This is a genomic window from Kitasatospora sp. CB01950 (genome assembly GCF_001905465.1).
Taxonomy (GTDB): Bacteria; Actinomycetota; Actinomycetes; order Streptomycetales; family Streptomycetaceae; genus Kitasatospora.
Map to the genome: position 1 here is coordinate 404,236 of NZ_LISX01000003.1, position 55,320 is coordinate 459,555.

Below are 55,320 nucleotides of genomic sequence, written 5' to 3' on the forward strand. Positions count from 1 at the left end.
AGGGCGACGGCCGTACTGACCGTGCTGGGCATCTTCGGCGCGGCGCTGTTCTTCGGCGACGGCATGATCACCCCGGCGATCTCGGTGCTCTCCGCGGTGGAGGGCGTGGAAGTCGTCCAGCCTTCGCTGGAGAAAGCGGCGGTGCCCCTGACGGCGGGCATCCTGTTGCTGCTGTTCCTCGCGCAGCGCCGGGGCACGGCGGCGGTGGGCCGGGTGTTCGGGCCGGTGATGATCCTCTGGTTCACCGTGGTCGGGGCGTGCGGGGCGTGCGGGGCGTGCGGGGCGTGCGGGGCGTGCGGGGCGTGCGGGGGGTGCGGGATCAACGAGCACCCGCAGATCACTGTTCCTCGACACCCGCGACCTCAGCTCCCGCCGGGTCCCGCTGGTCCTCGACGGGCTGCGGCTGCTGGTGATCGACACTCGGGTCAAACACGACCTGGCCGACGGCGCCTACGCCGAACTGCGTGCCGGCTGCGAGCGGGCCGCCGACCTGCTCCGGCTCCCCGCACTGCGTGACCTCTCGCTGAGCGGCCTTGCCGAGGCACTCCGCCGCCTCCCGGCCGAACTCTGGCCCCTGGTACGGCACGTGGTCACCGAGAACGCCCGCGTCGAACAGGCCGTCACCCTGCTGAACGCCGGCGGCCCGGCCGCGCTCGGCCCGATCCTGGCTGCCGGACACGCCTCACTCCGCGACGACTACCGCGTCTCCTGCCCGGAGACCGACCTCGCCGCCACCACCGCCGAGGCAGCCGGCGCGCTCGGCGCACGCATGACCGGCGGCGGCTTCGGCGGATCCGTCATCGCCCTGGTCCCGGAGACCGCCGTTGACACCGCCCGCGACGCCGTCGCCACTGCTTTCCGTCACGCCGGCCACCGCGCTCCGCGCACCTTCACTGCCACTGCCTCCGCCGGAGCCCGCCGGCTCGTCTGACGACCTGGTGCAGCAGTGGAACGGCCGGGAACCTGTCACGGTCGCGGCCGGGGTGGTGAGGACGCGCACCATGCACGGCCGGCGCTTTGAGCGATCGCGCCGGGTTGCGCCGAAGCCGGTCCGATCATCGGCCCGGTGCTCTACCGTCTCCGCATGCGACCTCCGCTGCTGCACCGGCGCTGTCCCGAACTGGCCGGCTCGCTCCCCTTCCTCCGGCTCGGCGAGGGCCCCACGCCGGTCCGGGTGCTGCCCGGGCTCGACACGCGGGCCGAGTTGTGGATCAAGGACGAGAGCGGATACGGCGACGGCGGCTGGGGCGGGAACAAGGTCCGCAAGCTGGAGTGGCTGCTGCCCGAGGCCCGACGACGCGGTGCGAGGACCATCCTCACGGTCGGCGGCCTCGGCACCAACTGGGGCCTCGCCGCGGCCTGTTACGCGCGGGAACAAGGACTCCGGGTGGCCCTGGGCCTGATCGACCATCCGGTCGACGAGCATGTGCAGGCTCAACTGGCACGGCTGCGCGCCTCCGGGGCGACGCTGCACTTCCTGCACACCAAAACCGGATTGATCATGGCCGCGCCCTGGCTCTTCGCCCGGCACACCTACGGCCGTACCCCGCCGTACTTCCTCCCGGCCGGCGGCTCCTCACCGCTCGGCGCGCTCGGCGCCGTCGAGATCGCCCTGGAACTGGCCGGACAGGTCGAGGCGGGAGACCTGCCGGAACCGGCATGGCTGGTCACTGCGGTCGGGTCCGGCGGCACCGCCGCAGGACTGGCCCTCGGGCTGCGCCTCGCCGGACTGCGCACCCGCGTCCTCGGCGTCGTCGTCAACGACACCCTGCGGCTGGACACCGCCACCCTCCTCGGCCTGGCCCGCCGCTCCGCCGCCCTCCTGCGGGACCGGGGCGCCGACCTCGGCCGTGCCAGGCCCGCCCCCGACGCGATCCGCACCGAGACAGCCTGGCTGGGAGACGGCTACGCACATCCCACCCGCTCCGGCGACCAAGCCCTCGCGCGAGCCGCGGCACAGGCCGGCCTGGCGCTGGAGCGCACCTACACCGCCAAGGCACTCGCCGCCCTGCTCGACCTGGACGCGACCGGCCGCCTGGAGGGCGGCCCCGTGGTCTTTCTGCACACCCACGGCCCGAGATGAGACGACGCCCGCGGGAGCTGCTCATGGTCCTGCCGCGGTTTCCGGTGGCAGCGGCCGGCCGGCTTGCGGCAACGGAAGACGCCGGGTCGTAGCGCGGTGAGCGGGCCGCGTCCGGCGTGCGGGTGGTCCGTCACTGCGGTCGTGTTCGTCGTGTTCGCGGACGATCAGCCCCTTCTTCCCCAGCTTGCCGGCGCACAGTCACTGAGCCCTTCACATGCCTGTCAGCTCCCTCCGGGAGGGCTGACGGGTCGTCAGAAAAGTCAGCAAAAAGTCAGCAAAAAGTCAGCATTCATCCGCCCAGACCCTGCAAAACGGGCCCACAGATGGGAATCGGCGAGGTGGTGGCGATCCTCGGTGAGACCTCCGCTGAAGCCAGCCGCGACCTCTTGACGCTGTCGCCGGGCCTGGCCGCGAGGTGCCTCCCAGTACCTGCGGCCGGGGGCGCGCCGAGGGATGGTTTTAGCAGGTCAGAGGCGGTTTCCGCGTGCCTTCAGGGCTACGTTCGGAAGCTCCGGGGCGGGCAGTCGGTCGCCCGGGTAGCCCTGGACCTCACCGAACCGAACCCCCTTCTCCCAGTCGATTCGTGCTTGTACGATCTCCTCACTGGATCGGCCGATAAAGTTCCACCACAAAGTGATCTGGTCGTTGGAGCCGACCGCTATCAGGCTTCGGCGGTTTCGCCAAGGAAGTGCATGCTGCCGTACTGCTTGATGCGCTCCGCCTTGCGCTGACCCACGGGGGATACCTTGCGCGCGTGATAGACCTGGGCGAGCCGGGTCTTCGCCGACTCCTGGTCGGCGAAGCCGGACTCCTCGGTCTGCTGTCCCGATGCGTTGCGGTACCTGATCTTGTAGTTGTGTGGGCACTTGCTCCAGCGGGACTCCGGGTGCTCGCACTCCTTGAAGAAGCTGCCCATGCCGCGGATGAGGCCTGTCGTCGCCATGCTCGTCTCCGGGATCTTGCTGACCTTTTGCTGACCCCGGATGTTGGACCATGCTCCTGAGCTGGGGAGAAGCGTCGATCTCGTGATAACAAGGACAACTACCCCCGCCTGCAACGCGTCAAGGCCCGCTGGGACCCGCGCGACGTGTTCCGGCACGCCCTCTCGATCGAACTGCCGAACTGACCTGTCGGGCAGGCCCAGGTCGAACATCCGGTAGGGGGCATATCGGGATGAAGGGCGCAAATGAAGAGGGGGGTGTGGTGTGCTGTGAAGGAATGGGCAAGCAACAGTGCCTGCCTGAAGCGCCGACGGAGCCCGGTGTGCGGTGGGCCGGGTTCTCAGGTATCGGCGGATTCGCGAGGGTGTACTCGGATCAATGCTGACTTTTGCCGACCTGAACTGACGTTGCGTCAGTGGCGCGGGCCGGGTTCTGGCTACGTGCAGGTAGCCGTGGTGCTGGTGCCGACGTCCACAGCCGGACCTTGAGACGCAGGCAGGTTCGACTTGAGGGCGGGAACGCCGGCGGTCCGCTGTCGAGCACGATGACGGCGTGACCGGGGGAGATGTGAGGCCGCCGGTTTTGCAGGGCAGGGGGTCGGCGTCCGTGCTGCGGTCCTCCTCGCCGACCGCGTCCTCGTGGACGGTACCGACGATGAGCCCGCGCAGGGACCCGAGGGCAGGTGGCCACGCTGCTCGCACGAGTACACGATTCGGTACCGCAACGCGGCCGTCCGCCAGGCCGAGGAGCCCGGGTTCGCCAACTCGGAGAAGGCGAAGACCCGGCTTGTCGAGCAGTTCGGGGATTACGTGGAGGAGTGGCGGAAGCCCCAGCGTGCGTGTCAGGATCCGCTGTTCGGCGTCGATGTCCTCGGCGTGGAACTCCGGAGACTTCGCCGATGCGGGTGGCGGTGCAGGCGCTGTGGACGACGCCGTCACCCCAGCCGCGGTAGTGGTTGTAGGAGGCGTCGACGAGTGCGGCTGCGAGTTCGGTGAGAGCGTCCCAGTCCCGCAGGGCGAGGCTGCGGGGTTCGAGCGGCTCGTCCTCGGCGTGGTGAAGTTCGTGCTGCCAGTCGCCGACGTGGGCCGGCCCGTTCGCGATCGGCCCGTCGGCGACGGCCTGGCGCAGGATGCGGCGGAGCACGGTGAAGGCGTTCTTGACGGTGGATCGGCTGCAGCCGTCGGCGGTCCGCGCGAACACGGTGCCGTGGATCAGGCCGATGGTGATCAGGCCGACGGGCAGGTGTCCGAGATCTGGGAGGATCCGCAGGCACAGGCCGGCGAGGTAGGGGGCGTGAAACGGTATCCGGCCGCGGTGCGCCGATCTTCGGGCCGGACCTGTACCTGATCAGCCTCTGGACGCCCGTCGACAAGGTGTCGTTCGACGAACTTGCGCTCTACCTGTTCGTCGCGCGGGGGAGGGCCGAGGCGGGCCTGGAGACGGTCTGGACGACACCCCGGACGTGGTCGTCAACAACTACTACGAGGACTGATCCGCGCGTCCCCGGACCCCGCCCCTCGGTAACCCGCTTGCCAAAAAGCCCATGTGAGGGTGTATGAATCCAGGGCCCACGCCAATCGTGGGCCCTGGAACAAGGGGGTTTCCCGCTCGATGCGGAAGAACGTCTTCACACGCGCCGCCGCGGCCCTGCTCGGTGCCGCGGTCATCGCCGTCGTGGCTCCGGCCGGCACTGCCGCGGCGAAGCCGTCGGCCCACGAGGCCACCAGCCTGCGCAGCGGCGAGAAGCTCCTGTCGGGGCAGAGCATGGTCAGCGGCGAGACCGAGCTGGTGATGCAGTACGACGGCAACCTGGTGCTCTACCTGGTGGGCGACACCGGCCACCGCGGCCCGGTGCTGTGGGCCAGCGGCACCTACGGCAACCAGGGCGCGTACGCCTACATGCAGCCCGACGGCAACTTCGTGGTCTACCGCAAGGGCGGCGGACCGGACTCCGGCGGCGCGCTGTGGAGCACCGGGAGCTACGGCCACCCGGGCACGGTGGCCTCGCTGCTGAACGGCTGGTTTGCCGTCAGCGGCCAGCAGCTGTACTGGCAGACCGACACCGGCGTCACCCCGGCCGTCGGCGCCACCAACGACAAACTCGGCCCGGTCCCCAACACCATGGCGCACGGCCGCTGGATCGAGTCGAACTCGGTCTGGCTGCTCATGCAGCCCGACGGGAACCTGGTCCTCTACCGCAAGCGCGACGGCGCGGCGCTGTGGTCCACCGGCACCTACGGCCACCCGAACAGCTTCGCGACCGTGTCGGGCGCGCCGACCTTCGGCGCCCTGTGGCTCAGCTCCCAGGGCGTCGGAGTCACCTGGTCGCTCTCGACCAAGGGCCGGCCCGGCGACTGGGCGAAGGTGCAGGACGACGGCAACTTCGTGATCTACGGCAGCGACGGCGCCGCCCGCTGGTCCACCGGCACCTGGGGCAACTGGTAGTCGCCCGCTCTCCGCGAGGGTGCGCCGGCCCCGATGCTGCGCGCACCCTTGACGGTGCACCGACCTTCGGGTCCCGCTCCGGCGAACACGCCATGCTTCGGCTGCTCGACCAATTCCCGGACGTGGACGCCGTGTTCGCCGCCTCCGACGCCATGGCCGTCGGCGCCCTGCGCGCGCTGCGGGTCGTCATCAGCCCTGGAGGGCTTGCAGCGAGAAAGCCTCGACAGCGAAGGGCTCCGGGGTCGATGTCGTCACCAGCCATGAAGATTCGCTGTGAATCGGGCGCGGCGGCAGCTTGCGCGGGGCGCTGCGTGAGCTACGCCGGTGCGGGTCGGAGAAGGGCAGCTTCGACGCGACGCGCGGACGATCACGATCCGTGGTAGTCGGGTAGGCGGCCGTGGTACGCCATCAGGTGCCGGCCGGCGAGTTGCCGGCGCCGCCTGCGCTGCCCGGCGTTGCTGGTGTTGGTCGCTGAAGGGGCGACATGTCGGTGTCGCAGCTGGACCTGAGCAGACTTCGGCAGGTCCGTGGGCCCGGGTTCGACATGAGCGGTACACGCGCAGCATCGTCAGATAGGTTGTGGGCCGGCGAACGTGCGTACAAGAGCTATTCGATGGCGGGTAAGGGGGAACCGTGGCGATCGAACTGCCCGGGGAGGTGGTGTCGTTCCTCGATTTCATCGGCATCAACTGGCCGACCGTGAACGAGGACGGCGTCCGTGAGTTCGCGTCGCATGTGCGGGAGTTCGCCGACAACGTGCGTAGCACCCGCCAGGACTCGACCGGTACGATCCGGCAACTCGGCGAGGCCTACCAGGGCGCGTCCTACGACCTTCTGGTGGCCAAGTGGGACCAGCTGTCGGGTGGTCATCTCGATGAGCTGGTGCAGGCATGCCACGTGGTGGCCGGTGCGCTGGACGTTGCAGCCGACGTGATCGTGGCGATGAAGGTCGAGGCGATCGCCGAACTGGTCGCCCTGGCAGCCGCGTTCGTTGCGGACCAGGCAGCCGCAGTGGCCACGCTCGGCGCGGCCGAGGCGGCCCTCGTACTGATCGAGCAGGCCGCGAAGAAGCTGGTCAACTACCTGGAGCAGCAACTCGAGCAGTACGTCATCGGCCAGGTGATCGAGGCCGCGATCAACCCGCTGGTGGAGGTCGTCGAGCGGGCGGTGACCGGGCTGGTCTTCCAGACCGCCGGGGCGGCACTCGGCGCTGCCGGTGGAGCGGCGGCGGGCAGCGGATTCCAGATCCACCCCGAGATGCTCGACGAGCACGCCCTGACCATGCAGCGGCACGCCGAGACCGTCGCCTCGCACGCGCAGGCCTTCGAGTCCAAGCTCGCGGGGGTGAGCTTCGTATGAGCAACCAGATCGTCCGGGCCCTGGAACACGCCGCGCAGAAGCTCGGCACCACGCTGGCGAAGGACGCCGGCACGGCGGTCAAGGACTTCTACTCCACGACCGGCCAGAACCTGAAGAAGGTCGCCAAGAACGTCCGTGACGTGGAGGAGAAGCACGCTGCCCAGCTGCGGCAGGTCGGCACTCGCGAGAAGGGCGCTCTGTCCGCGCCGCGCACCGGTGACAGCACCCGCCGGGGCAAGGGCGGGCTGCCCTTGGGCCGCGGGAAACGGCAGGGCAAGGCCGTCGACGGCAACGGCACGTGTCTCACCGGCGCCGACCCGGTGGACGTGGTCTCCGGCCAGGTCATCACCTCGGAGACCGACGTGGATCTGCCCGGACTGCTGCCGCTGACGCTGCGCCGCGCATACGCCTCGGACTACATCGGCGGGCGGCTGCACGGCCCCGGCTGGTCGTCCACCCTCGACCAGCGGATCGAGATCGACGCCGACGGTGTCCACTTCGCCGGCGACGACGCCCAGATCCTGCACTACCCGCTGCCCGACAGTCCCGGCCGGCCGGTCCTCCCCGCAGGCGGAGCGCGTCGGCCGTTGGTGTGGGACCAGCGCGGCGACGCCTTCCGGATCGAGGACCCGGACCGCGGCTGGACCCACCACTTCGGCGGCCCGGGCGGCCCCTCCTGGCGGATCGGCGAGGTCCGCCCGTTGACCGGGATCTCGGACCGCAACGGGCACCGGATCGACTTCCTTCGCGACGCGGACGGTCTGCCCATCGAGGTGCGGCACTCCGCCGGCTACCGGGTCGCGGTCGACATCGCGCCGGGCCCGGAGGGTGTGCGGGTCGAGCGGCTGCGGCTGCTCGACGGGACCGGCACGGGCAGCACCGTCGTCGAGTACCAGTACTACCCGGACGGCCACCTCGCCTCGATCGTCGACTCCACCGGCCTGCCCTACGTCTACGAATACGACGACGAGGGGCGGATGACCGACTGGATCGACCGCAACGGCTACTCCTACACCTATGAGTACGACCAGGTCTCCGGCCGGGTGGTCCGCGCGTCGGGGCAGGACGGCGCACTTGCTGCCGAGTTCGCCTATGACACCGCCGCCCGCACCACGGCCGTCACCGACTCGCTCGGCCGCACCACGGTCCACCAGTACGACCAGGACGAACGGGTCGCACTGACCACCGACCCGGCCGGCCACTGCGTGCACACCGAGTGGGACCGCCGCGGCGGTCTGCTCGCCACGACCGACCAGCTCGGCCGGACCACCCGGTACACCCTTGACGAGCAGGGCGACCCGGTTCGGATCGACCACCCGGACGGCACCGCGACCGAGCTCAGCCACAACGCGCTCCGTCTGCCCGTGCAGATCACCCTCCCGGGCGGCGCGGTCTGGCGTTACGAGTACGACGAGCGCGGGAACCGGCTGGCTGTCACCGACCCGTGCGCGGTGACCACCCGTTACGAGTACGACGAGCTCGGCCGGGCCACCGCGACGGCCGACGCCGAGGGCAACGTCACCCGGATCGAGACCGACCCGGCCGGCCTGATGCTGGCCGTCAGTGACCCGCTCGGCCAGACCTATCGCTGTGAGCGTGACGGCTTCGGCAGGGTGGTCGTAGAGACCGATCCGCTCGGCGACACCACGCGCTACGGCTGGACCGTCGAGGGCCGCCCGCTCTGGCGCCAGCTGCCCGACGGCGGCCGCGAGGAGTGGGTGCACGACCCGGAAGGCGGGCTGCTCGAACACCTGGACCCGGCCGGTCACCGCACTCGTTACGAGGTCGGCAGCTTCGGTGTCCGCACCGCGCAGATCGACGCCGCCGGCGCCCGGCTGGAGTACGGCTACGACACCGAGCTGCGGATGACCGCCATCACCGGCCCGACCGGCCGCACCTGGCAGTACGTCTACGACCAGGCCGGCAACCTCTCCGCCGAAACCGACTACAACGGTCGGACCGTCCGCTACGAGCACGACGCCGCCGGTCAACTGGTCCGGCGAACCAACGGTGCCGGGCAGAGCGTCGGCTACACCTGGGATGCCGCCGGCCGGGTCACCGGCCACCACAGCGACACCGGCGGCTCGGACTTCGCGTACGACGAGGCCGGCAACCTGCGCCAAGCCCGCAACAAGGAGGTCCTGCTCGGGTTCGGCCACGACGCCCTCGGCCGCCTGCTCTCCGAGACCGTCAACAGCCTGACCACCACCAGCAGCTACGACCTGCTGGGCCGACGGGTCGAGCGCAGAACCCCGAGCGGCACGGTCACCCGGTGGCAGCACGATGCGAACCACCGGACCACCGCGCTGCAGACCCCGAGCGTGCGACTCACTTTCGGCTACGACGCGGCCGGTCAGGAACTCTACCGCTGGCTCGGCGACCGGCTCGCCCTCACCAGCAGCTGGGACAGGATGGGGCGGCTGACCGGCCGACAGGTCCTCGCCGTCGACGGCGAGGGCGCTTCCCGGAGCTCCCGCCTGCTGCGTGAACGCGGCTGGACCTACCGTGGCGACGGCTTGCCGGTCACCCAGTCCGACAAGGGCGGGATCGACCGGCACTTCCAGCTCGACCCCATCGGCCAGGTCACCGCCGTGCAGGCGGGCGAGCTCAGCGAGCAGTACTCCTACGACGCCGGCGGCAACCTGCTGCACGCGGCCACAAGTCGTGGCGCGGCCCTCGACCTGGCGGGACCGCGCACCATCGACGGCATGCTGCTGCGCGAGGCCGGCCGCTGCCGCTACGAGTACGACGCCCAAGGGCGCCTGGTGGGAAGCCGTCGACGCACGCTCTCCGGCAAGGAGAAGAGCTGGGGGTTCCACTGGGATGCCTTCGACAGGCTCACCGACGCCAGGAACCCCGCAGGTGAGCACTGGCACTATGTCTATGACCCGCTGGGCCGCCGCACCGCGAAACAGCTGCTCGGCCCCGATGGAGCCGTGCTCGCCGAGACCCGCTTCTGCTGGGACGGCGAGGTGCTCGTCGAGCAGGGCCACCACGTCGCCGGGCAGCAGACCACCACGACCACGACCTGGGAGTACCAACCGGACACCTGGACCCCGGTGACGCAGATCGAGCGCACCCGGTCCGACCAGACGGTGATCGACGAGCGGTTCTACGCCATCGTCACCGACCTGGCGGGCGCACCGACCGAACTCCTCACCGCCGAAGGCGAGGTGGTCTGGCAGCGCACCGCCTCGCTGTGGGGCCTGCCGCTGACCTCCGACGCCACCGGGCCGGCCGACTGCCCGCTCCGCTTCCCCGGTCAGTACCACGACGAGGAGACCGGCCTCGACTACAACCTGCACCGCTACTACGACCCGCAGACCGCCCGCTTCATCAGCCCGGATCCGCTCGGACTGACGCCTGCACCCAACCACTACGCCTACGTCACCAACCCGCTCGACGAGATCGACCCGCTCGGCCTCGCCAAGCGCAAGGGCTCACGCGGCAGCAGCAGCGGCGGTAGCGGCGGCGGTAGCGGTAGCGGCGGCAACAACAACCAGAAGCCGACCCCGCCCGCCCCGGGCAGTCGAGCCATCCCACCCCGTCAGCCACCGCCGTCCTCCCTCCCGGGCTTCCCCGGGGCGCGCCGAGTCCCGCCGAAGACCTCCGTCCAGAAGGGCGGTGGCCTGCGCCCGCGCTGGGAGGACAAGAAGAACATCTACGAGTGGGACTCCCAGCACGGCGAGGTCGAGAAGTACGACAAGCAGGGCAAGCATCTCGGCGCGTTCGACGTGGACGGCAAGCAGCTCAAGGGGCCCGAAGCAGGAAGGACGTGCGTGAAATGATCTGGGTTGTACTCGGGTTCAACCGCAGCGACGACGAGCTCGTTGTCGAGTGGACCCTCCCGCCCTCGTTCGACGAGGCGAGTGCCGCCGAGCTGGTCGGGCCGTGGCCCGACCTGATCGGCTCCAGCTTCCCGCTGTCCGACGACCAGCTACCTGTGATCGAGGAACTGATCGGGGTCAAGGCCGACGGCGCTCAGGTTTCCTACTTCCTTGAAGCCCAGCAGGGCCAGCACGAGGTGAGGTCGCCACGGCAGAGCACCTGAAGCGGACACTCTGCCTGCGCCGGCCTGCGGGCCTGGCGCAGGCAGGTGTACAAGTGGCCTGGCGGACGCTGCCTTCGACGCCGGCGCGCAGGGCGTGGTCGCGGTTCCATGCAGCTCACCTTCTCTCGCTCCATCGACCCGGTCACCCTCCCCATGAGATCGGCATAGAGCGATCAGAGTGGGGCCCGGGGCGCGACGGCAGGGCTCCCTCGATCACCGGCGGTCCTTCTGGATGAATGATGCGAAGGGTCAGGGCCTGTCCGGCGGATCTTGCCGGACAGGCCCTAACCCATCGGCACCGGCTCCGGGTGCGCCGGTTGGGATCGTTCGGTGTCGGAAGCGCCGGAGGTCGCCGTGGCTGCGAGGCCGAGGAGGACGGCGGCCACCACGCCGGCGATGAACCAGCCGGACGGGCCGTTCTTGCCGAGGTGGGTGGCCAGGAGTGGGGTGGTGCCGCCCAGGACGGCGCTGGTCAGTGCGTAGGGGAGGCCGATGCCCAGGGCGCGTACGCGGGGCGGGAAGATTTCGGCGAGCAGGGCGGGCAGGACCGTGGTGACGCAGACCAGGTAGACCACGCCGCTGCCGTAGGCGAGTAGCAGACTGACGAACCGGCCGGTCATGGCGAGGTAGGCCCAGGAGCCCCCGGTGGCGAAGAGCAGGCTCGCCACGACCAGCAGCCGCCGTGGCCCGACCCGGTCGGCGAGCAGGCCGATCGGCACCTGGAGCAGGATCATTACGGCGGTGGCGCAGACCACGACCCAGAACATCGTCCCGTCCGGAGCCAGCCGCTGCCCCATCGCCGGTATCACCGAGGTCCAGGTGCTGCCGACGGTCGCCATCCCGGCCACCAGTAGGACGGAGCGCAGGACCTGCTGCCGGTGGGTGCGCAGGACCTCGCGCAGCGGGCTGCGGTCCTGACGGGAGCTCACCTCGCGCCGGAAGACCTCGCTCTCGGTGATCCGGCTCCGCAGCGCCAGCAGGACCAGCCCGAGCACGCCGCCGATCAGGAACGGCACCCGCCAGCCCCAGGTCTCCATCGCCCCGGGACCCACCAGGCCGGTCAGCATGCCGCCGAGCATCGCGGCGGTGAACGCGCCCGCGGCGGTGGTGAGCGAGAACAGGCTGCCGTAGAGGCCCCTGCGGCGAGGCGGGGCCAGTTCCATCAGGTACGCCGCCGCGGCGGGCCACTCACCGCCGGAGGAGATGCCCTGGGCGAGCCGGGCGCAGAGCAGCAGCACCGGGGCGAGGATCCCGGCCTGCTGGTAGGTCGGGGCGCTCCCGATCAGGACCGAACCGGCCGTCATCAGCAGAATCGCCAGCAGCAGCGCCGGCTTGCGGCCCCGGCGGTCCGCCAGCCGGCCCAGCAGCACGCCGCCGAGCGGCCTGGCCAGCACGCCCACCCCGAGCACCGCGAAGGCACCCAGCAGCGAGGTGGTCGGATCGGCGGAGGGGAAGAACCGCTCCGCGAAGAGCGGGGCGAACAGACCGTACGCCAGCCAGTCGAAGGATTCCACGAAGTTCCCGACCACGGTCGCGGTGACGGCACGGCGACGTAACCGCACAGCCTCGGGCGAAGGGGCGGGCAGCGGGTGGAGCGGGCTGGCCTCGGTGTGCGGCATGGGTGGGCTGCTCCCGACGCGGACGATGTGAGGGCTCATGATTCCGGGCCTCGCGTCCGCTGCCTACTTCTCGATTGCTCTCTCCCCACCGCCGCGCATCCCGGGCCCCGGTCCACCGACCGGGGCCCGGGGGCGTCGTCAGCGCGGGCTGCCGTACCCGTGCGCCACGATCCGCTCGGCGCCCTCGGTGTAGTAGCTCCGGTCGGCCGGCAGCTCGGTGTCGAGGCAGCTGACGTAGCGGTTGTACATGCAGAACGCGGCGGCGATCAGCACCGTGTCGTGGATCTCGTCGTCCCCCGCACCCTCCGCCCGGGCGGCGGCCACGGCCTTCTCCGAGACCGGGCGGGCGAACGCCTGGACCTCGGCGGCAACCCGCAGCAGGGCCCGCAGCTGCTCGGAGACCGGCGCGGTCTCCAGGTCGTTCAGGACGGCCGTCACCAACTCCTCGCCGCCGTCGAGCTGCGCGGCGGCGAACGCACCGTGCGAGTCGGAGCAGAACCGGGTCCGGTTGAGTTCGGAGACGTAGGCGGCTATCAGCTCGCGCTCTCCCCGGGGCAGCGGGGAGGGGCCGCGCAGCAGGACGTTGACGAGCTGGTTCAGCGGCGCGGCGCTGTCGGGGCGGTCGGCCAGCAGACCGCTGATGCCCGGGAGGTCGTTGCCGATGCTGATGTGTGGCACTGTGGTTCTCCTTAACGGCGTTCCGGATGTGACGGTCAGTCGACGGGGATCCCGCCCGGAACCGTCCGGTGTCCGTACCCGGGTACTCCGCGCCGACGGTCTAAATTCTGTCCGGCGGATCGGGTCTGAATCCATAGGCGGATCGAGGCGAGGGTGACGGTGCCGTGGAAGACGTAGGCCCGTTAGTCGTAGCGGGTGGCGACGGCGCGGAAGGTCTTGAGGCGGTTGATGGTGCGCTCGACTTCCTTCAGCACACCGCCGAACAGCCCGCCGACCCGGAACTCCCGGCTCACCGCCCGGCAGCGCCCCAACAGCCCACGCTGATCCATCACCTCCACACTGCGCGCATGCAGGCCCTGCCCGCGCGACTCCCCGGTCGGAGCCGTCAACCGCTCAAGGACCACCACCTCCACCCCGTGCAGCCGCAGCTCGCACGCCAGCATCAAACCGGTCGGCCCACCGCCGACCACCACGACGTCGATCATCAACCCTCCGAAAACGCCCAGCAAGTGATTTTCCGTCAGAACCGTCGTGTTCCGCACAACTCGCGCGCCATCGCCCGCGATCGGACATTCTGCGCCACCACCCGGGCCTTGCCACAAGCCCCCCGCCGCGCTATAGCTTGAGAGTGGCAGGAGCGGCCCGACCGCCCTGCCGTCGCTGTTCCCGGGCCCGGGCGACGGGCCGGATCCGACGGTTCCGGCGGGACGGCGCACTGTCCCGAGTGCGGCGTGTGCGCGGCGTGTGCGCGGCCGGGAACCGGACAAACCGATGGCCGAGACCCCGGCGAAGCGCCCGCAGCGCCACACCCACCGTGACCGCCCGGCTACGATGACGGCACATCAAGTCCGATGGCGGGGAGCCGAGTTCGGACGCGAGCCGGGGAGGGCGGGATGCGCAGAGCCGTGCTGCCGAACTGGCTGCAGCGCACCGAACCCGCCACGCCCGCCACGCCCGCCGGGCTCGTCAAGGCCACTCAATGCGCCGAGCGTGCCGAGCGCGCCAAGTACGCCGGGCGAGCCCAGCGTGCCCAGCGCGCCACGTCGGCCCGGCCGGTCGCGGCGCTGGTCGGTGTGCTGGTCATGGCGTTGGCCGCGGTCCTGCTCACCGGGCTGACGGCCGACCGGCTCCAGGACGACCCGGCGGCCGCCGTCGCGCCCGCCGGCCGGAGCAGCACGAGCAGCACGAGCAGCACGAGCGGCGCCGCGGAGGAGGAACCGGAGCGCGTCGAACGCGGATCCACCGCCCCCGCGCCCGCCCGCCGCGCCGCCCGCACCCCCCGGACGACGGCGCGGCCGGTACTCCGCGCGGACGCCTGCCCGGGCCCGCGCACCCCGCCCGATACCGCCGGCCGACCCGCCCCGGCCGGCCCCGCCGCACAACGGCCCGCCACCCGGCGGACCGTCGCGCAACGGACCGCCGCACTCCAGGTGTTCCGCTGCTGATCCGGTGCCACCACGCCCGGCCCTGACACCTCGTCACCGACTCCGTTGCCCCGTGCGGTGCCCCGTGCGCCCCACTGTGCCGCCACCGCCACCGCCACCGCCACCGGCGCCGACCCGCCATGCCCGCACGCCCGCACGCCCGCACGCCCGCACCCGGCCGTCGCCCACCGGCGCGTCCGGCGGACGGCGCGCGTGCCCGCGCCACCGGAAGTCCCCGTCACTGCTACACCCGAGGACCCGCCATGCCCTGGAACTCCGCCCGGGTGCGCGCCGTGCTGCGCACCGACCTGCCCGCCTCGATCACCGTCTTCCTCGTCGCCGTCCCGCTCTGCGTCGGCGTCTCCGTCGCCTCCGGCGCACCCGCCGAACTCGGCCTCGTCACCGGCATCATCGGCGGCCTGGTGGCCGGCGCGCTGCCCGGCAGCAGCCTGCAGGTCAGCGGGCCCGCCGCCGGACTGACCGTGCTCGTCCACGCCGCCGTCACCGCCTACGGACTGCCCGCCCTCGGCGTGGTGGTGCTGACCGCCGGGCTGGTGCAGGTGCTGCTCGCCCTGCTGCGCCTGGGACGCTGGTTCCGGGCCGTCTCCGCCGCCGTGGTGGAGGGCATGCTCACCGGCATCGGCATCGTGCTGATCGCCTCGCAGGGCTACGTGCTGCTCGACCGCAAGGCCAACGGGGAAGCGCTTTCCAACCTCGCCGGGCTGCCCGCCGCCGCCGTCCGGGCCGTCGACACGGAGGCCGGTGCGGCGTCCCTCGTCATCGGCGCGCTCGTGATCGCGGTGCTGGTGCTGTGGAAGTACGTGCCGCGCCGCCTCGCGCTGCTGCCCGGGCCGCTGGTCGCCGTGGTGCTCGCCGCGGCCGCCGTCCGGCTGCTGGACCTGCCGGTGCAGACCGTCCGGGTGGACGGCCTGCTCGACACCCTCCAGCCGCCCGGCGCCGAGCAGTTCGCGCTGCTGCTGCGCCCCGAGGTGTGGGGCACGGTGCTGGCGTTCGCGCTGATCGCCTCCGCCGAGAGCCTGTTCAGCGCGTCCGCCGTCGACCACATGCACGCGGGGCCGCGCACCGCCTACAACCGGGAGCTGCTCGCCCAGGGCGTCGGCAACACCGTCGCCGGGGCGCTCGGCGCGCTGCCGATGACCGCGGTGATCGTGCGCAGCGCCGCCAACGTCCAGGCGGGCGCCCGGACGAAGGCGGCGCGGATCCTGCACGGCGTGTGGCTGCTGCTGTTCGCGCTGGTGCTGCCGGGCCTGCTGCACCTGGTGCCGCTGGCCGCGCTCGCCGGGCTGCTGGTGCACGCCGGCGGCAAGCTGGTCGCGCCCCGGGCCCGGTGGCGGCTGTGGCGCGCCGACCGGTCCGAGGCGCTGGTGCTGCTCGCCACCGCGGTCGGCATCGTCACCACCAACCTGCTGGAGGGCGTGGTGATCGGCCTGGTCGCCGCGCTCGCCAAGACCGCGTGGGACGTCACCCACATCCGGCTGCACGTCGAACACTCCCCGGACGGCACCGTGGTGCGGGTGCACGGGAACGCCACCTTCGTCAAACTCCCCACCCTGGTCGACCGGTTGGAGGACGTCACGCCGACCGGCCCGGTCGAGCTCGACCTGTCCGCCCTCACCCACCTGGACGCCGCCTGCCGCCAGGCCCTCACCTCCTGGGCCGACCAGCACCGCCGACGCGGCGTCCCGGTGACCGTCACGCCCGAAGCCGAACTGATCAGGTCCGGCTGAGCCGAACCACCTTGCCCGGCACGGCCGTTCGACCGGGGTCGGCGGCGTGCCGGGCGCTGGGCTGATCGGGCACTGGGCTGCTCGGGCGGCGAGGTGCTCAGGTGGCCGGTGCTCGGGCAGCCGGTGCTCAGGCGGCCGTCCGGGTGACCCGCCGGTAGACCAGCAGGACCAGGGCGGCCGAGACGGCCAGCAGCAGGCCGCCCTCGATCAGCTGCATCGGGACGACGTGCGACAGCGGGTGCCAGGAGCCCCAGGCGAGGCCGGAGTTCGTGCACTCCTCGCCGTGGCGGTAGCAGTCGCTCCCGGACAGCCGCGTCCCGTCGGCCAGCACCGGGCCGTGGTTCACCAGCCAGGCATTGCGCATGGCCTCGATCGGGACCGCGTACTGGGCGTGGCCCTGGACGACCGCGTACGTCCCCGTGACCGGCGGGAGGAAGTGCACCCGGGCGAGCGGCATCAGCACCTGGGCCCCCAGCACGAGAACGCCGGTCACCAGCACCGATGCCACGGTGCGGCGCAGCAGCTGACCGACCGCCACGCCGAGGGCCAGCGCGAACAGCGACCAGGCGAGCGGCGCGAGGCCGATCGACGCGTAGGTGAAGCCCGGGAACACCTCGTCCTGACCGAAGGAGAGACGGTGCATGTCGTACCAGAGCCAGGAGTTCATCGCCGCGAACAGGCCGACGGAGAGGGTCACCAGGAGCGCGGGCACGGTCAGCCGGGCGGTCAGCCAGCGCACCGGCGACACCGACTGAGCGCGGATCATCCGCAGCGTGCCGCGCTCGTACTCCTGCGACAGCAGCGGCGCGCCCAGGAACATGCCGACCACGGCGGGCAGCAGGAAGAACGGCCGGTGCGTCAGGTTGCTGTAGGCGTCCATCAGGTCACCGCGGGGACCGACCAGGTTCTGGCAGATCGGCACGTTCCAGCTGCTGGCGGAGGCGCAGGGACCGGTGGTCCGGTAGATCACGTCCTGGAACTGCCAGTGCAGGACGAACAGCCCGAGGCACACCGCCAGCATGGCCCCGCCGAACGTCCATACGGCGAGCCGGTTCTGCCGCCAGGCCAGCCAGGCGAGGCCTCGCAGGCGGGAGCGGCGGGTCGGGGACGGGGCGGCCGGCGTGGCGGCGGCGGTCGCGGGCAGGTGGGCGGTGGTGCTCACGCGGCGACCTCGCTGGTGGTCGGACGACGGTCGGTGGAAGCGCTGTCCGGGCCGGCTCCGGCGGGATTGCGCAGGTAGGCGAGCAGGAGTTCCTCCAGGCGCGGACGGTTCGCGTCCCACTCCTGCGCCAGGGCTTCGGGTTCCGCGGTGCGGACCAGCCCGGTGGCCTGGCGGCCGGTGACCCGCCACTCGATCACGCTCCCGGCGGGCCGCCCGGCGTCGGCCAGGCCGTTCACCAGGCAGTGCCCGTCGAGGAGTTCGTCCAGTTCGCCGGCCAGCCGGACCCTTCCGGACTGCACCAGCACCACGTGGTCGACCACGTCCTCCAACTCGCCGATCAGGTGCGAGGAGATCACCACCGTGGTGCCGTGCTCGGTGGCCTGGGCGAGCAGCAGACCGGTCAGGTCGTGCCGGGCCAGCGGGTCCAGATCCGCGAACGGCTCGTCCAGCAACAGGAGTTCGGCCCGCTTGCCGAGCGCAAGAGCGAGCGCGACCCGGCTGCGCTGGCCGCCCGAGAGTCGACCGATCCGCGCCGTCGGACTCAACTCGCCAAGCTCGACGACACGTTGGGCAGTCGCCTCGTCCCAGTCCGGGTTCAGCTCGCGGCCCAGACGCAGCGTGTCGGCGACCGTGAACGTCCGGTACAGCGGCTTCTCCTGCGTCACGTGGGCGACGCGGGCCCGCAACTCGGGCGTCGCCGGAGTGCTCACCGGCGTGCCCAGCACCCGCAGTTGACCCTCCGACGGGGTGAACAGTCGCGCCGCCAGGCCGAACAGGGTGCTCTTGCCCGCCCCGTTCGGGCCGACCACACCGCAGATCCGTCCGGTCGGCACCGCGAAGTCGCAGTGCCGGACCGCCCATTGGTCCTTGCGGTAGCTCCAGCCGAGGTCCTTCGCCTCCAGTGCGAGCGGCTCGCTCGTCGCTGCGGTCATTGCTTCCCCTTGTCCAGTGTCGTCCGCTCCGCCGGGCCCACCCCGGACTCGAAGCGCTGATCCAGCACGGAGGCCACCAGCGCGGTGATGTCCTCCCGGTCGAGCCCGGCCTGCCGGGCCCCGTCCACCCAGGCCGTCAACTGCGCCCGCAGCGGCCCGTCCTCGGCCGTCTCCGGCCTCGACAGCGACCGCAGCACGAACGTCCCGAGACCGGGTCGCGGCGCGACCAGCCCCTCGCGTTCCAGCTCCCGGTACGCCTTCAGCACCGTGTTCGGATTCACGGCCGTCCGCTCGACCACCTCCCGCGCCGTCGGCAGCCGGTCCCCGGGCTGAAGAGCGCCCAACCGCAGTGCGTGCTTGGTCTGTTGAACGATCTGCTGGTACGTCGGCACACCGCTGCGCCGATCCAGGCGGTACTCGATCACGGCACCACCACCCTTTCACTAATCGAATAGTGGAATGGTGGTGGTTGGGCGGGCTGCGGTCAAGTCGACTGGTGGGAGCGATGATTGACGAATGGTCGGCGCGCCCGGTCGACAGGTGGCGCGACTGCTCCCGGCGACCGGGCCGGCCCGGGCGTTCGCCATCGCGATCGGATCCCGTGGCGGCGACGGACCACCGTTGCGGCGGGACGCGCGGGAGTCGATAGGCCGTCCGACCCCGGCGCGCAAGCTCGGCGCCACCGTCGAGGGCGGCGTCCTGCGCCTGAGCGACCGCGAGTTGGCCGCCGCCGGCGACCACGAGACCGACGACCACGTCCGGCGGCGCGTGACCCTCGCCTCCGGGGAGACCGCCTGGGCCCACCCACCTGGACGCGCGCCCGCTGCGGGCCGCGGCACGCATCGTGATCGTCGGCGACAGCATCGCCTACGGGCGCTGCGACCCCGAGGGCGGCTGGGCCGGGCAGTTCGCGACCGCCCACATCGCCGCGGACGAGCACGCGCACCGCGTCCTCAACCTCGCCGTCCCCGGCAACACCCTGGCCGACGTCAGCGAACAGACACCCGCGCTGCTGCCTCCCCGCCACCCGGACACGATCGTCGTCGCCGCCGGCATCAACGACTCGGCCGTGCCGCTCGCCGCGTCCGACACCGGCCTCGACGGACTGCGCGACATCACCGGCCCCCTCGACGCGCTGCTCGCGACCGCCCGACGCCACCACGCGCGCCTGGTCGTCCCCGGACCGCTCCGGCTCGACGAGTCCTGCACCGGCGACTTCGAAGGCCTCCGCTTCACGGCGGCCCGGGCCCTCGAACTGCGCGCCGCGCTGCGGACGCGGGGCGCGGAGCACCACGTCGACCACCTCGACCTGTGGGAGCCGCTGCGCGACCGACCCGAGCCGTCCGTCGACGGACTGCACCCCGGCACCGAAGGCCACAAGGAGCTCTACCGCTACCTGAGCACCCACCACTGCTGAACACGCCGGTCGCTCGCCCGCCCGAACCCGACGACGGTGCGCAACTGCGCGCACCCCGGTTCGCGCGCGTACCCGTCGCGGCAACAGGAAGCAGTGCGGAGCACCCCCGATCGCCGACCACCCCCCGAACAGCGTCGTCGGACGCACAGGCGCGCACCTGGCCAACACCACAAGCTGATCCGGGAGTTGGATCGGTACCGTAAGCCCCGAACGGTTCGGCGACGACAGGGGTGGCGGGTGTACGGGCGGCGGTGGCGGCCGGCGGCGGAGCGGGTCCGATGGGTGGTGGACCCGCTGGTCGGGGTCGGGCCGCTGCGGTTCGGGATGACCCGGGACGAGGTGCGGGAGGCGATCGGCGAGCCCGGACCGGTCGGCGCGGTCGACGAGATGCGCGCGCCCTGGTGGCAGTTCCACGACGACACCGGGGCGACCGTCCTCTACGACCTGGACTTCCGGCTGGTCGGCATCGCCGTCGACGCCGTATCCGGCCCGCGGGTGTGGATCGGCGAAGTCGAACTGGTCGGCCTGGTCCCCTCGCAGGTCGGCGCGGACGTCCGCCGCCTCGCCGAGCGGACGGGCGTCGCGGTGCGCACCAACCCCGTCGGCGACCCGGACGTCCCCGCCTGGGGACTGTCGATGGGCGCCGCCCCGTCCTGGGAACCCGGCCCGTACGGCCACCCGCGGCGCGGCGACGCCCAACTCTCCGAACCACTGCTGGTCGCACCGGAGTTGGCCGATGACCCGTACGCCGCCGAACCCGTCCGGCACTGGCGCGACCTGGCGGACCGGCCCGCCAACCCCGGCGCCTGGCCGGTCGCCGCCGAACTCGACCGCCCGCGCTGGAACTGGACACCCGGCCGGAGCATCGGCCTGCTGCGTTACGGCATGAGCCCCGAACAGGTGGCCCGCGGCCTCGGCGGCGCCGAGCCGACGCTGCGCCGCGGCCGCCCGAACCTCACGCAGCGGTCGTACCGGATGTGGCCGCACCAGACGGAGCCGCGCCCGCCGGCCCCCTGGAGACTGGAGGAGGAGCACTTCGCCGACCTCGGAGTGACCGCCGAATACCGCCACCGCGCGCCCGGGCAGCCCGTGCTGGGCGCGGTCACCATAGCCGCCCGCACCGGCCCGCAACTGCACTTCGCCGGCATCCCGCTGGTCGGCCGTCCCATCACCGAGGTCGAGGCGGACCTGACCGGGCACGCCGACGAACGCGACCTCGGCCTGGTCTACGACGGCCCGGACGAGTTCGGCCCGCAGGACGCCCACCTGTACGTCCTGCCCGCCCGCGCCGGCGACCGCACAATCAGCGGCGTCCGCCTGTTCGCACCGGACTGGGAACACCGGCGCTGACCCCCGCCACGACGCACCCGGTCGGCCGCCGGCCGCTGCTGCTGAGCCCGAGCGGTGCCCGGCCGGGGATGTCCAGGGCCTCGCACACGGATCGGGAGATGGCTTCGGGGGTCATGAACGGGCGGTCGTCCGCGCCTTCGATCTCCAGCTCCCAGCCGCAACGGGGTGGACTCCGACGGTGACTTCGCGGGGTGTGGGTGCTCGCACGGCGTAGGTCGCGTAGCCGTCGTGCGACCGGTCGGGGTGAAGCGGCCTTGCGCAGGACGCGGCCGGAGGCAGGGTTGTCCGGGCGGTGCTTGGCGCGGACTTCCGGCAGTCCGAGGCGGCCGAAGGCGAGGGCGAGGGTTCGGCGGACGCCCTCGCCGAAGAGCGAGGGACCTGCTATCTCGCCCTCGGCCGGCCTGATTTGGCGGAGCCGGCACTGGCCTCGGCGCTGTCCCGGCCGCTCTCGCTGCGCCGCCGGGGGACCGTGCTCGCAGAGTTGGCCGCCCTCGGTGCCGAGCGGCGCGACCCCGCAGTTCTGGCGTTCTCGGGGCGACTGCGCCCCGCCCGTCGCGCGCCGCGGTCGATGTCACCCGGTGCGAACGGGTGGCCGGTCGATCGGGCGGGTCCGGAGCCAGTACGAGCGGGCGGCGACGGTCAGGGCGACGCCGTAGCCGGCGAATGCGACCATGCCGATCCAGCCCATCAGCAGTGCGTCCTGCGAGGAGGGGGCGTCGCCCTGACGCATCGTCATGACGCCGACGGAGGCCAGGGTGCAGTAGCCGATCCCGAGCATTCCGTAGGGGGCGAGGGTGGCGGCACCGATCAGGGCCGGGGTCAGCGGGAGCCAGCGGGGGACGCGGCGGCGGTGCAGGAGGAGCGTCCAGCGCGGGAAGACCTGACCCCACGGGCGGACCAGGCCCCACAGCAGGAAGGTGCCGAGTGCGGCCAGCAGAACGGTGACGTCCAGGCCCCAGGATTCGAGGGTGAGCCAGATCCCCGAAGCGCCGTTGCGTTCGGACGTCGCGATCATCTCCTCGTAGCCGATCCCGGCGAAGGTGCCGCCCGACACCCAGACCAGCTTCATCGCGGCGTACGGGAGGAACGCCACGGTGCCTGCGCAGGCGGCAAGTTGGACCGGGCCGGGGGCGGGAGAGGGGGGCGGCGCAGTGGCGCCCGTGGTTGGGCGACGGTCCGCTCGGGCGGTCGCCGCAAGCAGGAACGCCCCGGCGGCCGCCAGCGAACGGTTCGCGGTGGCCGCCGGGCTGTCCAGCCCCTGACCGACCATCAGTGTGATCACATCCATCAGCAGACTGAACGCCGCGATCCCGGTCAGCCCGCACAGCACCCAGAGCAGCACGCGCAGCGTCGGTCGCAGCCCGTGGCGCACCACCATCCCGCAGACCAGCGCCGCCACTGCGCCCACCGCCACGACGAACCAGTCGAGCGCGGCGGCCCCGCGAATGCCGCCGTCGTGGAACAACGGCGTCCCGTGCAGCGCGCAGGCGAGACCGAAGGCGCCGTAGACCGCCGCCCACAGCGCTGCCACCCGACCCACCCAGCGCGGCCAGCCCTGCCACCACGTACGCCAACGGGTCCTCAATGTCCGTCCATCACCAGCCATACTCCGAATGTCGCAGCGATCATCAGGGTGTGGCGTCGACCGCCGGGATGATCCACCTCCCCCTGCGGGGTGATTGACCGTCAGAGGCTGAGTGGTTCTGCTCACCGGCTGCGGATCCAGTTCCTCGTGAGAGCCGTGCGGCTCGGAATTTTCCGGCCGATCAGGTGACCTCTGCGGGTTTGTGGCGTTAGCCACTTTGCGGGCCGGAGGAACCGATCACCGGCCCGTCCCGTCACGAGCCGTGGGAGGCGTACGTCGTGGTCACCGGTGACTCGTTCAGCAGCAGCACTTTCGCCATCGAGTTGGGCAAGTTCCAGGTCGAGACGGTTCAGTCCGTATCGGGGCTGCAGTTGGAGCAGGACGTCGTGGAGGTCCGGCAGGTCTCGCCGACCGGTGAGCTGCTCGTGCGCAAGCAGCCGGGCGCGCGCAGGAGCGGGGAGGTCACGATCACCCGTGGCATGGACAAGAGCACCGCGTTCACCGACTGGATCAAGGCCACGCTGGTCAATGCCGACCTCGACGCCGCGTGCCAGAACATCACGATCGCGATGAAGGATGCGAAGGAGCAGACGGTCCGCCGCATTCACCTCAGCAACGCCTGGGCATCCCGCTGGGAGGGGCCGTCGCTGGGAGCCTCCGAGTCCGCGCCGGCGACGGAGACGGTGACGATCACCTACGAAGACATCACCGTCGAGTAGCGATCGAGTTCCGGCCGGTGGATCGCGTCCGACGGCTTCTGACAGTTGAGCTGTTTCGTGCCGTCCGAGGGAAGCCCAGCAGCGGGCCGGCCTCCAAGGTCCGCCGAGATCCTGCGGGCGGTGGCCGCGCACCGGCTCGCGCAGGACGCGCCGGCCGCTGACTTCACCGCCCGCCGGGTCGAGGCGCCGGCCGCCGTCGAAGACCGCGAACTCGCCGCCTGGCAGGACGAGTTGAACACGCGGTACGCGGCGGACGTCCGCGAATCCGCGGCGGCCGTGCGGCGTTGGGCATCACCCACCGTCACTCCGAGGCAGTGTCCGCCTCGTCCAGTGCAGCAGCGCGCCGCTCCTCCTCGGCCTTGGAGAGTGCGTAGTCGTTGGTCGGCTTGACGATGGTGTGCGTAATGACCTGCCTGCTGATCTGCTTGGTCTCCAGCCTCTGCTGACCCTCGGCCATGTCCCCACTCCTTCTGCCGTGTTCGATACGTCCGTCTTCCGGCATGCTCCCACCCGGGACGACTGTGGATCGAGACGATGACGAGACACCGGTAGATCTTGTCGGCTCGAAACGAACACCCAGATGTGAGTCCCGAGCCGCCCCCGGCAATCGGCGTTGCGATCTCCCGAGGAGTGAATTGCCCTCATGGGAGAGGTAATTGACGGATAGTCAGTTATTGGTGGCGTGTGCTTGCACCGCGTCCGCGTAGGGCGCCCAGTGTTCGCTGGTGAGCAGGTGGCCCGCCCCTCGCATCACGCGAAGGCGGGCGTGCGGGACGGCGGCGGCCAGCGCGCGGGCGGTGGACGGGCGGAGCAGGGGGTCGCGTTCGGCGTGCAGGGCGAGGGTGGGCGCGGCGATCCGGGACAGCGGGCCGCCGGACCACTTCGCGCCGATCTGCCGGCTCTGCGCCTGCGCGTCACGGAAGCTCGCCACGCCGTGCGCGGCCTCCCGCTCGACGAACTCCCGCACGTCCGCCGGCCCGACGGTGCGTTCGGGCGCGGCGAGGATGCGGGCGAGGGCCACCGCCAGCGCCAGGTTGCCGTCGGGGGTGTCCGGGAAGTGCAGGCGGGCCATCCGGACCACCGGCCCCGGGCGGACGTGGCGCAGGGCGCCGAGCGGGCCGGCGTCGCTGGGCATCGCGGCGGACGAGGTGAGGGTGCGCACCCGGTCGGGATGGCGGATCGCGATGCGCTGGGCGACCAGCCCGCCCAGCGAGTGCCCGAACAGGTGGGCGCGCGGCCAGCCCAGCGCGTCCAGGACGGCGACCGCGTCGTCCGTCAGGTCCTCCGCCCGGTACGCGGGCGCGGTGCGGCGCAGCAGCGCGGAGACCGGGTGTCCGGCGGGCGGCGCGGACACTCGGCCCGACTCGCCGGCGTCGCGCTGGTCGTAGGCGGCCACGTGGAAGCCGCGTGCGACCAGTTCGCGCACCAGCCCGGCCGGCCACCAGAAGCGCGAAGTGCCGAGGCCGATCACCAGAAGCAGCGGCTCGCCGCCCGCCCCGCCGAGGTCTTCGTACGCGAGCGGCACCTCGCCGTTGTGCGTCCAACGTGTCGTCGTCATCCGTGTCCTCCCCGAACCCGCGCCGCGCCGTGCGCAGGATTGCGCCCGACCGGATTGCGTACACCGTTCGCGAACACCGTACGCGATAGGTAGGCTGGTGGCCACACCCACCCCGGAGGCGCATGTGACGCAGCGGCAGGACGGCCCGATCTGGCTGCGGCCCGAACAGTCCAGGGCCGGACGCCCGGCCGAACGCAGCCGGGCCGAGATTACCGCCGCGGCCGTCGAACTCGCCGACCGTGAAGGCCTGGACGCCGTCTCGATGCGCCGCGTCGCCACCGCGCTCGGCACCGGCGCGGCCTCGCTCTACCGGTACGTCGCCACCCGCGACGAACTGCTCGACCTGATGACCGACAGCGTCGCCGCCGAGTACGACCTCCCCGCGCCCGGGGGTGACTGGCAGGCCGACCTGCTCGCCGTCGCGCGCCAGGCCCGGCAGATCATGCGCCGCCACCCCTGGCTGCCCGCCCTGGTCATCGGTCGCCCCGTGCTCGGCCCGCACGGCGCGGACCTGCTCGAACACGTCCTCGCCGTGCTGGCCGACCACCCCGCCGAACCGGCCCGCAAGGTCGAGGCGTTCGCGCTGCTCGGCGGCCTCGCCGCGCTGTTCGCGCAGAACGAGGCCGCCGCGGCCGCCACCGACGTCGCCCACCGCACCGCCTACCTGCGCCACCTCGCCGCCGACGGCGGGCACCCCCGGATCGCCGCACTCTTCGCCGGCGGGGGCGGGGGAGGGGGCGTTGGCGGGGCGCCGCGCGATCTGTTCGAGGACGCGCTGGTGCGGGCGCTGGCGGGCGTGCTCGGCTGACGGTCGGATCGGCCGGTGGCTCCTCGCGGCGCGCCCTGCCTGTGGGACGGTTGTCAGTCCTCGCGGGTGTCGCCGAAGCGGAAGCGGCGGTGCATCCGTTCGTGCCAAGTCAGCTCGGGTGCGACCAGGTCGTCCGGCGGCAGCATGTCGCGCGGTCCGGCGGCGCGGGGGTGGGTCGAGGCGGTCCGTTCGGTCTCACGGGCCTGCTCGCCCAGCGTCGTCAGCCGGGGGGCGGCCGAGTGCGCGCGGACCGTCGGGAACAGTTGGGCCTCCTCCTGTCCGAAGTGCCCCGTCGCCTGCTCGACCAGCCGTGCCAACAACCGGTCGAACTCGGCCGAACCGGGTGCCGTCGCCTCCAGCTCCCGCACCAGCCCGTACAGCGCCGCATGCGACTGCATACCGTGCGCCACCGCGTCGTCCCCGGTCGGTCGGTCGAGACGGGCGATCGGGTACAGGTACTCGTCCTCCGCTGCCAGGTGTCGCACCAACGTGTCCGCCGTCAGGAACGCCAGCCGCTCCCGACGGGGATCGCCCAGCGGCAGACCCGCCAACTCACTGAAGCGCACCCGCAGCACCTCGTGATCGGTCGTCAGCTGCTCCAACAGGTCGAGCTCCGGAACGGTCGCCATCATCAAGCACCCTCTTCGTCCGCGGTCCCACCCCCTCACCCTCGCGCCTGCCCGCCCCGTCACACCGGAAACCGTGAAGCGGAAACGGGATGCGGAAAGCGTTTTCCCGTTGCGTCCGGGACGGTGGCCGCTGTTCGCGCAGGTCGGGGAGGGTGGAGTCGGTAAGCGCTTTCCCGCGCCGCCTCCGCCGCCTCCGCCGCCTCCGCCGCCTCCGCCGCCTCCGCCGTCACGGGCGTAGCCTCGCGGTTTGGCGAATCCGTTCGTGGACCCCGAGGTCGAGCCGACGCGCGAGCTGATCGCCGATGCGTTGGGGGCGGCGGACGAGGGGTGGGACGCGTTGATGCGTGAGCTGGCGGATGCCGGGGTCGAGGCGCCCTGGCCGTGGTACCGGGACGGAGGGTGGCTGGTCAAGGCGGCCAACCGTGTGCGGACGGTGGCCTGGATCGCGATCGACGGCAACGCTGTGACCTGCAGCTTCCACTTCGCGGAACGGCTTCGCGAGGCCGTTGCCGGGCTGCCGGACATCGCCCCCGAACTGGCCCGGAAGATCCGGGACGAGCCCCGCAGCGGCGCACTGTTCCGGGTGCCGTTCACCATTTCGACGGTGGTCGATGTCGAGCGCCTGCGGCCGGTCCTGAAGGCGCGGATCGCACTGCGGTAGTGCGGTGCCGACGCCCGGGGCGAGGGCGGTGGTTCGGGCGGGCCTGGGAGGGTGGTGTCTCCCGTGGTGCGGAAACCTGCTCGACCGGGGCGTCCCGGGCCGGGATCGTACGTGGATGTCGTCGCCCCGATCAGCAACCGGCAGTCTTCGCCGCCTGTACGACCACGCCGCGCTGTGGAGCATCGGCGAGGTGCGGGCGGGCGCGGTGGTCGACGCCGCGTGCGAGGCGCTCGTGGCCGGACTGGACAGCCCGGCGCTGCGGGTCCTCGCGGCGTGCACGCGCGCGGAGGCGGACTACGAGGTGCTCGAGATTCTCCACGCCGTGTTCGAGGAGTTGGGCCTTACTGTCCCTCCGGCCGACAGCGTGGCCGGCCGGGAAGCCGCCGTGCGGGCACTCGCGGGCCGGGTGGAGGCCGGTGAACTGACGCCCTGGGAGCTCGCGTTCCGCGTCCACCAGAGGTTCGGGTTCGAACTTCCCCTCGCGGTGCGGCTCTCCGAGCTCGACGTGGAGTACGACATGGTCGATTCCGGGGGCGGCAGGGCCGCCTTGGAGATCGACGCCGAGGTCGCGGCCGAGGCGCACCGACTGGCCCGGCACTGCAGGCACATCCAGAGCGGGTACGTCCAGGGCGGGTACCTCAAGGGCAGGCGCGTGCGGGCGGGGCGTCAGTCGAGCCAGACCAGGACGGCGTGGTCGGCGGAGGCGGCGGCGCGGAAGAACTCCGTCAGCGAGGCGAGGGTGTCTCGGGCCCACTCCAGTGAGGTCGGGGAGTCCCAGATGCGGGGGTAGACGCCGGCCGTGGCGAGTTCGGTGTGGTCGACGCCGCGGATCAGCGCGTCGTAGGTGAGTTCGTGGAGGCGGTCGGCGGCTAGGTGCACGCGGTCGGCGGTGAGGTACTGCGGCGGGCCGTAGCCCCAGTCGTCGGCGTTCGGTATCGGCTCCTCGCCGTGTACGACGTCGACCGGGAAGGACGCCCGCCGCAGCAGGAAGTCGAGCAGGTTCCAGGCCTGGAAGGTGGAGAAGCACCGCGCCTCGGTCGGCGCGGGCTCCTCCTCGTCCTCCCGCTCCTGGGCCTCGTCGGCGAACTCCCAGGCCCACTCCGGGTTTTCGAGGGCGCGGGCCAGTTCTTCGGTGGTGAGGCGCAGGTACTCGCCGTTCATGCTCATGGGCGGGAGCATAGCGACGGGCTCCGACAGGCATACCCGCAGGTCGTCGGGGCTTCCGGGCCGTCAGCCGTCAGCCGTCAGCCGTCAGCGGCTGGTGGTCGGCGGTCAGCCGTCAGTGGGGGAGGGCGGCTTGGCGGACCAGGAAGGTTTCGACGTCGGCGGGGTTCTCCAAGGGCAGCGGGTAGACGAGCAGACGGTCGACGCCGAGGTCGGCGTAGCGGCGGGCGTCGTCCGGGGTGATCTCGACGGGGTCGATCTGCATGAAGTTGATCTGGAGGCGGCCCAGTTGGGCGGGGCGGGACACTTCGGCCTCGGCCTTGCGGAGGCCGTCGAGGTGGCGGACCAGGTCCTGCGGGCTGTGGCCGGTGCCGATCCAGCCGTGCCCCTTGGCCACTGCCCGGCGGTAGGCGGCCGGGCTGTGGCCGCCGATCATGATCCGCGGGCCGTCCGGTCGGACGGGGCGCGGGTGCGCGTCGACGTGGGCGAAGTCGGTGTAGCGGCCGTGGAACTCGGGTTCGGGTGAGGTCCACAACTGCCGCATGGCGTCCAGGTATTCGTCGGTGCGCCCGGCGCGTTCGGCGAGCCGGACGCCCACCGCGGCCAGCTCCGGTTCCAGGTAGCCGGGGGCGACGCCGAGGAGCAGCCGGCCGCCGGAGAGGACGTCGAGGCTGGCGGCCTGCTTGGCCAGCACCACCGGGTTGCGCTGCGGCAGGATCAGGATCCCGGTGCCCAGTTCGAGGTGTTCGGTCAGCGCCGCCACGAAGGACAGGTGCACCAGCGGATCGAGGATCGGATCGGTGGGCGCCATCGGCGAATCGGGCACCCGCGGGCTGGGCAGCACCACATGGTCGCCGACCCACCACGACCGGTAGCCCAACTCCTCGGCCCGCCGGGCAAGTTGCGCCGTCTCGGCCGGCCCCAGCGTCGCCTTGGCGCTCAGCCCGTACACACCCAGGTCCATGATCCCCTGCCTTCGATCCCGTCGGCCGTACGCCGTGCCCGAACCCCTCGAACGCTAGCCGAGCGAGCCGGTTCGCACACGCCTTCCGGGGAATCTGCCGCAGGTCGGTGCGCGCACCGTCGGATCGGCCACCATCCTTGCCGCCAGGCGTAGTTGAATGACCGCTTGACGCGACGAACCGGTCCCCGCGAAGCCGGTTTCGATGCCGAACGTCTCGCCCGTCTCGACGCCTTCATAGAGGCGGAGATCGCCGCCCGGCGGCTGCCCGGGGCAGTGCTGGGCATCGTCCGAGGGGACGCGCCGGTGCGGCTCGACGCGTTCGGGACGCGGGACCCACGGACCGGGGCGCCGATGACGACCGACACCCTGTGCTGGCCGGCGTCCATGACCAAGCCCCTCACCGCCGCCGGGGCTCTCCTGCTCGTCGAGAGCGGGGAGTTGATCCTCGAAGAGGCCGTCGGCGACCACCTGCCGCAGTTCCGGGACCGCCGGGTCGCGGACCACAGACGCTCGCGGAACGCCCGGCGGCACGCGAACCCACCGTCCTCGACCTGATGCGCCACACCGCCGGCATCCCCGAGGGCCTGCTCGGCCGGACCGCGCTGCACGCGCGTTACGCCGAAGCGGTCGGCGACGGCATGACAGCGCTCGACGGCCCGGAGTTCGTTGCGCGCCTCGCCGCGCTCCCGCTGCTCACCGACCTCGGCACCCAGTGGCACTGCGGCCTCGGGTTCGACCTGCTCGGGCAGATCGTGGAATCCCTCACCGCCGACACCCTGGGCGCCTTTCTGGCGCGGCGGCTGTTCGCCCCGCTCGGCATGACCGACACCCGCTTCGGCGCCCCAGGACCGGACGCGGACCGCTTCGCCGTGCCGTCGGCGCGCGACCCGCTGACCGGTGCGCCCCAGCAGCTGCCCGACCTCGGCCACGCCCGCTTCGAATCCGGCGGCGCCGGGCTGATCGGCACCGGCGGCGACTACCTCGCCTTCGTCCGGATGCTGCTGGCCAAGGGCGACAGCGACGGGGGACGGGTGCTGGGGACGCAAGACCGTCGAGCTCATGCTCGGCGACGTGCTGGAACCCGGCGCCGACACCCGGCTGCTCGAACGCCCCGGCTGGCACACCGGCCACGGCTTCGGCCTCGGGTTGGCCGTCCTCCGCGCGACGGGCGGCGGGGCACGACACCCGGCTCCGCCGGCGAGGTCACCTGGCCGGGAGCCTCCGGCGCGTTCTGGTGGGCCGACCCGGCGGAGGACCTGGGCATGGTGTTCCTGACCCACGCGCCGTCGCGCCTGCACCTGCGCCACTGGCAGCAGATCAAGTCGCTCGTTCTGCAGGCCCTGCGGTAGCTCGCGGCGCTCACCCCGGGAGATCCGGGAGATCCGGGAGATCCGGGGGATGCGTCGGGAGGCTGATCAGCGCCTGGTCTCGTACCTGGTCAGGACCACGCCGCCGGGGAATGTCCGCGTCTCCAGCAGGTTGAGGCTCACCCAGCTGTCCAGCACGGTGAAGAACGGCGTGCCGCCGCCCACCAGGACCGGATGCGTGGCGATCACGTACTCGTCGATCAGCCCGGCACGCATGGCCGCCCCGGCCAGCGTCGCGCCGCCGATGGTCATCGGGCTGCCGTCCCCCTCGGCCTTGAGTCGGGTGATCTCGGCGATCGCGTCGCCGGTGACCAGGCGGGCGTTCCAGCCGACCTCGTCGATCGTCGAGGAGAACACCACCTTCGGCGTGTCCCGCCAGTTCCGTGCGAACGCGATCTCCGCCGGGGTGGCGTCGGGCCGCCGGTCGCCGGTCGGCCAGTAGGAGCTCATCGTCTCCCACAGCTTCCGCCCGTACAGCGACAGGCCACTCGCCCGCTCGTGGTCGAGCCACCACTGGAACAGCTCGGGGCTCGGCGGCCCGCTCCAGCCGATGTCGTCGCCGGCGGCGGCGGTGTAGCCGTCCAGGGTCAGGTTCATGCCGTAGATCAGTTTCCGCATGGCCCAGCCTTCCGCTCACGGACGCCCGGCGCGGCCCGGAACTCGCCGGCTCGCGATCCGGGCCCGCCCGGCCGTCCTCGTGCCCGGGTTCCCGGGTTGCCAGTGTAGGGATTCCACTGCTGGGGGAAGTGGGTTGCTGGTAGGTGTGGAACTGTCGGCGGTCCGTTCTTGTTCTTCGGGTGGGGTGGGTGCTCATGGCCCGGGTGGTGTGTGTGCACGGGGTGGGGCAGCAGGTTCACGGGGAGGACCGGCTGCGGTCCGTGTGGTGGCCCGCGTTGAGCGACGGGCTGCGCCGTGCCGGTGCCGGGGGGTCGGTCGCGGAGTCGGACGTGGCGGTGGGCTTCTACGGGGACCTGTTCCGCCCGGCCGGCCAGTACCTCTCCGACGACATCCCGCCCTACACGGCCCGGGATGTGGAGGACGGCTTCGAGAGGGAGCTGCTGGCCGCGTGGTGGCGGGCAGCCTCGGAGGTGGACCCAGGGGTTGTGGCACCGGACGCCGACGGCACGATGCCGGCCACCCCGCAGTCGGTGCAGGCCGCACTGAGGGCCCTGTCCGGGTCGAAGTTCTTCGCGAACCTGGCGCTGCGGACGGTGGTTGCGGACCTCAAGCAGGTCCGTGCCTACCTGACGGTCCAACAGGTGCGTGAGCAGGCCCGCACCCGGGTGGCGGCGCAGATCGGAGAGGACACCCAGGTGGTGGTCGCGCACTCACTCGGCTCGGTGGTGGCCTACGAGGCGCTGTGCGCGCTGCCCGGTCACAAGGTGCGGGCGCTGGTGACGATCGGCTCGCCGCTGGGCATCCGCAACCTGGTCTTCGACCGCCTCCAGCCGGCCCCCGCCGGGACGGGCAGGCAGCTGCGCGGGGCGTGGCCGGGCAGCGATCAGCTGGTGTGGACGAACCTGGCCGGCACCGGGGACGTGGTGGCGCTGGTGAAGGACCTGCGCCCGCTGTTCGGAGAGCGGCTGCACTCGGCGCTGCTGTCCAACGGCACGCACGCGCACGACGCGACCTCGTACCTGACGGATGCGCTGTGCGGGAGGGCGATCGCCGAGGGCCTCGGGTGAATGGTGCGGGCAGCACGGCCAACGGGCCGCGCCGGTACCTGATCACCGCGGTGGTTGCGGAGTATCCGAACAACCTGCGCTGGAACCGGCCGGAGCTACCGGCGGCACGGGAGAGGGTGGCCTCGCTGTTCACCGGCCTCGGCTACCACCGGCACGACGGCGTTCCGGCGAATCCGACCGGACGGCAGCTGACCGATGCCCTCAACGAGTTCTGCACCGCACCGGAACGCCGGGAGGACGATCTGCTGGCGGTGTACGTGTCCTGCCACGGCGAAATCCTGGACGAAGGCGAGAAGCATGTCCTGCTCGCCGCCGACGCCGACCCCGACCGGCTCGCGTACACCGCGCTGCCGACGGCGGATCTGACGCGGGCGATGCTGCTCGGCACCCGGATCCGGCGGGTCCTGCTGATGCTGGATGCCTGCTACGTCGGCCAGGGCGGCAATCAGCTCACAGCCTCGGCACTGGAGCGTCTCGGGCCGACCTGGAGCAGGAGTCCCGGGTCGGGGTTGGTCATCATGTCCTCCGCCCTGCCGCACCAGCGGGCACTGGCTGGGCTGTTCCCCACGCTGTTGGAGGACGCGGTGAACGGCCCGGAGGTGGCCGGCCACGGCCCCGGCACGCTTTCGGTGAACGCGATCGTGCAGCACATGAACGGCTCCGGGAAGCGACCCGGGCACCAACGGATCAGCCTGAACATGGTCGGCCTGGACGGTGAGGCACCCGCGTTCTTCCCCAACCCCCGCCACGACGTGCGCCTGAACGCGATCGACCTCGCAGCACAGCAGGAAGCCGCCCTCGACGAGCAGGACCGGCGTCGAGAGACCGAACTCGTCACCCGACTACTGGTACGTGCCATGGGCTACCAGGAAGCTCCGGGCGATGCGGCCACGGAGCCGGGGTGGTGGTTCAGCGGCCGCCACGCCGCCCTCACAGACCTTGCCGCCTGGCTCAGCACCCCGGAAGGTGGCAGCACGGCCGCGTGCCGAGTGGTGACCGCAGGACCGGGATCGGGCAAGACCGCCGTCCTCGGCCTCATCGCCACCCTCAGCCACCCCGAACGCCGCCGCACCGTCCCCTCCCACGCCCTCCGCCTGCCTGCGGACCTGGTCGGGGCCGGCGCCGTCGACGCCGCGATCTACGCCCAGCGGCTGAGCGACACCGATGTCCTGGACGCGCTCGCCGCCGCCGCTCGCACCCGCGCCACCACGGTCGGTGAGCTCCTCGACGCACTCGACCATCGCCCGCGGCCGTTGACCGTCCTCATCGATGCCCTCGACGAGGCCGCCACCCCTGACACGCTCTGCGCCGACCTTCTGCGCCCGCTCATCCAGGGCTCCCGCGGCCGCATCCGCCTGCTGCTCGGCACCCGCCCCTACCTCCTGCCCCGCCTCGACGTCACGGACAGGCAGATCGTCGACCTCGACAGCGAACGCTGGGCCGACCCGCAGGCCCTGACCGCGTACACGGTCCGCACCCTCATGGAGGCCCGCCGCACCTCCCCCTACCGCGACCTGCCCGACGCCGCACGGCCCGTCGCTCAAGCCGTTGCCCGAGCCGCCGGGAATTCCTTCCTGATCGCCCGCATCACCGCCGGCACCCTCGCCGCCGCACCCGCCATCCCCGACCCCACGGATCCCCACTGGCGTGCCTCCCTGCCCCGCCACGCGGGCGATGCCATGCGAGAAGACCTCCGGCAGCGCCTCGGCCCCCACGCCCAGCGCGCCACGGACCTTCTGCGCCCCCTCGCCTGGGCCCAGGGGCAGGGTCTGCCCTGGGAGGACCTCTGGGCGCCCCTTGCCACCGCCATCTCCGGCCGCCCCTACATCGATGACGACATCGTGTGGCTGCGCAAACAGGCCGGCTCCTATGTCGTGGAGGCCACCGAGAACGGACGCTCCGCCTACCGGCTCTACCACGAAGCGATGGCTGAGCACCTTCGCGACGGCGTCGACCCCGAGGCCGTGCACGCCGCCTGCACGAGGGTCCTGGCCGACTGCGTGCCTTACAGTGCCGACGCCACCCGCGACTGGTCCCGCTCCCACCCGTACGCCGTCGCCCATCGTGCCCACCACGCCGCCCGGGCCGGCATGCTCGACCACATTCTCGCCGATGCCGAGTACCTCGTCCACGCTCATCCCCGCGGCCTGACCCCCCACCTCCACCAGGCCCGCAGCGAGGCCGCCCTGCTGACCGCCGCGGTCTACCGCACCAGGATCCACCTCCACCACAACGCTGCTCCGCAGCAACGCCGCCAGATCCTCGCTCTGGATGCCGCCCGTGCCGGAGCTCATGACCTGCATCGTGTCCTCGTGCGCCGCATCCCGCCGGACGAATGGGCTCCCCGGTGGGCCACCGGCAGTACCTTCGACCCTGCCCTTCGCGATGTCCTCACCGGCCACCGTTACACCGTGGACGCGGTGGCGTGCACTGTCCTGGACGGGCGCCCCGTGGCCGTCACCGGCGGCGGGGACGGTACGGTGCGGATCTGGGACCTGGCCGACGGCCGACCTGTCGGCGAACCCCTCATCGGTCATACCGGAGCCGTGAAGGCGGTGGCGTGCACTGTCCTGGACGGGCACACCGTCGCCATCACCAGCGCTGGTGAGAAGACGATGCGGATCTGGGACCTGGCCAACGGCGAACCCGTCGGCACACCCCTCACTGGCCACACCGACAGTGGGCGCGGCCACATCGTGAACGCAGTGGCGTGCACGCGGCTCAATGGCCGCCCGATCGCCGTCACCGGCGGTGACGACTACACGGTGCGGGTGCGCGATCTGACCACCGGCCGACCCCTTGGCGAGCCCCTGACCGGTCACACCGAACCCGTGGACGCGGTGGCGTGCACTGTCCTGGACGGGCGCCCCGTGGCCGTCACCGGCGGCGGGGACGGTACGGTGCGGATCTGGGACCTGGCCGACGGCCGGCCCGTCGGCGAACCCCTCATCGGTCATACCGGAGCCGTGGAGGCGGTGGCGTGCACCGTCCTGGACGGGCGCCCCATTGCCGTCACCGGCGGCAGGGAGGAGGCCGTGCGGATCTGGGACCTGGATACCGTGCAACCCGTCGGTCGGCCTGCCGCCGGCCACGTCAGCCACGTCAAGGCGTCGGTCTGTACACGGCTCGACGGCCGCCCTGTCGCTGTCACGGGCAGCGTGGACGGGAGAATACGGATCTGGGACCTGGACACGGGTGCGCCCCTCAGCAGGCCCCTCAAGGCCCACTTCGGTGGCGTCAGCACGGTGGCGTGCACACAGCTCGACGGCCGGCCCGTCGTCGTCTCCGCCGGCAACGACCAATCGATGCAGGTCTGGGACCTGGGCACCAGGGAGTGCATCCCCCAGCCCCTCGACTGGACCATCAGTCGAGTGTGCTCGCTGGCCTGCACACAGGTCGACGGCCGCCCTGTCGCTGTCATCGGCGGATGGGACGGGACGGTGCGCGTGTGGGACCTGGATGCCCAAAGCGCCGTAGGCCGCCCTCTGACCGGGCACACCGCCGCGGTGCACGCGGTGTCGTGTGCACAGCTGGACGGCCACACCGTTGCTGTCACCGCCGGCCATGACGCCACCCTGCGGGTGTGGGACCTGGGCACCGGAAGGCCGTTTCGCCGGTCCGGCGGGTTTGTCCGGCGGCCTCACATCGGCGCCGTGACCGCGATGACGTGCATGGCTCTCGACGGCCGGCTCCTCGTCGTCACCGCTCACCGGGATACGGCGGAGTCGGTGTGGGACCTCAGCACCGGCCGACCCAGGCATCTCGGTCAGCTCTCCTCCGGCCGGGCCGCAGCCGGGTACGCGGTGGCGTGCACCATGCTCGACGGCGAGCCCGTGGCAGTCACCAGCGGTGGGGACAACGCCGTGCGGGTCTGGGATCTCCACCGGTTGACACCGATCATGGCCGTTTCCGTGAACTCGCCGCGCGCCGTATCGATCAGCAGTTCGGGTGACATCGTCATCGGCTTCGGAAGCGACATCGCGCTCTACCGTCGGCCAGGGCACGACCGCACGGAACCTCCCCGACCCGCCGGCCTCGTCCGTATGCGGGACTGAATCACCCAACGAGCCTGCATTGTCACCCGACCTGGGAGCGGTTGCGCCGAACGGCGGCTACCTCCAGGACCAACGCCGTTCGGTTCAAGTGTGGGGGCGGGGCGTCAAGTTCTGCTCGCGAGAATGGTGATGTTGGAGGACAAACCTCTTCTGCAGCAGCTCCGCTGCCTCGTTCACAGGCCTTGACGAACAGCCCCCACGCTTGACCGAACAGCGTTGCCCCTAGCTCTCGATGTCGAGCGCCGTGCCGTACAGACGGTCCACCTTCAACCGGATGACCACCCGGCGCTCGGCCACCAGCTGCTCCAGGAGCTCGCCTTCGTCGTCCGGCCTCGCGGCCTGCGGAATCATCTCCAGCAGCTCCCGCCCGACTGCGTCGCCGGGAACGGTCGTGCTCTCGGAGACCTCGGCCTCGCCCTCGGCGACGGCGAAGGACCACACGTCGCCGCCCTGTACATGAAGCGCCGCACGCGGGTTGCGTCGCAGATGCCCGACCTTGACCCGGTCGGCCGTCGTCGAGAACCGAAGTGTGCGGGCTTCGGCGTCCCAGCTGTACACCATGGTGGTCAGGTGGGGGTGGCCACTGCGCTTGACGGTGGCCAGCGTGCCGAACTGCTGCGTACCGAGCAGGTCGGAGAGGGCTTCGTCGGACAGCGTGCGAGGTGTTGGTCGTTGCGTCATGATGTGCTCAACGTCCGTGGGGGCCCGGCAATTTCATCTCCGGCGGGTCGGTTTCCCGCGCGGGCCGGCCGGACGCTGCGGACTCGGCGGGCAACTCGGCGGCCACGTCGAGGAGTTCTTCGACTGCCAGGGGGCGGGTGCCGACGAACGACCGGGCCCCGAGGGGTCGGGGTCCGGCCGGTCCGATCGTTCAACTCGGCTACGGGGTAATGGAGTTCATCTGGTGCTGGCGATCTCGATGCAGGCGAGGTCGATCTGGTCGGCGAGTTGGCGGACGAGGTCGGCGAGCGCCGCGGCGGTCGCGGGGTCGAGCCCGTTGTCGTCGCGGTTCGCCCATTCCTGCCACTCCTCGGGCAGTGCCCGCAGCAGTGCGACCACCTGCAGGGCGGGAATGGCCAGATCGCCGGAGAGTCCGCAGATCACCGGAACGCTGAGCCGCCCCATGGTGTCCACCTCCTTCTGACGCGCGTTTCCACCTCCATGGTCCCTCGCGTCTGCCCGGCAGTGGGACATGGAAACCGTGCACGGCCGGCGGTCGATACGGCACGGAGGGTGAGGGCGGCCCGCCGAGGTGATGAACTCCACGAGGCCGGCCAGGAGTTGGCGAGTCGAGCGGGGTCGCCGGCCGCGTGGTCGGGAGTAGAGCCGATCCGCTTCGAACGAGGTTGCGCGCCACGGCACTTGGGGTCGGACGGCGTGGAGGTCGCCGGGCGGCGCGCACGCGCGGGCGTGACGGACGCCGGGGCTGCCGGTGACGCGTGCGGTGCCACGCCCCTCCGGCGCCGCCCGGAGCGGGAGATTTGGGAGGCGCTCGGGGGAGCGGCGTGTCCTGCATGCGCGGGAAAACGGGGCGGGATGTCGGCGGGGCGGCGGTGCGGGCCGGGCGGGCGGGGGTGGAATGTGCTTCGGCGGAGACGCCCGGTGGCGGTGGCGCGGGGTGGGCAGACGGGACGGCGGGAGGCTGGGGTCGCGATGTCCGGACGTGCGGGCGGGCGGGACGAGGACAGGGTTCGTGCACCGCTCGGCAGCCGTCCGGCGCGGCGGCCCGACGCGACGGTGCGCGGCCCGGCCGCTCCGGTGCGGCGGACCGGGCTGGACTGGCTCGCCGGGCGGGCGTGGCGGCTGCTCGCCGTCGCGGTCACCGGGTACGCCGGTTACCTGATCGTCAGCCGACTGCTGCTGCCGGTGGTGGCGGTGTTCGTCGCGCTGGTCGTGACCGCCGTGCTCCGGCCGCCCGTCGACCTGCTGGCCCGCCGGATGCCGCGCGTGCTCGCCGTGCTGCTCACCGTCCTGGGCTCGCTGGTGCTGCTCGCCGGGCTGGGAACACTGATCGCGGTGGTCATCCAGTCCCAGACCGGAGAGCTCGGCGGACAGGTGCGCGGCGGACTCGACCGGCTCGAACACTGGCTGGAGGGCTCGCCGTTCCACGCCCGGGCCGGCACCCTCGGCGACCTGCGCCACCGCCTCGGCCAGTTGCTCAGCACCCACCGGCAGACCGTGCTGTCCACCGCCGTCACCGGCGCCGGCCTGGTGGTCGAGGCGGTGGCCGCCGCCGCGCTCGCGCTGTTCTGCGCGGTGTTCTTCACACACTCCGGCGAACGGATGTGGGGCTGGGGAACCTCCCTGCTGCCCGCCCGACCCAGCATCCTGTGGCAGCGGGCCGGCCGCGCGGCCTGGCACGCCTTCGCCGGCTACACCCGTGGCCTGTTCCTGGTCGCGGGGACCAACGCCGTCGTGGTCGGCGTCGTCCTGGCCGCGCTCGGCGTGCCGCTCGCCGTTCCGCTGGCCTGCCTGGAATTCGTGGCGGCCCTGGTCCCGCTGATCGGCTCCCCGATCGCGCTGGCGATCGCCTCGCTGGTGGCCCTCGCGACCCGGGGCCCGGTCACCGCCCTGGTCGTGCTCGCCCTCATCGTGGTGATCGGCCAACTGGAGGGCCACGTCCTGCACCCGCTCGTGATGAGCTGGGCCGTCCGCCTGCACCCCGTCGCCGTCGCCCTCGCAGTCGCCGCCGGCGGCACCCTCGGCGGCATCGTGGGCGCGGCGGTCGCGGTGCCGGTGCTGTCGGTGGGCTGGGCGGTCTTCCGCGAGCTGCGCCCGGCGGGCGGCGGTCCGGGTGTCGGCTGAGGGACGCTGAGGGACGTGCGTCGCGGCGCGATCGGCGGCGGGTGGCGTAGGGGGCGCATTCTTGGCTGTTGCGTGCGCCGGGCGCGCGAGAGTCGTGTCGCTGCGCGCCCGGCGGTCAGGCGCGCCGACGGCCGCTGCGGCAGTCAGGCCTGCGTCCGCACTGCCGACCGGGCCCCGCCCTCGGCGCGTTCGGCGGGGCGGGGCCCGGTGGTGGGGGCGTGGGCCGGTCAGCGTTTGAAGGCGCCCTTGAGCTTGTCGACGCCCTCCTTGAGCTTGTCCTTCGCGTGGTCGGCGGTCTGCTTGGCCTGGGCTTCGGCCTGGTCGCCGCGGCCCTCGTCCTCCAGGCGTTCGTTGCCGGTGGCGGCGCCGGTCTTCTCCTTGGCGGCGCCGACGGCTTCCTCGGCCCGGTGCTTGATCCTGTCGGAGGCGTCACTCATGGGGGGTATCCCTTCAGGAGGTCGTCAGTGGGTGAAACGGTGGCGCGGGTGGCTGGGCGGCCGCTGTGCGGTGCGCGTCGGGTCGGCGGTCGAGCCGGCGGTGGGGTCGACGGTGGGGTCGACGGCCGTGTGCTCGTCCGCGACGACCCGCTCGGCGCGGCGGCGGCGGTGCCAGCGCAGGCCGGCGCTCATCAGGGCGATGCCGGCGCAGGCCATCAGCGTCAGGGCGATTCCGGCGAGGAACGCGCCGAGGGTGTTGACGTTGCCGATGTTGTGGCCGAGCGCCGTGACACCCGTCTCGGGCCCGCCGCCCAGGTTGTCGGCGATCAGCAGCCCGGCGAAGGCGCCGGACGCGGCGAACAGGAGGAGTCCGAGCAGCAGCATGGTCCACGTCCTTTCGCTTGCTCCGTTGCTCCGTGTCGTGCCGCGTCTGCCCGGCCCCGCCGGACTCAATCAGGAGCCGGACCGGAGCCGGACCGGAGCCGGACCGGAGCCGGACCGGAGCCGGACAGGAGCCGGACCGGAGCCGGACCGGTAGGGACCGGTCGGAATCGGGCCGCCGCTCGACCGGCCTCCGGTCGGGGCTCGACGAACGGGCGCGTTCGCAGAATCGGAGCGGAGTCAGAGCTGAGTGCGACCGCTGCTGCCCTCCAGGACGAGCAGCAGGCGGCCGAGGTCCCTGGACAGGTCCTCGCGTTCGCTGGAGGTGAGGCCGGAGAGCAGGGTGCGGTCGTAGGCGAGGAGGTCGGGGTAGACCCGGTCGACCAGCTCTCTTCCCGCGGTGGTGAGGGAGAGGTGGGAGACACGGCGGTCGCGGTCGTCGGCGCGGCGGGCGACCAGGCCGCGTTCCTCCAGTTGCCGCAGGCGCTTGGTGACTGCGGCGCCCGAGGCGAAGGTCTCCCTGGCCAGTTGGGACGGGGTCAGCTCGCGGTCGGTACGGCGCAGGGCGCCGAGGATGTCGAACTCGGATCGGGTGAGGCCTTCGTGGGGCAGCGGTCCGGTTCGGCCCTGCTGCAGCAGGGCGGCGATGCGGTTGATCCGGCCGAGCACGGCGATCGGTTCGGGGTCCAGGTCGGGGTAGGCCTGGTGCCACTGTCGCAGCACGCCCGCGACGGCGTCCTCCACTGACGGTGCTCCATCTCTGCCGCTTCGGGCGATCGCTGTCCGAACCGGGTGTTCGGCACCGGGTCGGCCCGCTGCTCGGGTGTGTCGGGTCCGGTGGCCGGGCTTCGATCCTAGGGGCAGGCCGGAGACGGTTCGCAGCCGCTGCGGCGGTCGAGCATGGCGGCCAGTTGCCCGTGGCCTTCCCGCTCGGCCTGGGCGATCCGGCGCTGGGGCAGGACGCGCTGCCACCACTCGCCGGAGGCGATGTCGGTGGCCTCGCGCAGTTCCACCAGTGCGTGGGAGAGCCGGCGGCGGGCCGCGACGGCGGTCGGTGCGTCGGCGACGGCGGTGCGGGCCGATTCGGTGGCCGCGAGGAGTGCGGCGAGGGCGCGGTCGAGGCGGGTGCTGGTGCGGCGGTTGGTGACCACCAGACAGGCGGCGAGGCCGAACAGGGCACCCAGGCAGGTGTCCAGCCAGCGGTCGGCCACCATGGTCCGGGCGTCCTGGTGGCCGGCGAACTCGGTCATCAGCAGTGCCATCGGTGTCACGAAGGCGCTTGCCAGCCAGTAGCTGCGGGCGATCGTCGCCTCGGTCGCGAAGTTGCAGGCCAGCGCGATCAGGACCAGGGCGAGCTGTCCGGTCCTGGAGACGGGCAGCAGCGCGGTGAACACGAGCAGTCCGAGCAGGTTGCCGAGCACGCGCTGGAGTGCGCGTTGCCAGGACAGGCCGGCGCTCGCCTGGTAGATCGAGGCGGCGGTCACCACCGCCCAGCCGGGCCGTCCGACCCCCAGCGCCATCGACGCCCACCCGGCGGCCGCGCAGCCCAGCGCGACCCGCAGCGTGATCGGCAGCAGCGGCGAGCCGGGGCGCAGCGCGTGCCACCGCGAGGGCCGGCGCGCGGCCGCCGCTGCCGCTTCGGCGGCGTCGCGCAGTTCGGCGGCTTCGGCGGCGGTGAGCTCGATGGCGGGCAGCGGCCGGTTGCGCCGCAGGTCGCGGGCCCAGCGCTGGTACCGCCTGGCGGTGTCGGCGTCGGTGTCGTGGCGTGCCGGTGTCGAGGCCAGAGCGGACTCGCTGCGGACGAGCAGGCGTTCCAGACCGGCCACGGTCCGGCGGCGCGGCTCTGCGACGGCGGGCGCCGAGTCCGGCACGAGGGTGTGGCGTGCGGCGTTGACGGCGGCGGCGAGCGCCGTGCGGGCGGCGGGGCGCCGGTCGGGTTCGCCGGACAGGAGGCGGGCGGCGGCTTCGAGGGCGCGTGCCGTCAGGATCCGTTCGGGTCCGAAAGGCCGGACCAGGGCCGGGGCCATGCAGACCAGCCAGGCCACGGCGGCGCCGAGGGCGGTGAGCGCCAGGTGCGCGGGCAGATCGGCGAGGCGCTGGGGAACGAAGGCGCAGGTGGTGCTGGTGAAGGTCACGATGAGGGCGCCGGGCGGGCCGACCCGGCCCGCCTCGCAGGCGAGCTTGTGGAGCGCGGCGAGGACGGCGCAGACCGCGACCAGGACGGCGGCGGAGTGGGTGAGCGAGGCGGCGGTGAGCGCGACGGCCGTGCTGAGGACGGTGCCGGCGGCCACTGCGGCGAGGGTGCGGGCCCGGGCGGGGTACGGGAGTCCGTGGCCGTAGAGGGCGCACAGGCAGCCCGCCATCGTGTAGAGCGCGAGGTCGAGGCGGCCGAGCGCGAGCAGGGTGAGGTTCACGGCCCCCACGGCGACGACGGCGCTGACGGCGGGCTTGTGCCAGATGTCCGCCGGGGTTCCCAGCCGAAGCACCTGGCGCAGCGGTGGCAAGGGGATGCGGCGAGCAGGTGGGGTGGTCGACGGTTGTGTGCTCACCAGAAGAGATTAACAGGTGATTTACTCGTAAAATAAATCGTCCCGCAGTCGACACCGAGGGCAGGTCAGCAGTCCCGGGGCGGCGTCCGAAACAGCCGGCCGAGGTGGTGGTGCAGGACGGCGGTGGCGGCCTCGGGGGTGCGTTGGCCGAGCAGGACGCTGAGGCCGAGGCCGGCGGAGAGGGCGAGCAGGGCGACGGCTTCGAGGGCCGGGTCGGGGACGGCGGCGGCGGTGAGTTGGGCGACCAGGAAGGCCTCCATCTCGTCGGGGGCGGCCATGAAGGACTGGCCGGCGAGCGCCGGGTCGGTGACGGAGAGGACGGCGTACGCGGTGTAGACGAGGTGGAAGGTGCGGCTCTCCTCGTCGGTGGGGACGGCCTCCAGCAGCACCGCCTCGACGATCTCGCGCGGGGTGGGCGGCGTGGCCGAGCCGGCGGTGGCGGCCCGGACCCGGGTGCGGACGCGTTCGCCCATGCGTACGCCGAGGTGGGTGAGGGTGGCGAGGAGGAGCTGTTCCTTGGTGTCGAAGTAGTACTGCACCAGGCGCACCGAGACGCCCGCCTCCAGCGCGACGGAGCGCATCGTGACGGCGTGCAGGCCCGTCCGGGCGGCGTCGCGCAGCAGGGCGTCGATGATCAGGGCCCGCCGTTCCTCGTGGTCGACCAGCTTCGGCATCCGAACCCCTTCGAACATTTTTGTGGTACAACCATACCACCAAAAGTCGATCGGGGAGGGGCCCGCCCATGACCAGGACCAGCGTCGGACACTTCGTCAGCGAGGAGGCGCGCACCGCGTTCCTCGCCGCCTACGACCGGGCCATGGACCTGTGGCCCACCCCGCACCACGCCCTCGACGTCGAGACCTCCTACGGCACCGTCCACGTCCACCACTACGGCCCGAGCACCGGCAACCCCGTCGTCCTGCTGCACGGCCACGCCGGCCACCCCGCCAACTGGCACCCGCAGATCGCCGCCCTCGGCGCCCACCGCCCCGTGTACGCCGTCTCCACCCTCGACGACCCCGGCCGCAGCGTGCAGCGCGCCGTCGCCGCCGGGCCGGAGGAGAACGCCGGATGGCTCGGCGAGGTGCTGGACGGGCTCGGACTGGAGCGGGTGCACCTGGTCGGCGTCTCGTACGGCGGCTGGCTCGCCCTCAACCAGGCCGTCCGCGGGCCCGGCCGACTGGCCTCCGTCGCGCCGCTGGACCCGGGCGGCATCGAGAAGGTCCCGGCGCGGTTCTACGTCCACATGATCGCGGGCCTGTTCGGCATGCTCGCCCCCCGACGACTTCGCCCCGCCCTCGCCCGGCTGCTCGCCAACCCCGCGCTGGCCGCGCCGCCCGAGATGCTCGCGCCGCTGATGCTCGCCATGCGCACCTGGAAGCCGGCGGGCCGGCCGGCCGCACCCCCGTTCCCGGACGACGACCTGCGCCGCATCGCCGTCCCCGCCCTCGTCCTGATCGGCGCCCGCAGCGCCCTGCTGCGCCCGGGCCGGGTGCTGCGCAGGGTCGAGGCGCTGATCCCGGGCGTCCGGGCGGAGATCGTTCCCGGCGCGGGCCACGGCCTGACGCTGGAGCGGCCGGACGTGGTCAATGCCCGGCTGCTGGAGTTCTTCGCCGCCGCGGAGGCGCGGGCCGTGGACGCGAAGTGACGGGCCGTGCCGAGGTCACCGGGTTCGCCTCGGGGGCCGTGCCATGACCGTCCGCATCCAGCGCGTGGGCAACCCGGGCCCGCTGGTCCACACCGTCCACGCCTTCTTCATCACCCTCGGCGTGATCATCGGCTCCTCGGTCGGAGGCCTGGCCGTCGACCGCTTCGGGCTGAGGGCCACGCTGTGCTTGGGCGCCGGGCTCGCGGCGCTCGGGGTCCTCTCCCTGCTGCCCGAACTCGGCAGTGGCAAGGCGCAGTTGTCGAAGGAGAGCCCGGTGCGGGAGTGCGTCGAGGCCGCCCCTGACGCGGCGCCGAGCAGCCGCTTCGTCCGGGCGGGAGTTCACCGGGTCGGCGTCAAGGCGCGTTCCAGCAGGGCGGGTTCGGGGGAGGGCGGGTAGCCGCAGGGGGTTGCCGGGTGCAGGGGCAACGGGCGGGCGGGGGCGGCGTGTTCGGGGAGCGGCGGGCGCAGGGCGGCGGTGAGCGGCAGGTGCCGCAGGGTCGCGGCGGCCGTCCGGGCGGCGAGGGTGCCCAGGAGGGCGGCCAGGGCGCCGAGGGCGAACTCCAGGGGGCCGACGGCGGAGATCAGGACGAGGTAGAGCGCGCACAGTGCCGCCCACCACACGGCTGCCTCCGCCACTGTCGTCCACCGCATGCGTCTCTCCCGGTCCGATATCCGCAGGACGCTAGCGGCGGACGGCCCGGGCCGCCCGCCTCCGCGCCGGGCCTCACCCGATCGGAGCAGTGGCGGGGCGGCGGGGCGGCGGGGTGGCGGGGCGGCGGGGCGGCTACCCGCCGGGCGGGGGAGCGGCCGGCTGCGGTTCGGGCGAAGGCGAGGGCTCAGGCTCGGGTCCGCCGGGGCCGGGTCCGCCGGGCTCGGGGACGGGCGGCGACAGCGGCGGGTCCGGGTCCGGCAGGGGCCGGGTCGGGGCCCACGGGCCGGGCGGGTCGGTCGGCCTGGGCGGGCTGTCGGGCGGATCGGGCGGCCGGATGTCGGGGTCGCCGGGGATCGGCATCGTCATCGTGCTCACCGCCCCGGGGCGTTCTCGAGCCGGTGCTTGTCGATCGTCGACCGGCCTTCGGCACCGCGCTTCGGCTGGCTCTCCTCGATGTGCTCGTGCTGGCGCTCCCGCTTGGGGCTCGATCCGGCAGGCATGACCGCTCTCCTTCCGTCGCCGGGCGGGTCATGTCGCGCATACCCTGGTGAAACGGGACGAATCAGGTTCAAACTCACTCGATCGGGTAGGGGCTCGATCGGTACAAGTGGGGCGTTCGACGCGCCGGAGCGCGCCGCGCCGTCCCCGGGAGGTGACTCCCCGTGACCACCATGACCGACCGCGAACCGGCGGTGCGCCGCAACGGCCCCGACCGGAGACACGACCACCACCGCGCCACGGCCGGCCGCGACACCGACGTGGTGCGCGACATCGAGACGATGCGCGACATCGACCCGATGTACCGGCCGACCCGGCGCGAGATGCGCGCCATGGGCAAGTGCGAGGCCCGCGAACTCAGTGACGCGCTGTTCCGGCGACTGGCCGAACTGCCGCCCGAGGAACCGAAGTCCAGCTACGTGCGCGGCACCGTGATCGAGCTCAACATGCCGCTGGTGCGGTTCGTCGCCGGCCGGTTCCGGCACCGTCCCGAGGAGCTCGACGACATCCTTCAGGTCGGCACGATCGGCCTGATCAAGGCCGTCGACGGGTTCGACCCGGACCGCGGCGTCGAGTTCGTCACCTACGCCATCCCGACCATCTCCGGCGAGATCAAACGGTTCTTCCGCGACACGTCCTGGCCGCTGCGGGTCCCGCGGAGCGTCCAGGAACGCTACCTGGCCGCCGCCCGCGCCTCCGACCGCCTCGAACAGGACCTCGGCCGGCTGCCCGACACCGCCGAACTCGCCGAGGAACTGCACGTCACCGAGGCCGAGGCCGCCGAAGGGCTGGACGCCGGACGGCTCTGCCGCTGCGACTCGCTGGACTCGCTGCGCGACGAGGACTCCGACGACACCGGCACCGCCCTGATCAACCGGCTCGGCTGCTGCGACCCCGCCCTCGAAATCGCCGAACTGCGAGTTGTGGCACGGCCGTTCATCAGCCGCCTGCCCGAACGCGAACGCACCGTGCTGCTGCTGCGGTTCTGGGGCGGACTCACCCAGAGCGAGATCGCCCACGAGATCGGCGTCTCCCAGATGCACGTCTCCCGGATCCTCGCCGCCACCCTGACCGGCCTGCGCGAACAGATCGAGGGCCGCACCGGGCCCGCCTCCGACACCGGCGGTGATTGAGCCCCCGCCGGACCGGGTACCCGCGCGGACCGAGCCGCCCCGCGGCGGAGAGTCACAGCGTCCGGCAGGAGGTGTTCGCACCGTGGACCCGCGACCTGTCGTCGAAGCCGCCCTCGCCGTCACCCTGCGCCGTCCCCCGGGCGCCCCGGTGGTGCGGATGCCGGAGCTCACCGGCGCGGATGTGCAGGGGCCCGGCGAGCATCGATGAACGGTCTGCCGGTCCAGGGCCGCACCGAGCGCCGCACCCTGCCGCTGGACGTCGCGCCCGGGGCCGTCGCACGCTGCCGCGAGTTCACCCGCCGCGCCCTGCACGCCTGGGGCTGGCTGCCCGCACACGACGCCGACGGCCGCGCCGCCGCCGAGGACGTCCTGCTGATGACCGGCGAACTCGTCGCCAACGCCTGCCAGCACGCGGCCGGCCCCTACGCGCTCGAACTGACCAGGTGCGGACCGCTGTTGCGGGTCGCGGTGTGCGACAGCGACGACCGGATGCCGGTGCTGCGCGCCCCGCACGCCCTCGTCCGGCCGGGCGGCCACGGGCTGCGGGTGGTCGACCGGCTCGCCGCCGTCTGGGGCAGCGAACCGGTGCCCGGCGGCGGCAAACGCGTCTGGCTGGAGACGCTCCGCCCTCCGGCGGAACCCCGCACGGGACAGTGCCGCAGCGAAGAGGTGCCGCGCTGAACGGCTGCGGCCCGCCCTGTCTGCTGAGCCGGCCGCCCCCGGCCGGTGTTTGGGGTCCGGGGGAGTGGACAGCCGCCCCGGCATGGAACAACTGCACGCAGGCCCCGCCGACTGGCTGGACGTCCCCGGGCACTGGACGTTCCTCGACCCCGTGGCGGAGCGCCTCGCCTCCTTCGTCCAGGCCCTGCCGCTCGGCCGCGCCCGCGACCTGCTGCACGGCGTCCCGCTCGGCCACCCCCTGCACCCGGTGCTGGTGGAGACCCCGATCGGCTGCTGGCTGGCCGCCGGACTGCTCGACCTCACCCGCACGGACGATCTCGCCGCCCGCCGGTTGACCGCCGCCGGGCTGATCAGCCTGCCGCCGGTGTTCTGGTCCGGCTGGGTCGACTGGTCCCGGCTGCCGCCCGTCCAGCGCCGCACCGGGCTGGTGCACGCCGCGAGCGCCGCCACCGGCGCCGCGTTCCACCTGTGCTCGCTGCGGGCCCGCCGCCACGGCCACGGCCTGCGCGGCCGCCTGCTCGGGCTGAGCGGCACCACCGTCGTCGGCCTGGCCGCCGCGCTCGGCGGACACCTCGCCTACCGGTACGCCGCCGGCGCCGCCCACGCCGAAGCCGAGTTCCGGCTCGCCCCGCCCGACTGGCACCCGCTCGGTACGACCGGCGACTTCCCCGCCGACGTCCCCGTGCGCCGCCGCCTCGGCGAGGTCGCCGTCCTCGTCGTGCACCGCTCCGACGACAGCTGGACCGTCCTCGCCGACCGCTGCACCCACATGGCCGGCTCGCTCGCCGAGGGCGAACTCGTCGACGGCTGCGTGCAGTGCCCGGTGCACCAGTCCCGCTTCCGGCTCAGCGACGGCCACCCCGTGCAGGGCCCCGCCACCGCCCCGCAGCCCCGCTTCGAGACCCGCATCCACGCCGACCGCCTGGAAGCCCGCCCGCCCCGATGACCGCCCTCGCCGACCTGCTCGAACGCCACCGCACCAGGTGCGCCGCGCCGGTCCGCGCCGTGCTGCACGGTTGAGCCGATCGGCGGGCGGCCAGGTGTGTGCCGGGGGGAGCGGTGGGCAGACGCGCTGACGGTGCGTCCGGAAAACGCCGGGTGCGCGAGAGACCGCAGCGAGGGAGGGTCGAGATGTCCGCACCGCAGCGCGCGGGGGACCAGGCCGTGGAGACCGACGTCCCCGGCAGGCTGGACCGGTTGCCGTGGTCGCCCTGGCACTGGCAGATCCTGATCGGCCTCGGCACCGTGTGGATCCTGGACGGCCTGGAAGTCACCATCGTCGGCAACCTGGCCGGCCGGCTCGCCGAACCCGGCAGCGGCATCGCCATCAGCACCGCCCAGGTCACCACCGTCGCCGCCGCGCTGTACGTGGCCGGTGCGTGCTGCGGCGCGCTGTTCTTCGGCTGGCTCACCGACCGGCTCGGCCGGAAGAGACTGTTCATGATCACCCTCGCGGTGTACCTCGCCGCGACCGCCGTCACCGCGCTGTCCTGGACCGCCTGGTTCTTCTTCCTGTGCCGGTTCTTCACCGGCTTCGGCATCGGCGGCGAGTACGCGGCGATCAACTCCGCGATCGACGAACTGATCCCCGCCCGGGTGCGCGGCCGGATCGACCTGATCGTCAACGGCAGCTTCTGGATCGGCGCGGCGATCGGCGCGTTCGCGTCGATCGCGCTGCTCGACACCTCGCTGTTCGCCACCGACGTCGGCTGGCGGCTCGCCTTCGGCATCGGCCTGGTGCTCGGCCTGGTCATCCTGCTGGTGCGCCGGCACGTCCCCGAGAGCCCGCGCTGGCTGTTCACCCACGGCCGCCGCCGGGAGGCCGAGGAGATCGTCGCCGAGGCCGAACGGATCGTCGAACGCGAGACCGGCAAGCCCCTCCCGCCGGTGGACGAACCGCCGATCCGGATCCGCGCACGCGGCCCGGTCGGCTTCGTCACCATCGCCCGCACCCTCGTCTCGCACTACCCGCGCCGCACGGTCCTCGGGCTGGCGCTCTTCATCGGCCAGGCCTTCCTGTACAACTCCGTCACCTTCGGCTACGCCGCGATCCTCACCACGTTCTTCGACGTCCCCACCGGCCACACCGGCTACTACTTCGCGGTGATCGCCGTCGGCAACTTCCTCGGCCCGCTGCTGCTCGGCCACCTCTTCGACTCCGTCGGCCGCAAGCCGATGATCGCCGGCACCTACATCGGCTCCGGCGTCCTGCTGTTCGGCACCGCCTGGCTGTTCCACCGCGGCTCGCTCGACGCCACCACCATGACCGCCTGCTGGACGGCCGTGCTGTTCCTCGCCTCCGCCGGGGCCAGTGCCGCCTACCTCACCGTCAGCGAGATCTTCCCGCTGGAGACCCGCGCGCTGTGCATCGCGTTCTTCTACGCCGTCGGCACCGCTGCCGGCGGCATCTCCGGCCCGCTGCTCTTCAACGGCCTGGTCTCCAGCGGCGAAGTCGCCGACGCCACACTGGCGTTCTGCATCGGGGCGACGCTGATGGTGCTGGCGGGCCTGGTCGAGGCGGTGATCGGCGTCAAGGCCGAACGCCGCAGCCTGGAGTCGCTGGCCGCCCCGCTCAGCCAGGTGCCGTCCGAGCCGTGACGACACGTCAACCACCGTGAGGGACACGGGAGATCGCGGCAATCATGAGCACGTCGACGAACGGGGGAGTGCAGATGGAACCGGACCAGGTCACCACGGCCGTGCTCGCCGGGCAGGCGGCCACCACCGTGGTCACCCTGCTGGCCACCGACGCCTGGGAAGGCGCCAAGACCGCCGTCGCCGGGGCATGGCGACGGCTGCGCCCCGAACGCGCGGAGTCCATCGAGCAGGAACTCGACGACACCCGCGAGGACGTGCTGCGCGCCCGCGCCGACGGCACCGAGGACGAGACGCTGACCGCCCTCGCGGGCGACTGGGAGCGGCGCTTCCGCCGGCTGATCGGCGACAACCCGGCGCTCGCCGCCGAGATCCGCCGCGTCCTGGACGAGGAACTGACGCCCGCCCTCCCGCCGGAGCAGCGCGCCGCCGGGGGCACGGTCTTCCACGCCACCGTCACCAACGGCAACGTGTACCAGGCCGGGCGCGACCAGAACTTCCACGGCTGACCGACCGTCCGGCCGGTCGCGGCGGGTGACCGAGGACGAGTGGCGGCAGCGCGACGACGCGGACCGGGCGCACGTCGACCGGGCCTTCGACAACGCGAGCATCGGCACCGTCGGCCGGCCGACCGTCACGGTCACCCCGCTCGGGCCCGTGACCGACTGACCTGGCGTCAGCCCAGGGTCCACTGCTGGGCCGGGGTGCTGTTGCAGGTCCAGAGTTGGAGGCGGGTGCCGTCGGCGGAGGAGCCGTTCGGGGAGTCGAGGCACTTGGCGGAGCCGGTGTTGACGAGGGCGCGGGCGCTGTACGACCACTGCTGGGCGGGGGTGCCGTTGCAGGTGTAGAGCTGGATGGTCGCGCCGTCGTTGTGGGAGGCGGCGTCCACGTCCAGGCACTTGCCGAGGGCGCGGACGGTGCCGTCGGTGCCGACCGTCCACTGCTGGGCGGCGTTGCCGGTGCAGTTGTGCAGCTGGATCGGGGTGCGGTCGGCGCCGGAGGCGCCCGCCACGTCCACGCACATGCCGCCCGGGCCGGTGATCCGGCCGGTGTACGGCAGCGGGCCGGAGCCCGAGGTGGTGACGTGGACGTAGTCGACGACCATGGTCTGCGGGTACGTCGAGGAACCGTCCGGGCTGCCGGGCCAGTCGCCGCCGACGGCCAGGTTGAGGATCACGAAGAACGGGTGGTCGAACACCCAGCGGTTGCCGCCGAGGTCGGCCGGGGTGCGGGTCTGGTAGGCGTGGCCGTCCACGGACCAGGTGAGGGCGGACGGGCTCCAGTCCACGGCGAAGGTGTGGAAGTCGTCCGCGAAGGACTGCCCGGCCGGCAGCGAGTACGGCGCGCCGATGCCGCCCGCGCCCGAGTAGCCCGGGCCGTGGATGGTGCCGTGCACGGTGCCCGGCTCGCGGCCGATGTTCTCCATCACGTCGATCTCGCCGCTGGTCGGCCAGCCCGCCGTGCCGATGTCGTTGCCGAGCATCCAGAAGGCGGGCCAGATCCCCTGCCCGCGCGGGATCTTGATGCGGGACTCGAAGTGGCCGTACGCCTGGGTGAAGGTGCGGGAGGTGTTCAGCCGAGCCGAGGTGTACTGGCACGTCCCGTACCAGCAGGAGAGGTTGGGGTCGGTGCTGCGCTTCGCCGTGATCACCAGGTGGCCCTGGCCGTCCAGCGCGGCGTTGGCCGCACCGGCCGTGTAGTACTGGAGTTCGTGGTTCCCGTTGCCCGAACCTCCGGTCTCCACCGTCCACTTGGCGGGATCGGCGGCCGCGCCGGCCGGACCGTCGAAGTCGTCGCCCCAGCTCTGCGCGACGAGCGACCGGGCGCTGAGTGGGGTGGGGGCGGCCGGGGCGGTGCCCAGCAGGGCGGCGGCCAGCAGACCGCCGGACAGGAGGAGGCCGAGGGCGCCGAAAGGGCGGCGACGACGGGTGGACGGTGCAGCAGCCATGGAAGACCCGCTTCCCGAGAGCGCTCTGCGCGACGGTGTGCCGCCGCCGGTAGGCCTGAATGGTACGGATGCGAAATCGTCATGGCAACGTCAAAACCCGCCGTGCGGTGGTGGACGCCGCGCCTCGCGCCCCCGACGGCCAACTGCGCGCCGCCGCCTGCCGGGTGTGGACGGCGCGGGGCGGGGAACGGGCAGTGGGCAGTGGGCGGCAGTGGTGGTTCCTCGCAGATCGGATCGCATGGTGAAGACGGCACGTGGCGGCGGGACGGGCACCGGTCACGCGCTGGTGCTGGGCGCGGGCATCGGCGGGCTCTGCGCCGCGCGGGTGCTGTCCGAGGTGTTCGACCGGGTGACGATCCTCGAGCGGGACGCGTTCGCGGGCGGCGGCGGCGGCGGCGGCGGCGGTGCTGCGCGGCGGGGCGTGCCGCAAGGGGCGCACGTGCACTCGCTGACGGTGCGCGGGGCGAACGTCCTGGAGGAGTTCTTCCCGGGATTCGTCGACGAACTCGCCGCCGAGGGAGCCACGTTGGTCACCGCGCTCAGCGAGGTCAGCATCGTGTTCTTCGGCTCCCTGCTGCACAGAGTACCGCTCGGAACGGTCCTCCAGGCCGGACGGCCGTTCCTGGAGGACCGGCTGCGGGCCAAGGTCTGCGCCGCGCCCAACGTCCGCGTACTCGACGGGCGGGAGGCGATCGCACCCCTCGCGACCCCGGACCGCACCAGGGTCACCGGGGCCAGAGTGGCCCGGCCCGGCGCGCCCGACACCGCCGAAGACATCGGGGCCGACCTCGTCGTCGACGCCATGGGGCGGGCCGGACGAGGTGCCATCTGGCTGCGAACTCTCGGCTACGACAAGCCCGTTGAGCAGCGGATGCGCGTCGACGTGGCCTACGCGAGCCGCCGCTACCGGCTCCCACCGGACGCACTCGGCCCGGACCGGGCGCTGCTCGTCGGCGCGACGCCCGCCCGCCCACGCGGCCTGGTCCTCACCCAGCAGGAGCACGACCTCTGGGTGCTCTCCCTGTACGGCTTCGGCAGCGCCGACCACCCTCCCACCACGCCGGACGAATTCCTGTCCTTCGCACGGGAGTTGGCCCCCTTCGAGGTGGGGGAGACGCTCCGGCGGGCCGAACCGGTCACCGACGTCGCCGCGTTCGCCTACCCGCACGCGCTGCGCCGGCACTTCCAGCGGCTCCGCCGCCTCCCCGACGGCCTGATCTCCACCGGCGACGCGATCTGCAGCCTCAACCCAATCTACGGCGCCGGCATGACCGTCGCCGCCCTGGAGGCCGCCGCCCTGCGCGACTGCCTCGCCGCCGGCACCCGGGACCTGCCCCGGCGCTTCTACCGGTCCGCCGCGAAAGCCCTGCACCTGTCCTGGCTGTTCGCCACCCTCGCCGACCGCTCCATGCCCCAAGTCCCGGGCACCCACCCGGCGTTGGCCGCCCTGCTGGCGAAGTCCTTCCGCGCCACCATGGCCGCCGCCGCCACCGACGCCAAGGTCGCCACCGCCGTCTGGAACGCCGTCAGCCTCACCGGCTCCCCGGCCGGACTGGCCCACCCCCGCATCGTCGCCGCGACCCTGCGCCACTGGCCCCGCACGGCGGCCGACGACAACTGACGCCGCCCGGACGGAGGTTCGGGCCTGTCCGCTGCTACGGGACGTTCCAGGCGGCGAGGATCGGGCGGCCGTCCTCGGTGGAGAGGGCGGCGAGGGTGCCGGGGTGGGGGTGGCCGAGGAGGCCCGCGGCGGACGGGGGGAGGCCGAGCCAGCGGACGGTGAGGATACGGGCGAGATGGCCGTGGGCGACGACGGCGACGTTGCCCACGGCGAGGAGGGGGCGGATGCGGTCCAGGGCGGCGTCGGTGCGGGCGGCGACCTGGTGGAGCTGCTCACCGCCGACGACGCCGTCGCGCCACAAGTCCCATTCGGGGCAGGACTGTTGGATCTGCTCGGCGGTCAGCCCCTCGTAGGTCCCGTAGTTCCACTCCAGCAGGTCGGGATCGGGCGTGACGCCGGTCAGGCCGGCCAGTTCGGCGGTACGCATGGCCCGGCTCAGCGGGCTGCTGAAGACGGCGACCGGCCGACGTTCGGCGAGGCGCGGGGCGAGCGCCCTGGCCGAGGCCTCGCCGGCGGCGGTCAGCGGAACGTCGGTGCGACCGGCGTGACGGCCCGACAGGCTCCACTCGGTCTGGCCGTGCCTGATCACGATCAACTCACCCATGGGCGTGCAGAGTAGCCGATGGCAGGTCGGACGCCGGGCGTGGGGCAGGACCGGCGGGCCAGGGGGACGGGGAATGATCGGGGGGTGAGTGAAGAACGTGTGGAGCTGGGGTTCGTGACGGTGCCGTCCGGGGTGCTGGTGCTCGGGATGGTGTCGTGGGCCGACCGCCGGCCGGAGTCGGGGCTGTCGTCGGAGCGGGCCCGGGTGGCGGCGGCGGCCGGTGGCGGGCATCTGTCGGACGGGGAGTACGAGGCGGTGGCCGTTCCGGCGGCGGGGGGCCGGGCGTTGCGGGTGACAGCGCGGACCGGGCTCTCCTGGTACACCGAGGAGCCGGCGATCGCGGTGCTGGAGGTCGAACTCGGCCTGCCCTGGGCGGGGGAGAGCGACGAGCCGGTCCAGCTCGGGGATCTTCCGGTGGACCGGTGCGGCATGGTGGTCGGGGACGGCGTGGCGCTCGACGCCTGGATCGGGCTGAACGGCGAACCGGCCGACGGCCTCGCCGACGTCACCTACTGGGGGCTCCACGCGGACGACGCCCACCCGCCCTTCGGCGGCGAGCAGGTCGGGACGCACGGCCAGAGCGTCTGGGGCCGGCTCGACCTGCCGGTGCCGGAGGCGGAGGCGCTCGCCGCCGAGATCGGGAAGTGGCGCGGCGGCCTGCGCGGGAAGGGCGTCGCCGTCACGGTCGAGAAGCACACCGACGAGCAGCGCTTCCGCAAGGCGGGCGCGGACCACCCGCTGCTGGCCGGCACGATCGAGGTCGCCGGCTGCCAGGTCCTCGGCATCGACTGGGAGGCCGCCGACCATGCGATGAGCCACCACGGCGGACGGGACTGCGGCCTGGTCCACCCGGTGACGCTGGAACCCGACGGCTCCGGCGGGACGGTGCTGCGCTGGACGATCCCGCAGGCGGAATCCGAGGACGAGGACGAGGACGAGGACGAGTAGGGTCGGGCGGGTTCGGGCGGGTTCGGGCGGGTTCGGGCGGGGAGACACGGAATGGAACTGAGCGGCGACCCGAAGTTCGGGGAGGTCGAGGTCGAGGCGACGGCGGAGGAACTCGCCGCGCTCGCGGACGCGGTGGTGGCCGGGGAAGGACATCTCACCTTCTCCGCAGGGGTGTTGGCGGCGATCGAGGTGGCCGCGACGGACGGCCCCGGGGTGCTGGTGAGCGTCGACGGCGAGCGGCGGGTACTGGTGATCGGCGGGGACGCGGCCGGGCGGCAGGTGCTGGCGGAGGTGCTGCGGGACATCGCGTCCACGACGGACGGCGGGCACACCCACGTCGACCACTGCCCGGGGCACCCGTGGCTGGCCGAGGGATCGCTGCCGCTGATCGTCGACAACCCGCTCGGGGGCATGCC

General features: G+C 72.6%; 55 protein-coding genes and 4 pseudogenes (2 of these 59 cut by a window edge). 33 read left to right on the plus strand and 26 right to left on the minus strand.

Annotated features, from left to right (window positions below; all coding sequences use genetic code 11):
* The 3 genes from AMK19_RS38425 to AMK19_RS10235 form a co-directional block, all read left to right on the plus strand.
* On the plus strand, positions 1–516 hold the 3' portion of the coding sequence (locus AMK19_RS38425; RefSeq protein ID WP_338015780.1) for a KUP/HAK/KT family potassium transporter. It extends 93 nt beyond the left edge of the window; the window shows 516 of its 609 coding nt (coding positions 94–609); the start codon falls outside the window, past its left edge; it ends in the stop codon at positions 514–516.
* Positions 410–931, plus strand: coding sequence for a hypothetical protein (locus tag AMK19_RS10230; RefSeq protein ID WP_073810255.1), 522 nt, complete (start codon positions 410–412; stop codon positions 929–931). Before AMK19_RS38425 ends, AMK19_RS10230 begins: the two co-directional genes overlap by 107 nt.
* A gap of 153 nt (positions 932–1,084) precedes the next feature.
* The gene (locus AMK19_RS10235) at positions 1,085–2,083 is read left to right on the plus strand and encodes a pyridoxal-phosphate dependent enzyme (RefSeq protein ID WP_073810257.1); all 999 of its coding nucleotides are present in this window, start codon (positions 1,085–1,087) and stop codon (positions 2,081–2,083) included.
* 467 nt (positions 2,084–2,550) lie between these two features.
* Here AMK19_RS10235 and AMK19_RS37065 read toward each other — a convergent pair.
* Positions 2,551–2,712, minus strand: a pseudogene (locus AMK19_RS37065) (pirin family protein); the annotation flags it as partial.
* 404 nt (positions 2,713–3,116) lie between these two features.
* Between AMK19_RS37065 and AMK19_RS10245 the strand changes: the two are divergent.
* From AMK19_RS10245 to AMK19_RS10270, 6 genes and pseudogenes are all read left to right on the plus strand, one after another.
* Positions 3,117–3,209: pseudogene (locus AMK19_RS10245) on the plus strand (BBE domain-containing protein); the annotation flags it as partial.
* Between the two features lie 736 nt (positions 3,210–3,945).
* Complete coding sequence (locus AMK19_RS10250) at positions 3,946–4,371, plus strand: hypothetical protein (protein WP_073810258.1); 426 nt, start codon at positions 3,946–3,948, stop codon at positions 4,369–4,371.
* Between the two features lie 264 nt (positions 4,372–4,635).
* Positions 4,636–5,469, plus strand: coding sequence for a hypothetical protein (locus AMK19_RS10255; RefSeq protein WP_073810260.1), 834 nt, complete (start codon positions 4,636–4,638; stop codon positions 5,467–5,469).
* Between the two features lie 633 nt (positions 5,470–6,102).
* On the plus strand, positions 6,103–6,828 hold the full coding sequence (locus AMK19_RS10260; RefSeq protein ID WP_073810261.1) for a WXG100-like domain-containing protein: 726 nt from the start codon (positions 6,103–6,105) through the stop codon (positions 6,826–6,828).
* On the plus strand, positions 6,825–10,616 hold the full coding sequence (locus AMK19_RS10265; RefSeq protein WP_073810263.1) for a colicin E3/pyocin S6 family cytotoxin: 3,792 nt from the start codon (positions 6,825–6,827) through the stop codon (positions 10,614–10,616). Before AMK19_RS10260 ends, AMK19_RS10265 begins: the two co-directional genes overlap by 4 nt.
* Positions 10,613–10,879 carry a DUF7683 domain-containing protein gene (locus tag AMK19_RS10270; RefSeq protein ID WP_073810266.1) on the plus strand — a complete coding sequence of 89 codons (267 nt, stop codon included), beginning with the start codon at positions 10,613–10,615 and terminating at the stop codon, positions 10,877–10,879. The genes AMK19_RS10265 and AMK19_RS10270 overlap by 4 nt, the downstream gene beginning before the upstream one ends.
* A gap of 284 nt (positions 10,880–11,163) precedes the next feature.
* Here AMK19_RS10270 and AMK19_RS10275 read toward each other — a convergent pair whose 3' ends face one another.
* From AMK19_RS10275 to AMK19_RS10285, 4 genes and pseudogenes are all read right to left on the minus strand, one after another.
* The gene (locus tag AMK19_RS10275; RefSeq protein ID WP_083646633.1) at positions 11,164–12,498 is read right to left on the minus strand and encodes an MFS transporter; all 1,335 of its coding nucleotides are present in this window, start codon (positions 12,496–12,498) and stop codon (positions 11,164–11,166) included.
* 138 nt (positions 12,499–12,636) lie between these two features.
* Positions 12,637–13,176 carry a carboxymuconolactone decarboxylase family protein gene (locus AMK19_RS10280; RefSeq protein WP_073810267.1) on the minus strand — a complete coding sequence of 180 codons (540 nt, stop codon included), beginning with the start codon at positions 13,174–13,176 and terminating at the stop codon, positions 12,637–12,639.
* Positions 13,177–13,301: 125 nt separating this feature from the next.
* A pseudogene (locus AMK19_RS35120) lies at positions 13,302–13,421 on the minus strand (IS5/IS1182 family transposase); the annotation flags it as partial.
* Positions 13,422–13,685 (minus strand): annotated as a pseudogene (locus AMK19_RS10285) (FAD-dependent oxidoreductase); the annotation flags it as partial.
* A gap of 384 nt (positions 13,686–14,069) precedes the next feature.
* On the opposite strand from AMK19_RS10285, the gene AMK19_RS10290 reads away from it, so the two are divergent.
* Together AMK19_RS10290 and AMK19_RS10295 are read left to right on the plus strand one after the other, a co-directional pair.
* Positions 14,070–14,621: a hypothetical protein gene (locus AMK19_RS10290; protein ID WP_073810269.1), complete on the plus strand. Its 552-nt coding sequence runs from the start codon at positions 14,070–14,072 to the stop codon at positions 14,619–14,621.
* Between the two features lie 242 nt (positions 14,622–14,863).
* On the plus strand, positions 14,864–16,348 hold the full coding sequence (locus AMK19_RS10295) for a SulP family inorganic anion transporter (RefSeq protein WP_073810270.1): 1,485 nt from the start codon (positions 14,864–14,866) through the stop codon (positions 16,346–16,348).
* A gap of 127 nt (positions 16,349–16,475) precedes the next feature.
* Here the strand turns inward: AMK19_RS10295 and AMK19_RS10300 are convergent, their stop codons facing one another.
* The 3 genes from AMK19_RS10300 to AMK19_RS10310 are packed head-to-tail and all read right to left on the minus strand — an operon-like array spanning position 16,476 to position 18,867.
* Complete coding sequence (locus AMK19_RS10300; RefSeq protein ID WP_073810272.1) at positions 16,476–17,510, minus strand: hypothetical protein; 1,035 nt, start codon at positions 17,508–17,510, stop codon at positions 16,476–16,478.
* Positions 17,507–18,442 carry an ABC transporter ATP-binding protein gene (locus tag AMK19_RS10305; protein ID WP_073810274.1) on the minus strand — a complete coding sequence of 312 codons (936 nt, stop codon included), beginning with the start codon at positions 18,440–18,442 and terminating at the stop codon, positions 17,507–17,509. The genes AMK19_RS10300 and AMK19_RS10305 overlap by 4 nt, the downstream gene beginning before the upstream one ends.
* Positions 18,439–18,867 carry a GntR family transcriptional regulator gene (locus AMK19_RS10310; RefSeq protein ID WP_073810275.1) on the minus strand — a complete coding sequence of 143 codons (429 nt, stop codon included), beginning with the start codon at positions 18,865–18,867 and terminating at the stop codon, positions 18,439–18,441. Before AMK19_RS10310 ends, AMK19_RS10305 begins: the two co-directional genes overlap by 4 nt.
* 419 nt (positions 18,868–19,286) lie before the next feature.
* On the opposite strand from AMK19_RS10310, the gene AMK19_RS37075 reads away from it, so the two are divergent.
* The gene (locus AMK19_RS37075; protein WP_073810277.1) at positions 19,287–19,859 is read left to right on the plus strand and encodes an SGNH/GDSL hydrolase family protein; all 573 of its coding nucleotides are present in this window, start codon (positions 19,287–19,289) and stop codon (positions 19,857–19,859) included.
* Positions 19,860–20,096: 237 nt separating this feature from the next.
* Positions 20,097–21,209, plus strand: a complete 1,113-nt coding sequence (locus AMK19_RS36470) for a hypothetical protein (protein ID WP_198953286.1) — start codon at positions 20,097–20,099, stop codon at positions 21,207–21,209.
* Between the two features lie 571 nt (positions 21,210–21,780).
* Here AMK19_RS36470 and AMK19_RS37085 read toward each other — a convergent pair.
* Positions 21,781–22,740, minus strand: coding sequence for a hypothetical protein (locus AMK19_RS37085; protein WP_241844327.1), 960 nt, complete (start codon positions 22,738–22,740; stop codon positions 21,781–21,783).
* A 332-nt stretch (positions 22,741–23,072) separates the two neighbouring features.
* On the opposite strand from AMK19_RS37085, the gene AMK19_RS10335 reads away from it, so the two are divergent.
* Positions 23,073–23,513, plus strand: coding sequence for a phage tail protein (locus AMK19_RS10335; protein WP_073810282.1), 441 nt, complete (start codon positions 23,073–23,075; stop codon positions 23,511–23,513).
* 301 nt (positions 23,514–23,814) lie between these two features.
* Here AMK19_RS10335 and AMK19_RS35910 read toward each other — a convergent pair whose 3' ends face one another.
* Complete coding sequence (locus AMK19_RS35910) at positions 23,815–23,970, minus strand: hypothetical protein (protein ID WP_158071884.1); 156 nt, start codon at positions 23,968–23,970, stop codon at positions 23,815–23,817.
* Positions 23,971–24,180: 210 nt separating this feature from the next.
* Positions 24,181–25,071 carry an alpha/beta fold hydrolase gene (locus AMK19_RS10340; RefSeq protein WP_073810283.1) on the minus strand — a complete coding sequence of 297 codons (891 nt, stop codon included), beginning with the start codon at positions 25,069–25,071 and terminating at the stop codon, positions 24,181–24,183.
* Positions 25,072–25,168: 97 nt separating this feature from the next.
* Between AMK19_RS10340 and AMK19_RS10345 the strand changes: the two genes are divergently transcribed.
* On the plus strand, positions 25,169–25,879 hold the full coding sequence (locus AMK19_RS10345) for a TetR/AcrR family transcriptional regulator (protein ID WP_274536962.1): 711 nt from the start codon (positions 25,169–25,171) through the stop codon (positions 25,877–25,879).
* Between the two features lie 53 nt (positions 25,880–25,932).
* Here the strand turns inward: AMK19_RS10345 and AMK19_RS10350 are convergent, their stop codons facing one another.
* Complete coding sequence (locus tag AMK19_RS10350; RefSeq protein ID WP_073810286.1) at positions 25,933–26,511, minus strand: hemerythrin domain-containing protein; 579 nt, start codon at positions 26,509–26,511, stop codon at positions 25,933–25,935.
* A gap of 259 nt (positions 26,512–26,770) precedes the next feature.
* Between AMK19_RS10350 and AMK19_RS10355 the strand changes: the two genes are divergently transcribed.
* Entirely contained in the window at positions 26,771–27,169 is a 399-nt protein-coding gene (locus AMK19_RS10355; protein WP_073810288.1) for a DUF3788 family protein, read from the plus strand.
* A gap of 666 nt (positions 27,170–27,835) precedes the next feature.
* Here AMK19_RS10355 and AMK19_RS10360 read toward each other — a convergent pair.
* Both AMK19_RS10360 and AMK19_RS10365 read right to left on the minus strand, forming a co-directional pair.
* Positions 27,836–28,336, minus strand: coding sequence for a YfbM family protein (locus AMK19_RS10360; protein ID WP_073810847.1), 501 nt, complete (start codon positions 28,334–28,336; stop codon positions 27,836–27,838).
* Between the two features lie 112 nt (positions 28,337–28,448).
* Complete coding sequence (locus AMK19_RS10365) at positions 28,449–29,297, minus strand: LLM class F420-dependent oxidoreductase (protein WP_073810289.1); 849 nt, start codon at positions 29,295–29,297, stop codon at positions 28,449–28,451.
* A 165-nt stretch (positions 29,298–29,462) separates the two neighbouring features.
* Here AMK19_RS10365 and AMK19_RS38015 point away from each other — a divergent pair, with 165 nt between their 5' ends.
* Both AMK19_RS38015 and AMK19_RS10375 read left to right on the plus strand, forming a co-directional pair.
* Positions 29,463–29,852, plus strand: coding sequence for a serine hydrolase domain-containing protein (locus AMK19_RS38015; protein WP_073810291.1), 390 nt, complete (start codon positions 29,463–29,465; stop codon positions 29,850–29,852).
* Positions 29,852–30,646 (plus strand): serine hydrolase domain-containing protein, encoded by a 795-nt coding sequence (locus tag AMK19_RS10375; protein WP_083646636.1) that lies wholly within the window; start codon positions 29,852–29,854, stop codon positions 30,644–30,646. Before AMK19_RS38015 ends, AMK19_RS10375 begins: the two co-directional genes overlap by 1 nt.
* Before the next feature lie 66 nt (positions 30,647–30,712).
* On the opposite strand, the gene AMK19_RS10380 is transcribed toward AMK19_RS10375, so the two are convergent.
* Positions 30,713–31,282: a dihydrofolate reductase family protein gene (locus tag AMK19_RS10380; protein ID WP_073810294.1), complete on the minus strand. Its 570-nt coding sequence runs from the start codon at positions 31,280–31,282 to the stop codon at positions 30,713–30,715.
* A gap of 329 nt (positions 31,283–31,611) precedes the next feature.
* Between AMK19_RS10380 and AMK19_RS10385 the strand changes: the two genes are divergently transcribed.
* Both AMK19_RS10385 and AMK19_RS38020 read left to right on the plus strand, forming a co-directional pair.
* Entirely contained in the window at positions 31,612–32,349 is a 738-nt protein-coding gene (locus tag AMK19_RS10385) for a hypothetical protein (protein WP_338015777.1), read from the plus strand.
* A gap of 50 nt (positions 32,350–32,399) precedes the next feature.
* The gene (locus AMK19_RS38020) at positions 32,400–36,404 is read left to right on the plus strand and encodes a caspase family protein (protein ID WP_083646698.1); all 4,005 of its coding nucleotides are present in this window, start codon (positions 32,400–32,402) and stop codon (positions 36,402–36,404) included.
* A 222-nt stretch (positions 36,405–36,626) separates the two neighbouring features.
* Here the strand turns inward: AMK19_RS38020 and AMK19_RS10395 are convergent, their stop codons facing one another.
* The gene (locus AMK19_RS10395) at positions 36,627–37,085 is read right to left on the minus strand and encodes a pyridoxamine 5'-phosphate oxidase family protein (RefSeq protein ID WP_073810296.1); all 459 of its coding nucleotides are present in this window, start codon (positions 37,083–37,085) and stop codon (positions 36,627–36,629) included.
* Positions 37,086–37,301: 216 nt separating this feature from the next.
* The gene (locus AMK19_RS10400) at positions 37,302–37,529 is read right to left on the minus strand and encodes a DUF6213 family protein (protein ID WP_073810297.1); all 228 of its coding nucleotides are present in this window, start codon (positions 37,527–37,529) and stop codon (positions 37,302–37,304) included.
* Between the two features lie 528 nt (positions 37,530–38,057).
* Here AMK19_RS10400 and AMK19_RS10405 point away from each other — a divergent pair.
* A complete protein-coding gene (locus AMK19_RS10405; protein ID WP_073810299.1) occupies positions 38,058–39,209 on the plus strand; it encodes an AI-2E family transporter in 1,152 nt (383 codons plus the stop codon).
* Positions 39,210–39,436: 227 nt separating this feature from the next.
* Here AMK19_RS10405 and AMK19_RS10410 read toward each other — a convergent pair whose 3' ends face one another.
* From AMK19_RS10410 to AMK19_RS10430, 5 genes are all read right to left on the minus strand, one after another.
* Positions 39,437–39,646 (minus strand): CsbD family protein, encoded by a 210-nt coding sequence (locus tag AMK19_RS10410; RefSeq protein WP_073810301.1) that lies wholly within the window; start codon positions 39,644–39,646, stop codon positions 39,437–39,439.
* Between the two features lie 24 nt (positions 39,647–39,670).
* Positions 39,671–40,030, minus strand: a complete 360-nt coding sequence (locus AMK19_RS36475) for a hypothetical protein (protein ID WP_198953287.1) — start codon at positions 40,028–40,030, stop codon at positions 39,671–39,673.
* A 237-nt stretch (positions 40,031–40,267) separates the two neighbouring features.
* Complete coding sequence (locus AMK19_RS10420; protein ID WP_073810303.1) at positions 40,268–40,771, minus strand: MarR family winged helix-turn-helix transcriptional regulator; 504 nt, start codon at positions 40,769–40,771, stop codon at positions 40,268–40,270.
* A 110-nt stretch (positions 40,772–40,881) separates the two neighbouring features.
* The gene (locus tag AMK19_RS10425; protein WP_241844328.1) at positions 40,882–42,576 is read right to left on the minus strand and encodes an FUSC family protein; all 1,695 of its coding nucleotides are present in this window, start codon (positions 42,574–42,576) and stop codon (positions 40,882–40,884) included.
* Positions 42,577–42,641: 65 nt separating this feature from the next.
* Entirely contained in the window at positions 42,642–43,250 is a 609-nt protein-coding gene (locus AMK19_RS10430; RefSeq protein ID WP_073810308.1) for a TetR/AcrR family transcriptional regulator, read from the minus strand.
* 68 nt (positions 43,251–43,318) lie between these two features.
* Here AMK19_RS10430 and AMK19_RS10435 point away from each other — a divergent pair, with 68 nt between their 5' ends.
* Positions 43,319–44,224 (plus strand): alpha/beta fold hydrolase, encoded by a 906-nt coding sequence (locus tag AMK19_RS10435; protein ID WP_073810310.1) that lies wholly within the window; start codon positions 43,319–43,321, stop codon positions 44,222–44,224.
* A gap of 43 nt (positions 44,225–44,267) precedes the next feature.
* Positions 44,268–44,621, plus strand: a complete 354-nt coding sequence (locus AMK19_RS10440) for a hypothetical protein (RefSeq protein WP_073810312.1) — start codon at positions 44,268–44,270, stop codon at positions 44,619–44,621.
* Here the strand turns inward: AMK19_RS10440 and AMK19_RS10445 are convergent.
* Both AMK19_RS10445 and AMK19_RS38025 read right to left on the minus strand, forming a co-directional pair.
* Complete coding sequence (locus tag AMK19_RS10445) at positions 44,564–44,875, minus strand: hypothetical protein (protein WP_083646637.1); 312 nt, start codon at positions 44,873–44,875, stop codon at positions 44,564–44,566. The genes AMK19_RS10440 and AMK19_RS10445 overlap by 58 nt on opposite strands.
* 372 nt (positions 44,876–45,247) lie before the next feature.
* Positions 45,248–45,376 (minus strand): hypothetical protein, encoded by a 129-nt coding sequence (locus AMK19_RS38025; RefSeq protein WP_274536963.1) that lies wholly within the window; start codon positions 45,374–45,376, stop codon positions 45,248–45,250.
* Positions 45,377–45,547: 171 nt separating this feature from the next.
* Between AMK19_RS38025 and AMK19_RS10450 the strand changes: the two genes are divergently transcribed.
* The 7 genes from AMK19_RS10450 (at position 45,548) to AMK19_RS38035 (ending at position 50,452) form a co-directional block, all read left to right on the plus strand.
* Positions 45,548–46,507 (plus strand): SigB/SigF/SigG family RNA polymerase sigma factor, encoded by a 960-nt coding sequence (locus AMK19_RS10450; RefSeq protein ID WP_241844363.1) that lies wholly within the window; start codon positions 45,548–45,550, stop codon positions 46,505–46,507.
* A gap of 82 nt (positions 46,508–46,589) precedes the next feature.
* The gene (locus tag AMK19_RS38030) at positions 46,590–46,715 is read left to right on the plus strand and encodes a hypothetical protein (RefSeq protein WP_274536964.1); all 126 of its coding nucleotides are present in this window, start codon (positions 46,590–46,592) and stop codon (positions 46,713–46,715) included.
* Entirely contained in the window at positions 46,712–47,188 is a 477-nt protein-coding gene (locus AMK19_RS10455; protein ID WP_198953288.1) for an ATP-binding protein, read from the plus strand. Before AMK19_RS38030 ends, AMK19_RS10455 begins: the two co-directional genes overlap by 4 nt.
* An 82-nt stretch (positions 47,189–47,270) precedes the next feature.
* Complete coding sequence (locus AMK19_RS10460; RefSeq protein WP_073810316.1) at positions 47,271–48,134, plus strand: Rieske 2Fe-2S domain-containing protein; 864 nt, start codon at positions 47,271–47,273, stop codon at positions 48,132–48,134.
* Between the two features lie 185 nt (positions 48,135–48,319).
* Positions 48,320–49,786, plus strand: coding sequence for an MFS transporter (locus AMK19_RS10465; RefSeq protein ID WP_073810318.1), 1,467 nt, complete (start codon positions 48,320–48,322; stop codon positions 49,784–49,786).
* A gap of 74 nt (positions 49,787–49,860) precedes the next feature.
* Positions 49,861–50,292 carry a hypothetical protein gene (locus AMK19_RS10470; RefSeq protein WP_073810854.1) on the plus strand — a complete coding sequence of 144 codons (432 nt, stop codon included), beginning with the start codon at positions 49,861–49,863 and terminating at the stop codon, positions 50,290–50,292.
* Positions 50,293–50,317: 25 nt separating this feature from the next.
* Positions 50,318–50,452, plus strand: a complete 135-nt coding sequence (locus tag AMK19_RS38035; RefSeq protein WP_274536965.1) for a hypothetical protein — start codon at positions 50,318–50,320, stop codon at positions 50,450–50,452.
* A 7-nt stretch (positions 50,453–50,459) separates the two neighbouring features.
* Here the strand turns inward: AMK19_RS38035 and AMK19_RS10475 are convergent, their stop codons facing one another.
* Positions 50,460–51,731: a glycoside hydrolase family 16 protein gene (locus tag AMK19_RS10475; RefSeq protein ID WP_073810320.1), complete on the minus strand. Its 1,272-nt coding sequence runs from the start codon at positions 51,729–51,731 to the stop codon at positions 50,460–50,462.
* 238 nt (positions 51,732–51,969) lie between these two features.
* On the opposite strand from AMK19_RS10475, the gene AMK19_RS10480 reads away from it, so the two are divergent.
* Positions 51,970–53,352, plus strand: a complete 1,383-nt coding sequence (locus tag AMK19_RS10480) for an NAD(P)/FAD-dependent oxidoreductase (RefSeq protein WP_073810322.1) — start codon at positions 51,970–51,972, stop codon at positions 53,350–53,352.
* Positions 53,353–53,386: 34 nt separating this feature from the next.
* Here AMK19_RS10480 and AMK19_RS10485 read toward each other — a convergent pair whose 3' ends face one another.
* Positions 53,387–53,956 carry a histidine phosphatase family protein gene (locus tag AMK19_RS10485; RefSeq protein WP_073810324.1) on the minus strand — a complete coding sequence of 190 codons (570 nt, stop codon included), beginning with the start codon at positions 53,954–53,956 and terminating at the stop codon, positions 53,387–53,389.
* Positions 53,957–54,040: 84 nt separating this feature from the next.
* On the opposite strand from AMK19_RS10485, the gene AMK19_RS34270 reads away from it, so the two are divergent.
* Entirely contained in the window at positions 54,041–54,904 is an 864-nt protein-coding gene (locus AMK19_RS34270; protein ID WP_083646638.1) for a hypothetical protein, read from the plus strand.
* Between the two features lie 51 nt (positions 54,905–54,955).
* A protein-coding gene (locus AMK19_RS10495) for an Imm32 family immunity protein (protein WP_073810326.1) crosses the window boundary here: on the plus strand, positions 54,956–55,320 show its 5' portion. Its footprint extends 19 nt past the window's final position; only the first 365 of its 384 coding nucleotides appear in the window; the start codon lies at positions 54,956–54,958; its stop codon lies beyond the right edge, outside the window.

Bases quoted from the DNA above. Each gene is read 5' to 3' on its own strand.
- AMK19_RS10235 (WP_073810257.1), top strand. From the start codon at position 1,085: ATGCGACCTCCGCTGCTGCACCGGCGCTGTCCCGAACTGGCCGGCTCG.
- AMK19_RS10255 (WP_073810260.1), top strand. From the start codon at position 4,636: ATGCGGAAGAACGTCTTCACACGCGCCGCCGCGGCCCTGCTCGGTGCC.
- AMK19_RS10265 (WP_073810263.1), top strand. From the start codon at position 6,825: ATGAGCAACCAGATCGTCCGGGCCCTGGAACACGCCGCGCAGAAGCTC.
- AMK19_RS10270 (WP_073810266.1), top strand. From the start codon at position 10,613: ATGATCTGGGTTGTACTCGGGTTCAACCGCAGCGACGACGAGCTCGTT.
- AMK19_RS10275 (WP_083646633.1), bottom strand. From the start codon at position 12,498: ATGCCGCACACCGAGGCCAGCCCGCTCCACCCGCTGCCCGCCCCTTCG.
- AMK19_RS10290 (WP_073810269.1), top strand. From the start codon at position 14,070: ATGCGCAGAGCCGTGCTGCCGAACTGGCTGCAGCGCACCGAACCCGCC.
- AMK19_RS10295 (WP_073810270.1), top strand. From the start codon at position 14,864: ATGCCCTGGAACTCCGCCCGGGTGCGCGCCGTGCTGCGCACCGACCTG.
- AMK19_RS10305 (WP_073810274.1), bottom strand. From the start codon at position 18,442: ATGACCGCAGCGACGAGCGAGCCGCTCGCACTGGAGGCGAAGGACCTC.
- AMK19_RS35910 (WP_158071884.1), bottom strand. From the start codon at position 23,970: ATGGCCGAGGGTCAGCAGAGGCTGGAGACCAAGCAGATCAGCAGGCAG.
- AMK19_RS10340 (WP_073810283.1), bottom strand. From the start codon at position 25,071: ATGACGACGACACGTTGGACGCACAACGGCGAGGTGCCGCTCGCGTAC.
- AMK19_RS10350 (WP_073810286.1), bottom strand. From the start codon at position 26,511: ATGATGGCGACCGTTCCGGAGCTCGACCTGTTGGAGCAGCTGACGACC.
- AMK19_RS10360 (WP_073810847.1), bottom strand. From the start codon at position 28,336: ATGAGCATGAACGGCGAGTACCTGCGCCTCACCACCGAAGAACTGGCC.
- AMK19_RS10365 (WP_073810289.1), bottom strand. From the start codon at position 29,297: ATGGACCTGGGTGTGTACGGGCTGAGCGCCAAGGCGACGCTGGGGCCG.
- AMK19_RS10375 (WP_083646636.1), top strand. From the start codon at position 29,852: ATGCGCCACACCGCCGGCATCCCCGAGGGCCTGCTCGGCCGGACCGCG.
- AMK19_RS10380 (WP_073810294.1), bottom strand. From the start codon at position 31,282: ATGCGGAAACTGATCTACGGCATGAACCTGACCCTGGACGGCTACACC.
- AMK19_RS10395 (WP_073810296.1), bottom strand. From the start codon at position 37,085: ATGACGCAACGACCAACACCTCGCACGCTGTCCGACGAAGCCCTCTCC.
- AMK19_RS10400 (WP_073810297.1), bottom strand. From the start codon at position 37,529: ATGGGGCGGCTCAGCGTTCCGGTGATCTGCGGACTCTCCGGCGATCTG.
- AMK19_RS10405 (WP_073810299.1), top strand. From the start codon at position 38,058: ATGTCCGGACGTGCGGGCGGGCGGGACGAGGACAGGGTTCGTGCACCG.
- AMK19_RS10410 (WP_073810301.1), bottom strand. From the start codon at position 39,646: ATGAGTGACGCCTCCGACAGGATCAAGCACCGGGCCGAGGAAGCCGTC.
- AMK19_RS36475 (WP_198953287.1), bottom strand. From the start codon at position 40,030: ATGCTGCTGCTCGGACTCCTCCTGTTCGCCGCGTCCGGCGCCTTCGCC.
- AMK19_RS10430 (WP_073810308.1), bottom strand. From the start codon at position 43,250: ATGCCGAAGCTGGTCGACCACGAGGAACGGCGGGCCCTGATCATCGAC.
- AMK19_RS10435 (WP_073810310.1), top strand. From the start codon at position 43,319: ATGACCAGGACCAGCGTCGGACACTTCGTCAGCGAGGAGGCGCGCACC.
- AMK19_RS10440 (WP_073810312.1), top strand. From the start codon at position 44,268: ATGACCGTCCGCATCCAGCGCGTGGGCAACCCGGGCCCGCTGGTCCAC.
- AMK19_RS10445 (WP_083646637.1), bottom strand. From the start codon at position 44,875: ATGCGGTGGACGACAGTGGCGGAGGCAGCCGTGTGGTGGGCGGCACTG.
- AMK19_RS38025 (WP_274536963.1), bottom strand. From the start codon at position 45,376: ATGCCTGCCGGATCGAGCCCCAAGCGGGAGCGCCAGCACGAGCACATC.
- AMK19_RS10450 (WP_241844363.1), top strand. From the start codon at position 45,548: ATGACCGACCGCGAACCGGCGGTGCGCCGCAACGGCCCCGACCGGAGA.
- AMK19_RS10455 (WP_198953288.1), top strand. From the start codon at position 46,712: ATGAACGGTCTGCCGGTCCAGGGCCGCACCGAGCGCCGCACCCTGCCG.
- AMK19_RS10460 (WP_073810316.1), top strand. From the start codon at position 47,271: ATGGAACAACTGCACGCAGGCCCCGCCGACTGGCTGGACGTCCCCGGG.
- AMK19_RS10465 (WP_073810318.1), top strand. From the start codon at position 48,320: ATGTCCGCACCGCAGCGCGCGGGGGACCAGGCCGTGGAGACCGACGTC.
- AMK19_RS10470 (WP_073810854.1), top strand. From the start codon at position 49,861: ATGGAACCGGACCAGGTCACCACGGCCGTGCTCGCCGGGCAGGCGGCC.
- AMK19_RS10475 (WP_073810320.1), bottom strand. From the start codon at position 51,731: ATGGCTGCTGCACCGTCCACCCGTCGTCGCCGCCCTTTCGGCGCCCTC.
- AMK19_RS10480 (WP_073810322.1), top strand. From the start codon at position 51,970: ATGGTGAAGACGGCACGTGGCGGCGGGACGGGCACCGGTCACGCGCTG.
- AMK19_RS10485 (WP_073810324.1), bottom strand. From the start codon at position 53,956: ATGGGTGAGTTGATCGTGATCAGGCACGGCCAGACCGAGTGGAGCCTG.